Origin of the sequence: Paenibacillus sp. V4I9 (assembly GCF_030817295.1) — a bacterium.
Taxonomy (GTDB): Bacteria; Bacillota; Bacilli; order Paenibacillales; family NBRC-103111; genus Paenibacillus_E.
In genome coordinates this window covers 2,708,360-2,766,030 of sequence record NZ_JAUSZE010000001.1, presented here as the reverse complement: position 1 = coordinate 2,766,030, position 57,671 = coordinate 2,708,360, and the positions used below count along the sequence as shown (strand labels likewise).

Genomic DNA, 57,671 nt, shown 5'->3' with positions numbered 1-57,671 from the left:
AGCATCCGAATCATCTCTTCGCTGCTCAGACCCTTCTCACAAGCACGATAGAAGCTTTCTTTGGTTATGCGATAGGTACGAACAAGATCTGTCATTTTGAGGTCAGCGAAAGCCGCGATATCCCATTCTGTGCGAAGCGATACGTCAGGGGGGAGTAACATTTCGAAATCCGGCTGCACATAAAGCGAGGGATGCACCTCAACATGCGTTTCTGACGATCTGAGGCCATCATCCTTATAATGTGAGGCCTCTTGTATCGGTGTGATTAACCATCGAAACCATAGATGATCATCCTGATCGGTACCCAACTCTATGAAACGAAAAACAGACAAAGGAGCCATCCATGTGGTCATGATAGACTTGCGAAGCGATGATTCACCCATCACCTGTCCCCCGAAGGAACAGCAAGAACGGATTTCTTTCACAATAGTGTCCACTTCATACCACTGTCCGAACTCTCCCCTCTCCATCAATGATATGCCATGTTCAAGCCAGACAGGTGCAGGAATCAACAGTTGACGCCAAATCTGATATAGCTGCCCCTGCTGCTTATCATAGGAGTCCTGAAGCCATCTTAGACAGGCCTGCTGGTTGAAAAGGTAACGGTCACCTTGACTATGAATAGAAAGGAAACCCATGCGAATAGCCATTTCAATCATTAGCGCGGCAGGTTCGTTATAAACGTCTCTAAATGCGTAAGTAAGCCCAGCAGAGCATAAAATATCATTAGGCAAGGCTAGATGTTCCGTTAGCTTTTGCAGCTGCTTTTTATGTAAAATCCCTTTATTCGTGAGAGGTAGCGATGGCTGTTGGTTGCAAGCCACCAGAAAATGAAACAGCTGCTGTGCCAAGCCTCTAGGATTAATCGGCGCTGCTGCATCTGATGTGTTTAATTGACCAGAGCTCCCGGCTTCCCACAGCTCAAGAGCCAAATCCTCTTTACCTGTTTGAAGCTGATCTGACGGAAATAACAACAGGTGCCACGCTGCAAAAGTATCCTCAGGCAGGATAAAAAGCTGCTCCCCCCATGCTTTGCGAAAAGCCGCAATAACGCCTGCTCTTCTAAGTCCTACAAGGCCTAGAGCGACTTGCGCACCCGCCATACGAAGAGCTGCTTGCTTTTCCAACGCGTCTTTTGTAAACGGTTCACAGCCGAAAGTGGATAATATGAGACGCAGAGTATGCTTTTCATCCACTGACAAATGCCGGTTCAACTCAGCAAGGTACTTCCGATCCGTCATTAAATCAGGAAATGCCACACCTTGTTCTAGGAAAGAACTGCACCATTTTTGTTCAATAATGAGCTCCCTCAGTTCTCGGGGCATTTTCCTATCGATATGTTCAAATCTCATCCTATGCTCCTTCTCGTCGTCATTTTGCCGCTTGATTCCAACTCGTTATGCTATATTGATAGCCCTGCTCAACTAGAAATAACTGCCTTTTCATAGCAAAATCCTGCTCCTTCGTATCCTCGCTAATCAGAGAATAGAAGACAGCTGCGTTCGTACCGCTGCTCTTAGGTCGAAGGATGCGCCCAAGCCGCTGCGCCTCTTCTTGCCGCGAACCATAACTGCCCGACACCTGAATGGCTACGACGGCATCGGGCAGGTCCACTGCAAAATTGGCAACCTTGGATACAATAAGGAGGGGCAGCTGACCCTTCTTGAATTGGTCGTATAGTTCCTCTCGGAGTTCATGCGCCACTCCACCGCTGATCATAGGCGCGCCGGTATGGGCAGCGATAAGCTCCAACTGACTAATATATTGGCCGATGATTAACGTCTGTTCATTAGCATGAAGCAGCAATAAGTGGTCAATAACGTCTAGCTTAGCGGCATTTTCTCCAGCAATCCTGAACTGCTGCCTAGCACCTGAGGCTCCATAACGATCCCGATCCAAAGCCGATAGAGGCACTCGTACTTCCTTGCAGGCGACCTTGGCTATCCAGCCCATTGACTCTAGCTCTTTCCAAGCCATATCATATTTCTTCGGTCCTACAAGTGAGAAAACGTCTTCTTCTCGACCGTCTTCCCTAATTAATGTAGCCGTTAACCCGAGTCTGCGAGTCGCTTGTATCTCTGCTGTGGCCCGAAAAACGGGGGCTGGCAAAAGATGAACCTCATCATAAATAATCAACCCCCAGTCTCTTTGACTAAACAGCCGCATGTGAGAGAATTCGTCTTCTTTCTTCCCTCGATGCGTCAAAATCTGATAAGTCGCAATCGTGATGGGCCTTACTTCCTTCGTTGTGCCGTTATATTCCCCTACCTGATCTTCCGCTAAGCCCGTTTTGCTCAAAATCTCACGCTTCCACTGCTTCACCGAAGTAACATTGGTTGTCAGAATCAATGTAGCACAGTTGCACTTGGCCATCGCAGCAATGCCGACCACTGTCTTCCCCGCTCCACAGGGGAGCACCAACACACCGCTGCCGCCTTCTCCTACACGGTTAAAAGCATCTACAGCATGCTTTTGGTAATCACGCAGCTGGAACGGCGCTTCCATCGTATCTTCATTCCGAAGCTGAATCGGAAGATACTCACCGCTGCGATAAGCGGCCAAATCTTCAACAGGATACCCCAGCTTGATAAGTTCTTGCTTCAAGACACCTCGTGAAATCGGAGAAATAGCAATAGCGCGCTCTCCGCGGGTATCCTCTAAATACCTCTTCAACGAATCGTACGCGCTAATTTCTTTTAACACGACCGTATCATCGCTAACTAAATAGAGCTCATTTCCGACATTCTCTATACGCAGTATGCCGTAGCGCTTCACATATTTACGTATACTGCTCAGTACCGCGGGAGGAACACCAAATTTCGCATATCGCTGTAAAAAAACCGACATTTCTTCTATTGGCATCCCTGCCGCTGAAGCATTCCATAGCGATAATGGCGTAATCCGATACGTATGGAGATGCTCCGGGCTTTTGATCAGATCCGCGAAACGGGATATGGTCCCCCTTACAGCTTCAAATTCCGGGTGATTCGTTTCCACTAATATCGATAAATCGCTCTGTACAATCAGAGGACGGGTAGGATCCATGGCAATCATGTGCTGCCTCCTTTTTTCCTAGTATGAAAGGAAAGCACTTGATTTAAACATCCCCACCATGCTAACGTCTAAAACATACTTAAGGAAATGCTTACGATGCAAGTTTTCCTAAAGGAAAACTCAGCTTATGCTTACGAAGAAAGTTTTCTTACGAAAACTCTAAGGAGGTCATTCATGCGCAAATGGAAAATCTCTCTTGCTGTACTGCTAAGTCTAGCTATCTTGATGACTGCTTGTGGGAGTAAACCCGCAGCTGTAGCTGGCAGAGAGCGTGTAAAAGTGGAACGTATCGTGGACGGTGACACGCTTGAGGTCACAATAAAGGGGAAGAAAGAGAAAGTTCGATTAATTGGTGTGGACACACCTGAGACGAAGAAACCTAATACACCGGTAATGTTTTATGGGAAAGAAGCAAGTGCTTATACGAAGAAGCGATTGGAGAAGGAAACCGTCGAGCTTGAATTTGATGTAGATAAAAAGGATCAATATGATCGTTTGCTCGTTTACGTATGGATCGGAGAAGAACTGTTTAACCGTACCCTGGTTCAAGAGGGGTATGCGCGGATCGCTACATATCCTCCGAACGTCAAGTACGTGGATGCCTTTAAGAAAGATCAAGAAACAGCCCGTAATAAAAAGAAAGGCTTATGGAAGGATTACGATAAAGCATTCGATACCAAAAAATAACCGATAACTACCAAGGCAAGTGCCGAAAGCATCCCAGCAATCGGGAGGAAGTGAAAGCCCCTTCTCTCCTTCTTTTCGTACCAATGGGCCCTTCTTGAGCGCTTTTCTATTTCTCTTATATGCTGCTCAAATCTTTTCTCTATTTCGTATAGATTCCACATGGTAACTCCCCCTATCCTTTGGTTGAGAACGATTTTACCATGGCAGGAACTCCCAGAGTTATCTATAATTAATGATAGTAACCATCGGAAAAAGTGATGATTGGAGGGCGACTAGGATGGATCTTACCTTGTATAAAACGCTGCTTGAAGTCGCCAAATGGCAAAACTATACGAAGGCCGGTGAAAGTCTCGGCTATGCTCAGTCTAGTGTGACATCCCAAATTCAAAAGTTAGAAATGGAATATGGTATCGAAATATTTGAACGTGTCGGTAAAAAGATGAGACCGACGCCAGCCGGCGACATTTTACTCCGATATGCCTCCAAGCTTGTCAAACTAGTAGAGGAATCGAAGATAACTGTTGCGGGTCAAACGACGGGGAGCTTTATCATTGGCACACATGAGACAACCATATGCTCATATATGCTGCCACCGTATTTAGGAGCTTTCAAGAGGCGCTATCCGCAAATTACGATCACCATCAACGAAGTTGTCGAGAATGATATTTATCGGGCACTTAAAGCAGGCGAATGCGATATGGGGTTCATTGTTGAACGTGAAATACATGACCCTGATTTGATATTTGAAAATATTCAAGAAGAGGAATTCGTCATTATTGCCTCGCCGGATCATCCGTTAGCAGCCCAATTATCCATTGTTCCACAAGATTTAAACGGCTGCGAGATTCTGATGTCGACAGTAGGAAGCCGGTGCCGCAATCTATTCGAAAAGATGCTGCGCAAACACCAAATCCAATATACACTGGCCTATGAAATTAATAACTATGAAACGGTCAAAAAATGCGCGATGCATGGACTGGGTCTTTCCTTGCTTCCCAAAACGACCGTTACCGCTGAAACGCAAAACGGGCAGCTAGCAATTTTACCGCTAGACTACCCGAATTTTAAGCTAAACGTACAGCTGTGTTATCATGCCAAAAGGCAATTATCGATGCCCATGAAGGCTTTTATCCAGTTATTGTGTAGGCCTACTCCACACGGATTGCATTCGCCTGAGCAATCAAGCACAGCTCTGCTGCTTTGAACGTATGCGCCTGTGTCATGGCATGCTCTGTACGATTCAGACAGTCCAAGATCAACTGGCCGAAGAAAGGAAAGCCTACTTGTCCATGAAGGCTGTAGTGCTTTTCTCCTTGCTGGTTGACCAGGTATAACTGATCTCCCTGCGGATCGCGAGCGATGTCAATATATTTACGCAGCTCAATATATCCTTCTGTTCCTAGAATAACCGTCCGTCCATCTCCCCAAGTACCCAAACCACTCGGTGTAAGCCAATCCACACGGAAATAGTTTGTCGCTCCGTTGTCCCCGATCAGTGTAGCGTCACCGAAATCCTCCAGCTCCGGATAATCCTTCGCATGGTAATTCGCCACTTTGCTGCTTACAACGGTAGCATCCTTACAGCCTGCATAATGCAGAAATTGTTCGATTTGATGACTGCCGATATCACAGAGAATGCCGCCATAATTTTCCTTCTTGAAAAACCAGTCAGGGCGATTCGATGCACCCAATCGGTGCGGCCCTAAACCAATGACCTGTACGACACGGCCAATTGCACCCTCTTCAATGAGCTGTCCCGCAAAAACGGCGCTCTCCACATGGAGACGCTCACTGTAATATACAGCAAATTTGCGACCCGTAGCTTCAACAGTTGCCTTGGCGGCAGCCAGTTGATCTAATGTTGTGAAAGGAGCTTTATCTGTAAAAAAATCTTTACCATTCTCCATCGCTCGGACACCTAACGCTCCGCGTTCAGAAGGTACAGCAGCTGAAGCGATTAGCTTGACTTCGGCATCGTCAAATATTTCTTGCTCAGACGCAGCAACTTTCACATGAGGATACTTCTCTACGAAAGCCTTTACCTTGGCAGCGTCCTGGTCATAAACCCATTTGAGCTCTGCTCCTGCTTCCTGCAAACCATTACACATACCATAGATATGACCGTGATCCAAGGCAATCGCCGCGAAAACGAACTCCCCTTTTTGAACGACAATGTTCGGCTTCCCTTTTGGTGCGTAGTTCATTCCATCGCTTTTCTGCATGTCCCAATTCCTCCACTATCCTACCCATGTACGCATTAGCGCGGGGTGTTCATTTATTTAGACCACAAGTGTTTTAAAGCCAGCCTCTTTATTGACGGTGGAATTTTTTATTTTCTCTTGCAAATGCTGCTCGAACAGTTCTTCGTCAATCGGCAGATCTACCCAATTGTCCGTCCACGTCGACAACAGCATGGCGTTGGATAGCATCAGACCTTTGATTCCTTCTTCCCCTGGAGCAACCAATGGCGTGCCATGTAGAATGGCATCCACCCAGTTTTGCGTGATGCCTTTGTGGCCTGTTTCTTGCCCTTCAATTGGAATCTCGCACTTCCAGCACTCTGGTTGGCCAAATCCACCCTTGTAGGTTTCATTAAATTCTCTCTCGGATACACGCAAACGCCAGAAAGTTAGCTTGCCATCTTCGATCACAATTTTACCGCGGTCACCGGACAACTCGAATCGATTCGTACCCGGTGCTTCGCCAGTTGTTGTAACGAATAAGCCCGTAGCGCCATTCTCATACTCTACGAATGCGGTTACATCGTCCTCTACTTCGATATTGCGATGCTTTCCGAAATAACAAAATGCACGAACTCGTTTAGGCATCATATCGATCGTCCATTGCCACAAGTCAAGCTGATGCGGATCCTGGTTAATGAGTACACCGCCGCCTTCGCCTGCCCATGTTGCACGCCAGCCGCCTGAATCGTAATAGCTTTGGGATCTGTACCAATTCGTAATAATCCAGTTCGTTCTGCGAATTTCACCAAGCTCTCCGGAAGAAACCAAATCCTTCAACTTTTTATATAATGGATTTGTACGTTGATTGTACATCATACTGAATACTTTACCTGAAGCTTGCGCAGCTTCGTTCATTTGACGAACTTGTTTGGTATAAACACCTGCTGGTTTCTCACACAACACATGGAGTCCGGCTTTAAATGCACGGGCAGCTACATCTGGGTGATCATAGTGTGGAGTCGCAATCAATACACCGTCAATTGTCCCCGAAGTAAGGAATGTATCGAGATTGTCGAATAGTTGGACGCCTTCACCTAGGTTTTCTTTCGCCCATTCTAAGCGGTCCGCTCTGAACTCACAAACAGCGGTTAGCTGAGCACCCTTCACTTCATTGTTCACCAAATATTTGGCATGTCCGGTTCCCATATTGCCCAGACCAATAATACCAATCCTTACTTTCTCCATATGGTTATCACCTTTTTCTTGTTAGATTCACAATTATTGAACACGTTATCAATGTAGCATATTTAGAAGACCGCATCTTGTCGCAGATTGACCACCTTATTGCGAACTTTGACAGTTACTGAATATGTACAAATGGAAAAAAGACCAGTTCCCCGGTCCATTCCCTCTCTTTTTTACGAAAATGCTGGCAGTTGGATAAGCACTGTGGTGCCAACGCCAAGCTTACTTTGATATTCGATATGTCCTTGATGTTCATCGATAATCGCGAAGCTAACCATTACGCCGAGCCCGGTTCCCTTCTCTTTCGTCGTATAAAAGGGTTCCCCTATGCGCGGCAGCCGCTCCTCCGATATACCTAATCCCTGATCTGCGAAATAAAGAGCTACACCGCCCGCAACCTTTTTCGCAGATACATTCAGGCAGCCTCCTGTTGGCATCGCCTCAATGGCATTTTTAATCATATTCACGAAAACCTGCTTCAATTGATTTCTCTCACATTTAACCAGAGGAAGATCAGGTTCACAATCTAGTTCGATGATCACATTGCTCATAATTGCTTCTGTATTCAGTAGTTCGATGACTTCGCTTAGAATAGCCTTCGTATCATGAGGTTGAAACGCTACTACTTGTGGCTTAGCAAGAATCAGAAGCTCTCCCAAAATCAGTTCAATCCGGTTAAATTCTTCCTGCATGATCTGAAAATACCGCAGCTTGCTTTCTTCGTTTGCATGACACATCAGCTTAGCAAATCCTTTGAGTGCCGTAAGCGGATTACGGATCTCATGCGCGATACCTGCTGCCAATTGTCCAGCGACATTCAACTTTTCCGTTTTGCGAAGAAGCTCTTCAGTCTGTTTCTGTATGGTGATATCCTGCACCGTTCCAAATAGACGCAGCGGTCTCCCCCATTCGTCATAGGTCGTTTTGGCCATGGTATGAATCATGCGGACTTCAGTCTCATTCACAATAATTCGATACACCAAATCTAGTAGACCGCCATGCAGAGCTTCACGAATTGCCTCTCTCACTTTAACTGTATCATCCGGATGAACCGTATTAAAAAAGGCTTCTATCGTATTCCCAAAACTTTCACGGCTCATACGAAAAAGCACAAACAACTCATCTGACCAATACAAATCATTCCTGATCACATCCCAATCATAGTGACCCAATCCCGCGATTTCTTGCGCAATTTCCAAATTGTCTTTACTTCTTTTAAGCTCAGCTTCAATTTGTTTATATGTTGTAATATCGTGAATGAGTCCCCGTACAGCCGTACGACCGTTATCGCGGATGACTCGCTCGATTTGAGATTTAAGATAGCGTACCTCACCATCATTTCTAACAATCCTGTACTCGACTTCTGATCGTCCAACCTGAATAGCTGTCTCAAAAGCAAGTGCTACTTTCTCGCGATCATCCGATACAATTTGCTTAACAGCTTCGCTTAATTCCAAGGAATCTACAGGATCAAGACCATGGATACGGTACATCTCCTCGGACCACATGCAATACTCATCGTTCAGATATCGTTCAAAGCTGCCAAATTGCCCCAACCTTTGTGCTTGAATAAAACGCTCCTCGACCAGCTTACGTTCTGTAATATCACGCCAAATGCCCAATATCTGACTTCTCTTACCATCTTCGTCTAACATCCATTTGAAATTTTTCTCAAACCACACGTACCAACCTTTTTTATGTAAGAAACGACAGGTGATCATCCCTTGGTCTGCAACAACCGAATGGTTTTCATCCGTAAGAATGTTCCTCAGAATCTCTATGTCTTCTGAATGACAATACGTCAAGATACGAGTACCGACCATTTCATCAACCTCATAACCGAGCAGCGGATGAATAGCAGGGGATAGATATCGAAATTTACCATCTACGGAAGTCAACGTGATTAAATCTTGAAAATTCTCTGTATATTTTAGATAATACTCACTTTCTAGCAATGAACTAATTTCAGCAAAATCCGGTTTACGGAGTGCAATATGCAAGCTCCCCTCAAATGGATATGCACTTATCCTTACCCACTGATTGGATGATTTTATGTATTCTTCAAAATGAACTTCTTCCTTATTTTTACGGGCTTTATGGAATTGATCGTAACAAGCGTACCGTATCGCAGCAGGAAATTCTGCCCAAGCGACTTTACCCAATAATTCATTGGGCGTACGATTTAAAATTTTTGCTGCATATTCGTTGATATATGTATAATGCCAACCTGCGTCTAGAATAATCACACCAATAAATGCGCTGTCTTCGACCCTATTCATTCTAAGATGTTAACCTCCCCTACCCTTTTCGCTATCATTATCTCTCATCACTTATCGGTAGTAAAGATAACAATTTTTCCTGACAAAAAAAGCAACCCTTCTCCATAGCATGGAAAACAGGTTGCTTATTATTATCCGTGGACCATGATTATCTACTTCCGACTAGTATTTTATCTGAAGAAATTTTGCTAAGCGCTTCCCCTGCTTCATCCTCAAAGCTGCCGCGAACCGCTAGGTCTCCGATGGCTACGATTCCAACAAGCTCACCATTCTCTACTACAGGTAAACGTCGAATTTGATCTTTAGCCATCAATTTGGCGGCTTCTTCAACAGATGTATCGGGACTTATTGTCTCGATATCCTTCGTAATTACTTTATCGACAGCAGTAGAACCAGAATGCTTTTCTGCGTATCCGCGAACAACAAGGTCACGGTCCGTTACAACACCAATGAGCTTCTTACCCTCTACAACGGCAACGAATCCGATATCGTGCTGCTTCATTTTCAAAGCGATCTCGTAGACATTATCCTGCAGAGTAACGGTCACGCAATCTTTACTCATGATGTCCCTCACTGTTTTACCTGCCATGTCCCATAATCCCTCCTCGGAGTTAACTTACTTCTATAGCATTCTCCAAAGGAAGCACGGCATTCATGCCATATAATCCAAAGCCATTCCTAACAACAAATTTGCCGCATTTAGCATGGATTTCTCGTCAATATCGAACTTCGGATGATGATGCGGATGTACGATGCCAGCCTCCATATTACCTGCACCTACGAACATAAAACAGCCTGGTCGGTGGTTCAAATAATAGGAAAAGTCTTCTCCGGCCATAATAAGTGGAGACTCGTGCACGGCTTCTGCCCCAAACAATTCGGTACCAACTTTGAAGAAGCGCTCTGCTTCTTTCACGTCATTAACAACCGTAGGGTAACCTAATTTATAGTTTATCTTATAGGAAGCCTGATTCATCTCACAAGTGGTATGTACGATCCGTTCGAGGCGCTGCTTCACATCTTGTCTAAGTTCCGCATTGAACGTGCGTACAGTGCCATTCAGCACACTTGTTTCGGCTATGACATTGAAGCTAGAGCCTCCGTGGAAGGATCCAACGCTGACCACACATGGTTCTATCGGATCTATTTGTCGACTCACGATCGATTGAAGATTAACAACTAATTGAGAAGCTACATAAATGCTGTCAATGGTTTGATGAGGCAAACCCCCATGTCCACCTTTTCCTTGAATATGAATGGTGAATTCGTCGGGTGCCGCCATTAAGGGGCCCGCTTTGGAATAAAAATGGCCTACCGGAAATGGTGTCCATAGATGAACGCCGAATACGGCATCAACACCTTCAAGAGCGCCGTCTTGGATCATGGAATCAGCGCCACCAGGCGTAATTTCTTCAGCATGCTGGAACAGGAAAACCAGATTTCCTTTCAGTTGAGAGCGATGCTGACTCGCCACCTTGGCAATACCAAGCAGTGTGGCGGTGTGTGCGTCGTGTCCACAAGCGTGCATAACGCCATTTGTTAGCGAAGAGTACGTACAGTTCTTCTCATCTTGAATAGGCAATGCGTCCATGTCTGCTCGAAGCGCAACCGTGGGACCTTCGCTGCTGCCGCGGAGCAGTCCGACAATGCCATTGCCTCCTACATTTTTGCGAACTTCTATATCCCAACTTTCTAGATGATTAGCCACAAATTCAGCAGTATGATATTCATGGAAAGAGAGTTCTGGATTTTGATGTAAGTAGCGCCTCCAGGCAACCATTTCTTCATAATTCGCTTGTAAGCTTGCTTGAAAATCGTTCATAAGGAAAATCCTCCGCCCATCCTTGTTTCTTAACTTTTCACGCTTGCCGTGTCATTGAACCTATTCTACCAAATAAATGATCATGTTTCATCTGTAAAGTGCCATCAAATATTAGAAAATTGACGTTGTTATCGACTTGCAGAACCATTGGAAACATACTATCATGAATAAAGAATGCATACGTACAATATGGAGGCGTTAAAAGTGATTATTGAAGCAACTGGCCTAAAAGGCTTAAAAAGCGATTTGGCTCACCTGGATGAAGTAACGACTAAACTTGGTTTCGTGCGTTGGCAGTGGGAATACACGCGTGCTACTTATGATTTTAAAATGGAAGATAAAGCAAGTAAATCCGTGTATTTCTTACGTGTAAATGCTCGTGTAGAATCCGGCAAACTAGAATCTCCTTATGCAATCTTATTCCTAGAAGAAGCTTACATAGGTAAAGAAACATTCCCGCATGGCTTAGATTACAATTCTCCTATCCCGGAGTCTGTTCTCAAAATCTCCAATCAAAAATTAGCACAGCTGCAGCAATTATTAGCGGACTAGGCGAGGAAACAGCATGAATCCCCCTCGAAGAGGAACGCCGGATTTTCTGCTGCTATTTTTAACCTTTGTACTTGTTTGTTTCGGTCTTGCTATGGTCTTCAGTGCAAGCTCAATGACGAGTGCTTTTTATGACAAATATAATAATGATCCATGGTTCTTTACAAAAAAGCAGCTCATGGCGGTAGGATTAGGGACAGTCGGCATGCTTTTCTGTATGAACCTCCATTACACCAAGCTGAAAAAATTGGTTATTCCTGCTTTCTTTGTTATCGTTGTGCTCCTTGTTCTTGTTATTTTCACTTCAAAATCAAATGGTGCCGCCAGCTGGTTTAATGTAGGTAAATTTGGCATTCAGCCAACGGAATTTGCCAAACTAATCGTTATTCTTTATTTAGCTTCTCTCATTAGTAATAAAGAAGAGAAGTTCCGTAATTTCAAGAAGGGGCTGCTCCCTGCCTTGGTGATCGTCGGATTTGTCAGCATACTTATCATGCTCCAGCCAGATTTGGGCTCCTGTATGATCCTGCTAGTTTGTTCTGCCATTGTCATCATTGTGGGCGGCTCCAACTTAAAGCATATCTTCTTTTTGGGGACAGGCCTTGCTGCAATCGGCACCATGGTTGTTACTCTTTACTTACTAAAAAATAACACAGCAGAAACGTCGAGCAGTTACCGTGTGAACCGTCTAACCTCGTTTCTTGATCCATGGGCCGATACTTCGGATACTGGGTATCAGGTCGTCCAATCCTTATTCGCATTCGGACACGGCGGACTGACTGGCGCAGGATTCGGTCAAGGCATTCAGAAGCTGCATTATTTACCTGAAGCTCATAACGACTTCATTTTTGCAATCATTGGGGAAGAGTTTGGTTTTATTGGGAGTTCCCTATTTATCCTTATCTTCCTGCTCTTTATATGGCGTGGTATCCTCGTCGCTGTTCGCAGTCCCGATTTGTTCGGCATGGTAGCCGGAGTTGGCATTATGAGTATTTTTGCCTTCCAAGCTGTCATCAATATCGGTGGCGTTACAGGATCCATTCCACTTACCGGTGTAACCTTGCCATTTATATCAGCAGGCGGCTCCTCCATGATGGTCTCTCTCATCAGTATGGGGATCCTGCTCAGTATATCTCGGGAACAAACACACAAAGAAGATGCAAAACCCAAAAAAAGACCCAATCGATTTCAGTAAAATCGATTGGGTCTTTTTGCTATTTTACACGATGTGGATCGTCTGCTGTCTCATCTTCCTTGAACGCGACGCCTTCCACCTTGACGTTGACCTCCACCACGGTTAGTCCAGTCATATTTTCAACAGCTTCTCTCACGTTTTCTTGGAGATCCCTGCATACATCCTGAATACGGGAACCGTAATTAACGATAACACGTAGATCGATGGCTGCCTCTACTTGCCCAACCTCAACAGAAACGCCACGCTGCACGTTCTTACCACTGAGTCGCTTAGCTAAGCCTTCCGAGATACCCCCTGACATGCCTGCTATGCCTGCTGTCTCCAGAGCTGCAAGTCCTGCAATTGTCGATACTACATCATCAGAAATACGAATTAAACCGGTTTGATTGTCTTCGGACATACAGATCAACTCCTCATAAGATCTTTGGGTGGAGCTCAAAGTCTCTCCACTCTGGTATAAATCTATTGTAATAAGTTCACTAGATGAAAGCAAGAACAGCGACAATAGACAAATCGAATTTACATTGGGTTCCAAAGTAGGTATATTAAAAGAAGTCAAAAAGTACCAATAAAAGAATGAGTCGGAGGGTTTACTTTGAAAGGAAAATTGTTTTACATCGGGTTAATCATTTCTTTCGTTACAACGGGTATCGCTCATTACATGCATCTGAATTCAACACTTCAATTCGTTATTGCTTGTATCGCGATCATTTTTGTAGCTGGATTTCTTGGTAAAGCAACAGAAAGTGTTGCCCACTATGCAGGTGAGCGCGTAGGTGGATTCCTCAATGCAACATTCGGTAACGCAGCTGAGTTAATAATTGCATTCTTCTTAGTTAGAGACGGATTGTTCGATGTCGTTAAAGCCAGTCTCACCGGAGCCATAATCGGTAATCTGCTGCTTGTTCTGGGACTGAGTATATTTGCAGGTGGGTTAAAGTTCAAAGAACAGTCATTTAACGTAAAACTTGCATCACACAATTCTTCCTTAATGATTCTTGGAGTTGTTGCGTTATTCATTCCAGCCATCTTCGCAGGTGGATTAACAACCAAAGAAACGTCAACAATGAGCATGATTGTCGCCATATTACTGATAGTCGCCTACTTGCTTTGGCTTCTATTCTCCATGGTTACACACAAAAATATACTTTCTGATGAAGCCATTGAACATGGTGAGGCTGCGTGGTCCAAAGGAACTTCCATTCTTTTTCTAATCCTAGCCACAGTCATGGTAGCTTTCACTAGTGAGTGGTTAGTTGGAACACTAGAAGAAGTTACCCATAGATTTGGATTGTCAGAGCTGTTTGTAGGGGCATTCCTCATTGCCATTATCGGAAATGCCGCGGAGCATAGCGCAGCCGTGATGATGGCCATCAAGAATAAAATGGGCGCAGCCGTAGAAATAGCAATCGGCAGTTCGTTGCAGATCGCCTTATTCGTTGCTCCTGTGCTTGTACTTGTCAGTTTCTTCGTAAGTGGAACACCCATGAACATTGTCTTCACCACCTATGAACTTGCTGCCATCGGAGTCGCCGTCTTTATTACGAAGTCGATAACCCAAGATGGCTCCACCAACTGGTATGAGGGTCTCCTGTTACTCGTTGTCTACATCATTCTAGGCGTCGTATTCTTCCTCGTCTGAATACATAACAAAGACAAAAAAAGTAACCCATTGTGAAGGGTTACTTTTTGTTATTCAACGCTTCATATAGCTGCGCAAGGTTACGTTCAAGCTTGCTGAGAATTAGTTTACCAGGCATTTCGGAAATAAGTCCCGCTCGAATGGCAAAATCAATTTCTCTAGAAAGTCCGTACATTTGCGTATCTAAAACTTCTTCGTACAGTGGACATTGACGCGTTGTCAAATTCTCCATTTGCACTTCGATTAGTTTTTCGATTTTATCTGCATCTTCTTGGAGAAGATTAAGCGCTTTTTGATTCATGTCCAGCAATAGATCAGATGAAGACATTCCCAACTTCCCCCTATACGCATAGTCATCCGTCCTTATATGATCTATATTAAGCGAAATTGGATCAATATACAAGAGAAGGTACCCTCAGAGATTCTGAGAGTACCTTCTTTAAGCATGAACTTTATTCTTGAACAACGTTTACGCCTAAATTGTGTTTAGCGAAGACTTCAGCCATAGCGATTTTCGCTTCTTCTGCATCTGGCCCATGAACATGAAGATCATAATTGCTGGAGCTAAGCAATGTAGTAAACAAACCTAAGATACTTTTTACATCGATATACTTATTATCATATTGGAGAACGATTGACGATCTGAATTTATTAGCTGTTTGTGAAATTTCAACAATTGCGGCATTATTAGCACTTGGCATATTTCATTCCTCCATTTATTCGCATCTGAATTGGTCGCCTTGCTCCCTATATGATAACTTGGAAAGGTTACTTAACGCAACTAAAAATTTCCTTCATTCTCCAAGTGAAGCGCTTTACTTCGTCTTTGTTGCGATGGCTTTCTTCACGCCGTTCCCCACTAGAATCAAAACAACGAAAATACCCAGCAAAAAAAGTAGTCTTCCCTTATATTTCTGGAAATGAAATAAATCATGCGCAATCATCGATTCCAGAAATACGATCGGCAATTTCCCCAGCAAGGTACCCCATAGAAAATGAGTAAACCGCATTCGCGTTAGCCCCGCACCAAAATTAATCGCCGAGGAAGGCAAAATAGGAATCAATCTGCCTAAAAGGACATATAGGAATCCACGTTTCTCCATCCGCTTACTAAACTGCGTCACTAACGGAAATCGCTCCAGCTTTTTCTCTACCCATGCATGTCCATAATAGCGAGCAAAATAAAAAGAGGCAACCGCTCCCAAACAAGACATTATGTAATTAACAAGAAACCCTATTTTAATACCGAAAATAGCAACATTCGTACCTGCTACAACAACAAATGGAATAAACGGAAAGAACGTTTGAAAAAAAATTAAAGCCATTCCGATAATTTTACCGGGCCAACCAATATCCCTTAAATGTTCAGATAGCTGTCGCATATTACTGTGAGTAAGTTTAATGCCTGTAGGGTTATAAAATAAAAAGGCAATCAAAGCAACGAGCAAAATACCAATAAAAAAAACTAGCAAAATGTGCTTTCTGTTCAACACCGACAAATTTCGACCATCCTTCCCTTAGACCAAACCATTGTAACATGTTACAGAAGGTTCAGGAAGAGAAAAGTGAGGAGTTATCTGGTTATACAACGTTGAAGTACCCTAACCTATTTCTATCCTTCATATAGTTTACCCTATCTAAGCAAATTTATTAGACTAGATAATTTTTTTCGACATTATTTGCAAATTGAGCAACCACGTACTTGATGTGAAAGTGTTAGAGTGAAGCAAAAGCACCTGTCCTTAGACAAGTGCTTTTTACTAACCGATTCGAATCTGGTTACGACCGTTATTTTTAGCCTGATAGAGAGCCATATCTGCTCGATAGAACAGTGATTCTACACTAATCTTATCTTCTTCCCAATTCCAATCCGAAACACCGCAGGAAACGGTTACTTGCGGATTCGTCTCCTCAAGAACACGAACACGAATACGTTCTGCGATTCGAATCGTTTGAGACTTGGCAACTTGGGGTAAATAGACCGCAAGCTCTTCCCCGCCCCACCTTGCTGCAATATCACTTTCCCTAATACTAGTCTTAATAATTTGACTTACCTGGATCAAGATTTTATCGCCCACCTGATGACCGTAGGTATCATTAACCCGTTTGAAATTGTCTATATCGACTACAATGAGTGAGCCGCAGAAGTCCTTCTTTTGCATCGAATTAGCCTGTTCGTCCAAATAATGACGTACATAAAGCCCTGTCAAATTGTCTGTAATAACCATTCGTTTAACTTCAGCATGCAGTGAAGCATTCGTCATGGCGAGACCAATATGCCCCGAAAGAACCTGCAGTAATTTGTAGTTATCATAGGAGAAGAAATTAGGCTTGCTATGCACGACTAGAATAACGCCTTCAACTTGTCCATTCACGAGAATAGGCGAACCAATAAGCGATCTAGAGTTAGTTAACTGCATCAGCTTGGACTTGACCTTGTCATTGCTCCAATAGTCCGAAATAATAATCGGTTCTTTGGAGGTATAGACGACGCCAGAAAAGCCTTGATCTATGGTAAAAGTCTCATGAAACATCGCAGGCAAATTAGTCGCTTGCACGATTAAATTCTCACTATTTTTGTCTGCTTGCAGGATACAACTATAATCCGCGCCAAAAATACTTAAAATCTCGCTCGATGCTGAGTTAAAGATTTCATTTAAACGCAAGCTCTGATTTAACTGCTTGGTGATTTCATTAATAAGTCGAAGCTCGTTAATCATTAAATTGGACTGTTCATACAGTTTAGCGTTTTCAAAAGCAGATCCGGCTGTATCGGCAAGCAGTGATATGAATTGCAAATCCGAAGCGTGAATCAAATCGCTCTTAGACGTCATATATAACACACCATATACACCCTGTTTGCCAGATAATGGAGCAGCTATATGACCCGTACTTGGGCCACTATTCTCGGATGAAGGTTCAAATATGACATGCCCTTCCATAAAAGCACGTATTCGAATGTCATCCTCCGTACTATGGAAATTCAAAGGCTTCACGGATAGATTCGTAGAGTCATTATCTTGTGAAAGCAATAAGTCTACTTGTATATTGGGATAAACGCTATGCATGCACTCAATAACTTCGGTCAATACCGAATCGACATCAATTTTGGCGTGTAGCTTCTTAGAAGCCTCAAATAAAATATCATGTTTCTTAAACTCAAGTTCCCTGTTTAGATGCTGCATAAACAAATGGTCGTACTTACGACGATCCTCCACGCTCTGCACACTGCCTTGGAACGAAAGGGAAAGTATATAAAACAATTGTGTAAGTTCGTCTACTTCTTCAAGTGTATGGGTAAATAGTCCCAAGTATACAATTGGAATTCCCTGTGGATCTAGGACTGGAATCGAAGCAGCCAAAACGGACTTCAGTTCTTTTGCGCTCATTTCTTCGCTAGTCATTATATGCATTTTTGGATTTTCAGCACATCGTGCCAACGGATTGTCATTGCGTTCTGCATAGCTCCATGGTGCTCCTACTTGCAGCAATGCATCAGTAAGAAGTGTATCATGGGAGCAAGCCTTAACCACTTTCAGATCCGTATCCACGCATAGCAGTGCGGTTTGAGGCGGTAGCATCGCTTGCCCGAATTGGTGAATCCATTCATCAAAAGCATCTTGTACTGCATGATGACAATTGGATTCCCAATAGGAAAAGTTGCTAGAAAGAACAAGTCCTTGCCGAAGAAACTCTTCGAAGTGTTCTGCACGACTATGTTGTTTCATACTACGAAGTGATTCACTCATAGGCTCTCCTTCACCAACAAACTGTAGTCCTATTGATCCAGGCTAAATCTTACCTCATTTATCATACTATTTTTCTATGCTTATTGCACGATATTTTAGAATCACTTTAAAGGATTGAGACTTGACACATGCCCTTGTTTTTAATAAAATTAGAAGTCGAGTAACAACATGATTTCGGTGAATGCCATTTGTGATCACCCTCACTGCTTTTGCTCCTGCCAAGACAGCGGCTGAACTACTCTTGTCAGGGAATCACATTATGATTCGTAAGCAAAACCAGGCACTTGTCTTCACCCTGACATCTAGATGCTATCTACTAAACTAATTGTTGAAAAGAAGGAGTTTTTCCTAAATGTCACGTTATACAGGACCTAAATTTAAATTAAGCCGTCGTGTTGGTATTTCTTTGAGTGGTAACGGTAAAGACTTGAAACGCCCATTCCCTCCAGGTCAACATGGCCCAGGACAACGCAAAAAAATGAGCGGCTATGGCGTTCAATTAAATGAAAAACAAAAGCTTCGTCACATGTACGGTTTGAACGAGAAACAATTCCGCAACTTGTTCGATAAAGCTTCTAAACTAAAAGGTATTTCCGGTGAGAACTTTATGATCTTACTCGAAAGCCGTTTGGACAACTTGGTTTACCGTCTAGGTCTTTCCAACTCCCGCGCAGGCGCGCGTCAACTAGTTGCTCACGGTCACGTAACTGTGAACGGCAAAAAAGTAGATATCGCTTCTTACATCGTATCTACAGGTGACGTTATTGCTCTTCGTGAAAGAAGCAAAGGTCTTTCCGCAGTGAAAGAAGCTCTTGCTAACCGTAATTACCTGCCAACTTACCTTGAGTTTAACGACGCAAGCGTAGAAGGCAAGTACATTCGTTTGCCAGAACGTTCTGAGCTTCCACAAGAAATTGACGAGAAACAAATCGTCGAGTTCTACAGCCGTTAATAAAAGCAAGCCCCTCAGGGATTTCCCTAAGGGGCTTTTTTTTTCGTTAAGCAAACTGTACAAGGTAGTAATTCTTTTTACCGCGGCGAATAATGATATAAGACTCTCCGAGCCTACCCAAATCTCTAGTAACGGCATCGAATTGCGTTACTTTAACGCCATTGACCGTGACAGCTCCACTCTCAATATCTTGACGTGCTTGACGTTTGGATGGTGCCGCTCCAACGGAAATCAGTAAATCAACCAACGCAATATCATCTTGATCTATGGTTGCAGATGGTACATCCTTGAACGCTTCTTCAATCTCCGTACGAGAAAGCTCTTGAATATTACCACTGAATAAAGCTGTTGTAATGTTAAGAGCACTTTCTAACGCTTCTCCACCGTGTACAAGCTTCGTAACTTCGCGGGCAAGTAATTTCTGAGCTTCCCTCTTCTCAGGCTGAGCCTGTACTTCTTCTTCGAGACGTTCAATTTCCTCATGAGAAACGAAAGTAAAATATTTCAGGAAACGGATGACATCATTGTCGGCTGTACCCAACCAAAATTGGTAGAACTGGTAAGGAGACGTTTTGCTTGCATCCAACCAAATAGCTCCGCCTTCTGTCTTTCCGAACTTTTGACCATCACTCTTTGTCACTAGCGGCAAGGTTACCCCGTAAGCACGTTTATCTGTGGATTTACCGATAAGCTCAAGACCAGCCGTAATATTACCCCATTGGTCACTTCCGCCAATTTGCACAGAGCAATTTTTCATTTCATTGAGCTTGAGGAAATCGTAAGATTGCAGAATCATATAGCTGAACTCTGTGAAAGAGATCCCTTTGGAGATCCGTGAATCAACAGAATCCTTTGCCAACATGTAATTAACGGTAAAATTTTTGCCTACATCACGAAGGAATTCAATGACGTTCAGCGATCCAAGCCAATCGTAATTGTTGACAAGCTCTGCACTATTTTCTATTTCAGTGGAGAAGTCGAGAAAGCGAGATAACTGATTTTTAATGCTTTGTGACCAAGCCTCGACAACTTCAGGCCCATTGAGTGTTCGCTCATTGGCTTTTCCACTTGGATCACCAATCAGACCTGTTCCCCCACCAACGAGTGCCAAAGGAACGTGGCCAGCGAGCTGAAAGCGTCTAAGCGTTAGAATAGGCAGCAAGCTGCCGATATGCAAGCTGTCCGCAGTCGGGTCAAAGCCGCAATAAAGCGTAACACGCTCCTCGCTAAGCTTTTTGTCCAAGCCCTCTCGATCCGTAATTTGATGAAGCAGCCCCCGAAACTCCAAATCCTTCAAAATATCCATGTTCATCCATCTCCTTTTTTTCCTTAAAATACAAAAAAGCCTTCTTATCCACAAAGGGACGAGAAGACTTGACTCGCGGTACCACCCTAATTAAAACAGTAGTTACGTACATCTATAACAGGTGTTAGGTGTTATGTGCACGGCTAGCTATTTTCACTCAAGAACCTTTAACGGGGTTTAATCGGCAAATACTACTTGTGCAGCTGATATTGCTGCAGGTTCCCATTCACTGCTCAAGACCGTAATTCACTAACCTGCAGGTACCGGTTCGCACCCTCCACCGGCTCTCTGAAAGCATCCACAAGCTACCTACTGCTGATCTTTCTACGCATTTGATAAAAATTTATCATATGTTTCTGGGTGTTGTCAAACCAAGTCGGCATCGTATCTTCGCTTCATCATTACCGCACAAGGTGCAATTATGGTATACTATTAGGGTTCACGTAAGGAGGATATTGGAACTTATGCGCAATTTTTTCGCTAAATGGAATCGCCCTTGGGTGAGAACGACATTCAAAGTAACTTGGATTACCTTAAAATGGACCATCATTAGTGCTTTTTTGGCGGGAATTGTCGGTGGATCCGCCGCATTCGGGTATGTGAGTGCCCTAGTCAAAAAAGATCCTGTACGCACCGAAGAATCCATACGTCAGCAGATGCAGGAAAATGCAGTCACAGGCTTTGCTTATTTCAATGATGACACCGTGATTGGGCAATTGCGAACTGAAGAAGACCGGCGTCTCGCTCAGCTAGATGACATTCCGCAGCTTCTGTTAGACGCTGTCCTTGCCATTGAAGACAAAGACTTCTACAACCATCGCGGGATCGATATCCGCGGACTTTATCGCGCAGTAACACAGAAGCTGCTGAATGAAGAAGTTCAAACCGGCGGCAGTACGATTACGCAACAGCTTGCCAGACGGGTATTTCTTACGCTAGACCGCGATGATGGCCGTAAAGCAAGAGAGCTGCTGCTCGCTCTGCGGATGGAACGCCTAATGTCCAAGGATGAAATTTTGCTCGCTTATTTGAACAAAATCCCTTATGGCAATGGCGCGACAGGTTATAATCTATATGGGATTAAAGCGGCTGCCAAAGGCCTCTTCAACATCGACGATCTGGATAAGTTAAACGTTGCTCAAGCCGCTTACTTAGCCGGTCTGCCACAATCCCCATCGCAGTACTCTGCATTCACGAGTAAGCCTGACTTTGATGAAGAAGGTTTCAAAAAGGCGGTTACGCGTGAACAATTAGTACTCAAACGGATGCTGGAAGAAAAGAAAATTACGAATGAACAGTACCAAGATGCCCTTAAATTTGATCTCAAAGCTTCCATGCCCCCTGCGGCTCAAAAGGCTTATACGACTTATCCTTACCTAATGATTGAAACGGAAAAAGAAGCAGCTGAAATTTTATTGAAGATCCAGAAGCCTGAGCTTGATCCTAAGAAAAATCAGGCCGCTTATAATGAAGCATTAAAAGGCATACATACTCAACTCTTACGTGGTGGATATCAAATCTATACAACCATAGATAAGACGATTTATGATTCCATGCATGAGATATCGAATAACGATAAAAACTTCGCCCCTACGGATGATAAAAAAGGCATGGAACAAGTTGGGGCCATCATGATCGATTCTAAATCCGGCGCTATAAAAGGGATGATTGAGGGCCGCAATTTCTTCGAAGAGCAGCTCAATCACGCCACACAAGCATTCAGACAGCCTGGATCAACCATGAAGCCCATTGCCGCCTATATACCAGCCTTAGAGAAAGGGGCTATTCAACCGGCTAGTATCGTGGATGATATCCCTATTATTCTAAAAGACGGTGTCAAAGGCTTTCATCTTCCAGAAAACTGGGATCACAAGTTTCACGGATTAATGACAGCAAGAAAAGCTTTAAACCAGTCATATAACATTCCTGCCATTGATATATTTTTGAATAAAGTGGGTATTAATGATTCCTGGGATTTTGCAAAAAAACTCGGTATCACGTCCATCCAAAAAGAAGATTATTATGCGCAGACCGGCGTAATCGGCGGTTTAAGCAAAGGAACTTCGGTGAAGGAACTCACCGGCGCCTATGCTTCTATTCCGAATAAAGGCGTATTTAATGAAACGTTTATGATTCGCGAAATCAAAGATTCGAATGGCAAAACGATTTATACGCATGATCTGAAGCCTACCCCTGTCTACTCTCCACAAAGTGCATATCTAATAACGGATATGATGAAAACGGTGATTAGCCAAGGTACAGCGACAGATTTGATGAAAAATTATAAATCATACGGCAAAATTGAGATTTCAGGCAAAACTGGCTCTACGCAGGATGATGCGGATGCTTGGTTCATGGGGTTTACCCCAGATATCACGGTTGGCGTATGGATCGGCTATGATCAACCGATTAATAAGCTGTCATCTTCAACGAAAACATCGCAAACGCATCAAACTTATCACGCCAAAGATATATGGGCACTCATCATGAACCGAACGATCGAACAAAAACCTGATCTATTCCCTACCAAAACATTCGCCAAACCGGATGGGATTGTCTCGGCAACCGTATCCAGTTTATCCGGCAAGCTGCCAAGTGAATTAACGTCTAAGTCCGAATTTCTAGTTACTGATCTTTTTAACAAGAAATATGTACCTACTGAAGTCGACAATGTGATGGTAAGGATGAAAATCAGTTCATTTAACGGACTGAATTACATGGCGCAAGACAATACACCGGCGGATTTCGTGCAAGAGAAAACGGTCATTAAGAGGCAAAAATCGATCAGTCAATTGCTCAAAGAAATCGAAGTAGCGATGAGTAAACTTCCTGAAAAAAGCCGTAAACCGATCGATAATTATAAGCCTACAGATTATGACGATGACGCACCATCCGAAGTTGACCCTCGGGTTGATGACGGTAAAGAGCCAGCAGCACCAACGAACGTTGTAACAACCAAGTCCGGTGACACGGCAACTATTTCCTTCCAGGCAAGTCCGAATCCTGATATCGTCGGCTATCGCATATATCGTTCCGATAACCGCGGCAAGTTCCAGCTCATGGGCGGCAAAGTTGTCTTGGCAGGCGCTGAGACGAAATTTATTGATCAAATCCCCGGATCTAGCCTAATCGGTTATTATGTGACAGCAGTCGATGTAGCGGGGAAAGAATCAGCACCAAGCCGTTCCTCCTATACAGATGGAAGCTCGCTAGATTCATTGTTCGTACCTTCTGTTGATGGCAATCAAATTCCAGGAGCTACTAACCCTCCATCAGGCTCTAATGGTGGAATCGGTGAACCCATCGGAACTGACAACGGTAACAACGGAAGCACAAAGGACCTCCCTTCTGCACCAACTGGTATTAAAGCCAAAGCTGATGGCGCTGGTGTGATATTAACCTGGAAAGCCAATGCGTCTAAGGATAAAGTGAAGAAGTATAATGTTTATTTTAGTGACAAAGAAAAAGGAACGTTTAAGAAGCTTGGTTCTGTTGAGGATGCGACTGAATTTCATTACTACGCAGCAGCTTACAACGGTTATTACAAAGTAACTGCTGTCAACGATGCGGGCGAGTCAAAGCCCTCCGCTTCTATCGCCTATAACAACTAAATCATGATGTATAAAGACCCGGATATCCGGGTCTTTTTTATTTCCAAGCACTTATGTATGTAATAAAAAGCCTCCCTCACACCATGAAATCTAGTGCAAGGAAGGCTTGTTTGCTTACTAGTCTTCGATCGTCGATAAGTCGCCTGTTGGCAAATTGAGCTCCCAAGCTTTAAGAACACGGCGCATAATTTTACCACTGCGTGTCTTAGGCAGCTTGTCTTTAAACTCAATTTCACGAGGAGCTGCGTGGGCAGAAAGCCCTTCTTTAACAAATTTTGAAATTTCCGCTTTTAGCTCATCAGATGGTGTGTAGCCTTCACGCAGGGCGATAAACGCTTTGATAATCTCTCCACGCATTGGGTCAGGCTTACCAATAACCCCAGCTTCTGCAACCGCAGGATGCTCAACGAGCTTACTTTCCACCTCGAAAGGACCTACGCGCTCTCCTGCAGTGTTAATCACATCATCCACACGGCCTTGGAACCAGAAGTAACCCTCTTCATCCTGATAAGCCGAATCACCGGAAACGTACCAACCTGTCAAACGAAAATATTCTTCGTATTTAGATGGATTATTCCAAATTTTGCGCATCATGGAAGGCCACGGTGTTTTGATAGCTAGGTTCCCCATCCGATTAGGAGGCAAGATGTTCCCTGCATCATCAATAATAGCCGCTTCAACACCTGGGATTGGACGCCCCATTGAACCAGGCTTAATCGTCATGGATGGATAGTTACAGATGAGTTGTCCACCTGTTTCTGTCATCCACCAAGTGTCATGTATACGTTGGTTATAAACTTTTAGTCCCCAACGTACAACTTCGGGATTTAACGGCTCGCCTACGCTAAGTACGTGACGAAGCGATGACAGATCAAATTTAGTAACCACATCATCACCGGCACCCATCAACATACGGAAAGCAGTTGGCGCACTGTACCAAACGGTTACTTTATATTTCTGAAGCGTATTGTACCAATCTTGGGGACTGAAGCGTCCGCCGCGAATGACATTAGTTGCACCATTTAACCATGGAGCAAAAATCCCATAGGAGGTTCCCGTTACCCAACCTGGATCCGCAGTACACCAGTAAATATCATCCTCTTGAAGATCTAATACAATCTTACCCGTATAATAATGTTGAAGCATGGCGTTTTGAACGTGATAGACACCCTTCGGTTTACCCGTTGAGCCAGACGTATAATGGATAATTAATCCATCCTCACGATCCAGCCACTCGATGTCAAGTTCTGTTGAAGCGCTTTCCATCTCTTTGTAGAAATCAACTTGTCCCTCAGCTATCTCCACATTTTCTCCAACGAGAATGACGTGCTTCAAATGTGGAAGTTCATTATAAGGAACACGCGATAGTAAACTTGGTGTCGTAATAATCGCTACGGCTTCACTATCTTCCAAACGGTCTCTGACTGCTGTTTCCATGAAAGCCTCAAATAATGGCCCAACAACAGCACCTACTTTGAGGGTTCCAAGTAATGAATAGTAAAGTTCCGGTGTGCGTGGCATAAAAATAAAGACGCGCTCGCCTTTACCAACGCCAAGACCTCGAAGCACATTACCAAACTGATTAGATTTCGCTTTCATTTGTCCATAAGTGATTGCTTCTTCTCGCTGACTATCGCTGTAATAAAGCGCGATTTTATCCTTTTTGGATGAGTCAGCATGACGGTCAATCGCTTCATATGCCATGTTAACTTTACCTGTTTCATACCAGGAAAAGCTCTTCTCGATGTCTTTCCAGTCAAATGCCGCATGCGTTTCTTCATAGTTGTTCATGTTAGGATTAGTGGATACAGCTTCAATGAGTTCAACTTTCATTTGATCCATGTACGTAAACCCTCCTCACGTGGTAAACCGCTTTCACTTTACTGATTAATTCAAGCAAAATGTGATCGATTTTTGACATATTCTATTATATCATAATAGGAAATATTCGCCTACGTTAAAAATCCGTCTTTTAATTCCAACCAAAGTTTGGTATAAGAATACTATGACCTAACGGAAAAGGAAACGTTCATCATGCTTTTTTTTAAAAGGAGAGCTAAGGTTATGCAGCATATCAAAATATACCACTCACACAGCTTGCGCGCAGCTCCCGATCAACCCGAAATTATCATAGAGGGTCCTGTTTCAGCAGAAACCTTGCAGGAACTTGTTATGCATACCAAATTAGATGCGTTCCGCAGACCTAAGGAGCAGTTAGAGGCACTAGTCGAAATCGCACAATTACCTGAAGGACGTATCATCCTAGCAAGAGACGGCTCCACCATAGTCGGCTATGTCACCTTCCACTATCCAGACGAGATTGAGCGTTGGTCACAGGGGCATATGCAGGATTTAATTGAACTGGGCGCCATAGAAGTTGCAGACGACTACCGATCCATTGGATTAGGTAAAAAGATGATTCGACTCGCTTTCGAAGATGAGCAGATGGAGAATATCATCTGTTTCACCACAGAGTATTATTGGCATTGGGACTTGGAAACAAGCAAATTAACAGTCTGGGAATATCGTCAAATGATGGAGAAGCTAATGAAAAGCATCGACATGATCTGGTTTGCTACTGACGATCCAGAAATTTGCTCACATCCAGCCAACTGTCTTATGGTGAGAATCGGCAAAAAAGTGCCAATCTCTTCCGTTGAGCAGTTTGATCGCATTCGTTTTCAGCAGCGTTTCATGTATTAATTTCTAAGTAATCGTGGGATTTCTAGGGCTTCAAGCGAAATTGCTAGTCCATTCGGGGGAATTAGGATATGAACAAGAAGGCAAATCCTGTCTTTATCTATGATGATCAAGAAATTCAATATAAATTTAATGAAAACCACCCGTTCAATCAAGATCGCCTTACGATGACGGTTGATCTGCTGCGAAAAGCCGGCGCGCTCCCTGACAGCGCGCTAAGGACTCCTCGCTCCGCGACAGATAGCGAACTGCTGCGGGTTCATTCACCCGCTTACATCGAAGCCGTGAAAGCGCTTAGCTGTTCCGTGCCGGATGCCGCCTGGGTCCGAGAAGCAACGCGATTCGGACTTGACACCGACGACACGCCCTACTTCGCCGGGATGCATGATACCACGGCGAAGGTCGTGGGCGGCTCCATCACCGCAGTCGATCTGGTGATGTCCGGTAAGGCTCCGCACGCCCTTCATCTTGGCGGCGGATTGCACCACGCCCTGCAAAGCAAGGGCGCAGGTTTCTGCGTCTACAACGACGCGTCAGCGGCGATTGCGCATGCCAAAGAGAAGTACGGCGCAAAGGTGCTGTACATCGATACAGATGTGCATCATGGAGATGGCGTGCAGTGGGGCTTCTACGCCGATCCTCGGGTATGCACACTTTCTATCCACGAGACGGGGAAATATTTATTCCCCGGCACGGGCGCCGTGAACGAACGCGGCGAAGGCGACGCGTTCGGCACGAACATTAACATGCCGGTGGAGCCCTACACCGAGGATGAGTCGTGGCTGGAGTGCTTCGGCGAGGTACTTACCGAGACGATAGCACGCTTCCAGCCAGACGTCATTATCTCGCAGCATGGGTGCGATGCCCATGCTTTTGACCCGCTCGCGCATGTACATTGCTCCATGCGCGTGTACAAGGCTATGCCCGAGCTGATCCACTCCCTTGCGCATAAGTGGTGCGAAGGGCGGTGGATAGCGCTCGGGGGCGGCGGGTACGACATCTGGCGTGTCGTACCACGGGCTTGGAGCCTGCTCTGGCTCGTCATGAGCGAGCAGGCGATCTTAGATCAGCTGGAGGCGCAGCCCCAGCTGCAGCTGCCACAGGCGTGGCTGGACGCCTGGCAGAGCAAAAGCCCTGTCCAGCTGGTGGATACGTGGCTGGACCCTGTAGAGGCTTGGGCGCCGATTCCAAGGCGCCAAGCGATTGCCGAGAAGAACCGGCAAACGAAGGAACTCGCCATGATGTATTTGAAGTAGAAATAAAAGCTCAGAACCGCCGCCATTTCGGCGAAGTTCTGAGCTTTTTTTATAACTATCTTAAAGATGTTTCACGATATCCTCAACCATTTTGTACGAATTCTCAGATGCCTGAACCGTAAACTCAGCAAAGTTAATATGAGCTGATCCATCTGCTTTATCAGACATCGATCGCAGCACGACATAAGGAGTGGCATTCATCGAGCAAACTTGAGCAACCGAAGCTCCTTCCATTTCGACACAAACGCCACCAAGCTCTTCATACAGGCTGGCAACAACTTCTCTGCTTGCAATAAACTGATCCCCTGAGAGCACTCTCCCCTTTTTAACCTTGCCTGCAAACAGCTTTTCACCCGAAGCCACAGCCAACTCAACAAGCTTGCTATCCGCTTCGAAGATGGAATTCGCCTCATAAGGGATGACGCCACGTGGAAACCCAAGTGCTGTAACATCCATGTCATGCTGCATGCATTCACTCGATATCACGAGATCCCCGATATTCAGCTCTGGATCTAATGCTCCCGCTACTCCCGTAAAAATAACAGCTTCGACGCCAAAGTTATCAATTAAAATTTGGGTTGTCACAGCCGCATTCACTTTCCCTACACCTGTCCGGCACACGACAACTTGCTTGTCAAAATACATACCTTCACGAAACGTAATGCCGGCTTTGATCGTTTCACGTACATCGGTCATATGCGAAATTAGCAATTCTATTTCTTCGTTCATCGCTCCGATAAGAGCAATTTTATTCCATGTCATTTCATTATCCTCTTTCCCTTATCAACATGAGAAAACCTCTAACGAGATCACCCCCAAAGGAATGACCTCGCTTAGAGGTTTGATTTGATTAAGATTGTGTAACGGAGTTGCGGTAAATAACTTCGTGCGGCAGGATGACCTGCATATGATCCGTTGATTCTTTATTCATCAACTTCGTTAGAAGACGCATCGACACGGCGCCGATATCATACATCGGTTGGGCTACTGTCGTTAAAGTCGGTCTAACCATGGAAGCCATGCGGATATTGTCCACACTCATTACGGCGATATCTTGCGGTACTCTGAGTCCATTGTCTTGAATCGTATGAATGGCGCCAATCGCCATCTCGTCTGTTGCGGAGAAGATCGCTGTTGGTCTTGGTGAAAGCTCCAAGAAATAGTTCACAGCGTCTACACTTGACTCATAACGATAGTTCCCAATGCGAACATATTCATCGCGCAGTGGAATACCTGCTTCATCCAATGCTTTTTTGTAACCTTGATATCGCGCAAATCCATTCGCTGGATCATGCAGCGTTCCGGATATCATCGCAATGTCACGATGACCGGCTTCAATAAGCACATTTACAGCATCGAAAGCTGCTTTCTCATGATCGATATCCACGGATGCCATAGCTTGGTTCTCATCCTTCGTGCCACATAAAACGACAGGTACGGAAGACGTACGGAATGCCTGTGTATGTTCCTCTGTTACTACGCCACCCATGAAGAGCAATCCATCAACCTGCTTCTCAAGCAAGGTGTTAATAACACGAATTTCTTTTTCTTTCTTCTTGTCCGCGTTACACAAAATGATATTGTAATGGTACATATTTGCAATATCTTCAATCCCGCGTGCAACTTCAGCAAAAATGGAATTGGAAATATCGGGAATGACAACACCGACTGTTGTTGTCTTCTTACTTGCTAATCCCCTTGCTACCGCATTAGGGCGATAACCGAGACGCTCAATGGCTTCAAAAACCTTCTTACGTGTTTGTGGCTTAACGTTAGGATTGTTGTTTACAACCCTAGAAACGGTTGCCATCGAAACTCCTGCTTCTCTTGCTACATCATAAATGGTTACGGTCACGGTTACTCTCTCCATTTTCAAAAGTATTCTGCGATCCTAGTATATTATCGTTATGATACGACAAATTAATCCATCTTGCAATGTATATTGAAAATGCTTTGAAAATAATTTCAATGTTTTTTCAAAAGATGTACACATTATGCATAAAAGCCAACCCCCACTGGGATTGGCCACGTACTGCTTATGTCGATATTGCACTCTGTGTGATTTGTGATAACCGCTTGCGAATTTCTTCGGTCCATGGTTCATCACCCAGCGATTGTGCTAGCAATAAGATGTCCAAAAGTTCATTGATTCGTTCTTCAACGATCTTTTCCATGGAATCATTCATATGCTCTTTTTCTGTCACCTTCAGCAGCAGAAAAGCAACTTCCGAAAGCTCATGAAAAAAGAGTTGCTGCTTCTCAGGCTTACTCCCCAGCCTACCGATTAAACCGGTAAGTTCGGGTTTAACATGAGGAACAACTTCACTGCGACCACACGCTTCACATGAGTAAATAGGTACATTCTCAATGTCGACTTTGTTTTGATAAATAACCGTACGCAGACGAAGGTTCATCGTGCGTCCGCACTTACAATACTTTTGCATTCTAACACTCCTTCACTGGCGGGCGGCATGTACATGAATTGCTTGTACTATGATATTCTACGATTTTAATCGATTTCCTGCCGAATGAAGAGTAGTAGTTTTTGCCACCTATGGTAGTTGAATGTTACTTTCCCTGTTGTTTATTAAATTGAATAAGCTCATCCACAAATCGCTTGGAAAATGCGGGAAGATCTGGTGGGCGACGCCCAGAAATAATGTTGCGATCGACAACCACTTCTTCGTCCAACCAAGTTGCTCCCGCATTTTCGAGATCATCTCGAATGCCTGGCGTAGACGTCATCGTGTACCCCTTTACGATTTTCGCCGAAATCAGCACCCAACCTGCATGACAGATTTGAGCAATAGGTTTAACTGCCGCGTGAAACTCCTGTGTAAGACGAATCACGTCCGGATAACGACGCAGCTTATCAGGCGCCCATCCTCCCGGAACATAAAGGCCGATGTAATCGGAAGACTTTACTTCATCGAAGGCATAATCTGTCGTAATAGGTACACCATATTTACCGTGATACACGGTTTTTGCCTTAGGACCAACAATATCCACAACGACCCCGGATTCACGCAAACGTAAAACGGGATACCACATTTCTAAGTCTTCAAATTCTTCATCAACAAAAGCTAATACTTTCGTTCCTGTCAATTCCATGCTAATTTCCTCCTACTATGGATTCTGTTTGTTCGGTTTGAGCAAGCAATTCTATGATTTCATCACTTGTTTTGCAAACTAGAATTTCATTGACTAACTGTTTGCACTTTTTAGCGTCACTGCTTAATAAACGGTGTTTTACTTGTAACAGTGTCTGCACGGAAATACTTAGTTCTTCTATTCCCAATCCCAGCCATATCGGAAGCGCTCGGATGTCACCCGCCATTTCACCACAAACGCCTACGGGAATTCCTACACTTTTGGCCGAATCGATCACATGTTTGAGAAGCCTAATAACTGCCGGATGATAAGGATTATATAAATGCGCAATGTTTTCATTCATCCTGTCCACGGCTAATACATATTGAACAAGATCGTTCGTTCCAATGCTCATAAAATTCACTTCACTTGCAAGGACATCCGCGATGAGAGCTGCAGCGGGCACTTCAATCGTTAATCCAACTTCGATATTTGCATTATATAGCAACCCTTGTGCATGCAATTCCGCCTTGGCCTTCTCGAGAAGAGCTTTAGCCTGACGCACCTCATCCAAGGAAGTTACCATAGGATACATAATTTTCACGTTGCCGTAATGGCTGGCCCTTAGAATCGCTCTAAGCTGTGTCATAAATAGATCTTTACGATCCAGCGAGATACGAATCGCCCGATACCCCAGAAATGGATTATCTTCTTTTGCAAGCGGCAAATAATCGAGCTTTTTATCTCCGCCAATATCAAGCGTTCGGATTACAATGGGGCGACCTTTAAGCTGTCTCGCTGCTTGACGATAAACTTCATACTGCTCCTCTTCGCTGGGCAGCGAATCGCGGTCCATGTAAAGATATTCCGTCCGGAACAAACCTACCCCAGAAGCGCCATTGCGTAAAACCTGATCGATCTCCAGCACGGAATTGATATTGGCATGTAAATTCACATAACTCTTATCCAACGTTACTGGAGCAACGTCAGCTATCTCTTGCAAGCTTTCTTTGAACTCAAGCCAATTCTTTTTGCGTGCTTGATACCGCTCAATCGTTACTTTATCAGGATTGATGTATAAGGTACCCTCTTGTCCATCGATGATCAGGAAATCGCCATTTTGAATGGGCCGTAGAAGCTTCCCTTCCAAACCCAGCACATACGGTACGGACATTGCTCTTGCCATAATGGATACGTGCGAATGTGTGCCACCGAGAATCGTTAACAGACCAAGCACATTAGCTGGATCCAAATGAGCCAATTGAGATGGTGTTAGCTCCTTGGCGACCAATATGTAAGGATGGTCGATCGGTGGTACCGTTGAGCTTGTATCGCCAAGCAAGTGTTTCAGAAGCCGGTTTCCGACATCTTTAATATCAAGCGCTCGTTCCTTCATATATTCGTCGTCAATAAGATTGAACATATCGACAAATTTATCGATAACTTCTTTTACGGCGACTTCCGCCGCCTTGTACTGCAGCTCAATAATCCCTTGAATCTCGTTCATAAAAATGGGATCTTCCAAAATCGCCAAATGTGCATCAAAAATATAGGCTTGATCTTGTCCTACAACATCCTTAATCTCTTGCTTAATGATCTCTAGCTCATCTTTGGAAGATCGAATACCATCATACAAACGTTCAAACTCATAGGACAAATCAGTGACATCAATCATTTTCTCAGGAAAATCCCACTCCCAAGTAGGTATGACAAAAGCCTGACCCATCGCGATCCCTGAAGACGCTCCTATTCCTCTGATCATCCCTTCGTCCCCCCCGTTTGTTTAGTAGGCTTTAGGACAACAGACATCACAGAACCTTGGCCTTTTTTGACAGCTTTAAATGGAGCAAAGCTCCAGGATTTAACAAGATCGGGATTCGTAATAATCATCGGTGTCGCCATCGATGAAGCGAATTTTTTAACTTTATTATAGTTAAACTTAACAAGTAGTTGCCCCGGTTCCACGTGATCGCCTTCTTTTACTACCGCATTAAAACATTTACCTGGCAAGCTAGACGTATCGATGCCAATGTGCAGCAGGACCTCCAAACCTTCCTCGGTCAAGATGCCCAGGGCATGCATAGTCGGATAAATGTGCATAATGGTCCCGGCAACAGGAGAAACCAGTTCTCCTTTCTCGGGAATAAAAGCAACGCCGTTTCCTACCAAACGCGAAGCAAAGATACGATCAGGCACTTCTTCAATCGGGATCATGCGTCCTTGCATTGGCGAAGTAAATAAAACCACATGAATATCCTTGCGCAATACTTTCATAATCTCTTCACGAATTAGCTCTGAGAATGTTCCGAACACGACCTGAACATTGCCTCCTCCAAGACGGATGACGCCTGCTGCTCCTAAGTGTCGTAATGCCGTGATGTCCATCAAACGATCATTGACAAGTGTAAGACGCAATCTGGTAATGCAGGCTTCAATCTTCTTAATATTGTCTTTCCCACCGAGTGCTTGCAAAATAAGTGGAGATCGATATGGGATATCGCCTGCCCACTCTTCGAGAGAAGATCCTTCTTCTCTACCAGGTGTAGGAATCTGGAACCGCCGTATAGCCCAGCGGAACAAGAAATAGTAGAGAAGCCCATAAACGATACCGATCGGTATGAGCAATAAACCGTTATGCGATAGGTGCAAATTAATGACATAGTCGATGGCCCCGGCTGAATAAGAAAAACCATGATGAATATTTAATTCATAAGCCAACCACATGGCCGCTCCAGATAAAATCGCATGAATAACAAATAAATACGGAGCTACGAAGAGAAAGGCAAATTCAATAGGCTCAGTGACGCCGGTTAAAAAAGAAGCTAGCGCTGCCGTCAAGAATGTCGCCTTAATCTTCGGCTTCAAATCTTCCCGCGCTTCCCCAATAATCGCAAAAGCGATTGCTGGAAGGGCAAACATCATAATGGGATATAATCCGGCCATATACATACCCGCTGTCGGATCCCCGGCAAAATACCTAGGTAAGTCCCCATAAGCCATATGCCCCGTTGGGGTCTGATAAGCACCTACTTGAAACCAGAAAAAGTTATTCAAAATATGATGCAAACCCGACGGTACGAGAAGACGATGCGCGATACCATAAACAAAGGCACCTACACCGCCTAATCCAAGCAGCCAGTTGGAGAGCTTGCCCATCCCCATTTCTAAATAGGGGCCAATAGTGATCATAATATAAGACACTACAAGCGTGCACAGCCCCATAATAAGCGGAACTATGCGGGGGCCACCGAAAAATTGTATGTATTCCGGGAGCTTAATCTCTTTACAGCGATGATAAATAATAGCTGCCAGTAATCCAATTAATATCCCACCTGGTACACCCAGTTGAAATTGAGTCCCCAGCTCATGTTCAATAAGTCTTGTGAACATAAAATAGCCCAGCATGGCTGATAAACCAGCAATCCCAGCACTTTCTGTAAGGCCTAGCGCCACACCAACAGCGAATATGATTGGTATATAATCGAAGACCGTATTCCCAGCCAACAGCAGCATATCCCCTAAGCTAGATGCGTGAATGACATCCCAAGGTAGATCCCCTAGACGAAGCAACACAGCAGCAATAGGAAGCGCAATGGTAGGCAGCATTAATGAGCGGCCAAGCTGTTGTAAGTTCCCCATCCAGTTCAAACGTATGCTACCTCCTAAGAGTTTTGCTTTAGCAAAACTGACATCGTAAGCATAAGCTCAGCATATTCGAAGAAAACTGCCTCGTAAGCATAAGCCCACTCTTATCAAATCGTAAAGCTTGTTAGCCTGTTTGTCAAAACAAAATAAGCAGGTCGGTATTCGACCTGCTCATAAACTCATTCAAAACGGTTCCCCGATTAAAACGAGGAATTGGATCCGAATTGTTGCCCCATGCCTGGATTATTAAATCCGGGATTAAAGGATTGAAGCGATTGTTGTGGATTGTTTTGTTGCATGCTTTGTTGCGATCCATAGCTACTCTGGAAGGATTGTTGAGAAGGTGTCGAGGATTCACCACGCAAATACGCATCATGCCCTGGTTGATTCCCACGATAGTTCGCCGTATGGAAAGCGTTTGGTGAAACGTAAGCTTGTCCATATGGTTGTTGATTCGACTGTGCAGAACTAACGAACTGACTAGAAACAAATGGTTGTTGAGCAGATGCATAACCAAATTGTTGGGATTGATTAGAAGCAAATTGGTTGTTCACTGGGATATAAGAAGAATATCCGCTTTGGAAGCCTGATTGTTGTTGTTGAGTTGGCATCGAAGAATCGCTACGTTTGTAAGCATCATGGCCTGGTTGATTTCCACGATAATTCGCAGTGTGAAAAGACTCTTGAGAAGTTGCTTGAGCTACTTGAGAATTCCCTTGGTTGAATCCTTGGTTGAATCCTTGGTTAGCTTGCCCAGCGTTAGATTGATTATAGAAAGATTGTACAGCCCCAATAGGTTGGTACTGTTTTTGGAAACCCTGGTATTGCGCATTATTCCCCTGAAAACCTTGTGAAGATTGATAACCTTGGGAAGCATTCCCAAAGCTGTTGTTATTGTTGTACATTTGTAAATCCTCCTCGGATTCTCATATTTTTGGGCACCTTTTTTGGGGCCTTTTTTATTCTCTCCGCTTGTTGATTTTTTATTTATGGAAGCCATTGGGATGTTCATTAGAAAATGACAACATACAGAAAACCGCTTCCCCCTTACCTATTTTGGTAAGAGAAAAGCGGTTTTTAGTTTTGTCCAAAGTGCAATGATTTTAGTTATTTCGAGGATTTAGAATCGCATCTTCCACTTTAATACAGCGGTCCATAATGACTTCTAACCCGGCTTCGCTAGCAATACGTCCGGCTTCTTCATTCACAATATCGAGCTGGAGCCAGAAAACCTTCGCTTTAATTTTAACGGCTTCTTCAGCGACAGGAACCACTTGGTCAGCACGGCGAAACACATTGACGATATCCACGGGTTCAGGAATATCAGATAAAGAGGCGTAGCACTTCTCGCCAAGTATTTCGGTGGCGTTCGGATTGACAGGAATGATCCGGTATCCCCTGCTTTGCATAGCCGCGGAAACCATATACGATGTTCGATCTGGTTTATCAGATAAACCCACTACGGCAATATTACCCGCACTCGCTAGGATCTCCTTAATGTGCTCTCTTGACGGATTTTCAAAAGTCATGCGTTTCCCTCCTATTTTTTCAAGTATGTGAGACCTTGTTTCCCCATTGCGGTCCAACTGTCGATAAACTGATTTTTGTTTACCTGCACTTGCTTTTTTCCGCTTAATGGATCATTCAAGTATACATTATTCTCATCATATCCTACCAATAATACAGCATGTTCAGCATATGTCGTCTGGATAGGTCCCTTAGGTGTGTCCCAAGTTACCCATTTGTAAGGTAAATTGAAATCAATCGTTGTCCAAATAATAACAGGAATATCATTCGCAATCTGCTGCTCGTACATCTCGAAGGACTCGCCTGTAATGTCAATGGCTTGAGGTATATACGATTTCAGCAGTGGAAATAGTCCGGAATGATAGATGCCAAAACCTCTCTGTTTCCGAGTGACATCGCCTACGAAACCTGTATTAGGATTTCCCCAATAAGCAATTGAACCGTCCGCATTTAATGTGGCTGGTGTATCATCCTTAGGCATTTCTGCAGCAAGTTCCATTTTTGTTTTTGTAATACCATGATACTGCAGCAGCATCGTTAAACTTGTTATTTCACAGCCTGCTGGCAGTTCTGGTAGTTGTGCAAAGACAGGCGCATCAATCATTGCTGATTTTTTTATCTGGATAGCTGGCGGCGGAGATGCAACCTCATTTACTTTCACGGATGCTGAAGGCTTGGCGGCAAGTATTGCAGGACTTGACGCAAATAACGCTGGTTCTTTACCAGTCGCTTTGGCATACAGCAATACAGCAATTACACTGCTTGCAAACACAAGTCCAGCAACGAGGAAGAAACCGAACGTCACCTTTAAACCCTGCCAAATAATCGTCATGCTGACTCACCCATTCGTTGTTTTGGGAATCTATGTCTCACTCACAAGTTCAACCTGAGCACCAATGGAACGTAAATGGTCAAAATACTGCGGGTAGGATTTGGCCACATGATGGGCATCATGAATAATCAAACCCTTCTCAGAACGAAGACCTACAACAGTTAAAGCCATAATGACTCTGTGATCGAAATGGGCATTAATTTCGACCCCGCCTGTGACACCTTGTGGTTTACCATGCACAATAATTTCACTTTGGCGTTCTTCAACATCAGCACCGGCTTTACGCAGCTCGTTCAAATAATCGGTGATACGGTCGCACTCTTTATAACGTAAATTTTCGACATTGTAGAACCGAGAAGTACCTTCTGCAAATACAGCTGCTGCAACCATAGCAAGCACGGCATCTGTGAAGTGATCACCATCAAACTCGCCAGCAACCAGCTTCTGGTTGCCTTTCACATGCACAACACCATTGTCATGAGTTAAATTGACACCCATTGCTCGCAGGACATCCACACAAGCCTTCTCACCCTGCTTGCTATTCTCTTCAAGACGAAGAACGCGTACATCTGAATTCGTCACTGCCGCAGCTGCTAGAATCGCAGCAGAGCCCGGATAATCGCCTTGAATGACATATTCTTTGGCTTGATAGGATTGTCTACCTGGAATGCGGTAGTGCATTAGGTCATCGCTGGCGTGCACAATAATACCAGCTTGTTCTAACACTTCAAGTGTTTGACCTACAATGATTTTGGATTTCAAATCATGCAGCACTTCAATTTCACTATCCTCTTCTAGCAAAGGTGTCATAAATAAGAGAGAGCTTAGGAACTGGGAACTGACATTACCGGAAACAGTGAGCTTACCACCGCGCGGTTGCCCCCCTTTAATAGTTATCGGCAGACGTCCGTTAGAATGTTGTACTTCCACACCCATTTGTTGCAAAGTAACAATGAGATCATCATGCGGGCGCTTGCCCAGAGATTCAGGATACGTGTTTACGAATGTCACATCTGGACAAAAAGCGGCTGTAGACATCAAAAAGCGAAGTACAGCACCGGCATTCCCTACATTAAGCTCAGAAACATGATTGGGATTCTTACCAAAACCCGTAATAACGATTTTCTCATCATCTTCTTCAATAATAGCGCCCAAATCACGGACACAACGTCTCATGGCATCACTATCTTCACTATGAGCCGGATAATAGATGGTGCTCGTCCCGTCCGCAAGCGCACCAATTAGCAAATAGCGGGTAGTGTAGTTTTTGGATGAGAGAGCGTTTATTTCCCCTTGTAGATGGTCGGTTGGTTTCACGATGGCTTTCATGTCGTTGATTTCTCCTTCGTATGTGCTTATATGTAATATCCGAGGAAAGTCATAAGAATTCCACCGGTATAACTGAGTAGTGTATATAGGATCCAAGCTTGCCATAGTCCAGCTCGGAGCTGCTTAATGCTTTCGAGATTCAATGTGGAAAATGTGGTGAAAGCACCCATAAAACCCGTACCTATCAACAATTTCCAATCGTCAAATGAATGATATCTCATCAACAGGCCAAGCAAAAAACAACCCAAAAGATTTATAGTCAGTGTACCATACGGAATAGAACTTGGGAACCTGTTTGCCATGTATGTCCCTAGCTGAAATCGGCAAATTGCGCCAAAGAAACCTCCAAAACCTACCAGACAAATGGGCCATAACCAAATCATCATGAACGACGAACTCCCCCTCGAACAGACTCACCTATACGGACACCCATCCATGTAGCACCGAGTCCTCCCCATAAACTTCCCAAAACATAAATTGCGGCAAGGATCATATGCCCATGGTTTAGCATGTTTATGGTTTCATAGCTAAAGGTAGAGAACGTTGTAAAAGATCCAATAAAACCTGTTGTTATTGGTAGTCGAAGTCTAGTCGGTATGGGAAGCTTTTCGGCGAACGTTATAAACCCAAGTATCAGACAACCGATTAAATTACAAAAAAAAGTTCCCCAAGGAAAAACGGAAGCCAAAGTTGGATTCCATAAGGCGGAGAGCCCAAATCGGGCAATGGCGCCTAATATCCCGGCTAAACCAATGTAGAGCATGATTACACAACTCCTGTTTATTAACCGTAGGTTTGACATCTTTACTTTTTGTTTCTATCATTACTTGTAATGGGGCTTTTTCCCTACATAACAAGCATGGAGGTCCGAAATGGATACGATTTTACCATCCGAAATCAAAGAAAGACTGGACCGCGGCGAAAATTTAGCGATTGTCGATGTTCGCGAAGACGAAGAAGTAGCTGCCGGTATCATCCAAGGAGCTATACATATTCCGCTAGCTCAATTGCCAGACCGCATCAATGAAATCCCCCAAGTCGAAGAGCTTATTCTCGTTTGCCGCAGCGGAAACCGCAGTGGGCGCGCAATTAGCTTCTTGGAGGCACAAGGCTATAAAGGTCTTAAAAACATGACAGGCGGCATGCTGGAGTGGGAGGACTAAGCTTCTTAGCTTGTCCCCTCCTCCTAAATTTCAGCTTGCTGGATGATAAGTGCGGTAATCTCGTCCGTTGTTAATTGCGTTGTATCAATAACCGAATGCGCGAAATCATAAGCAGACTTACGTTGTTCAAGCAGTAGGTGAACGCGCTCCTCTAAATTCCCCTGCAGCAAAGGACGACTGGTATCGCTGCTCACTCTTTGAATGATGATCTCTGGTAATGCTTTCAACGCTACCACAAAGCCATTCTGCAGCATACAATCTCGATTACACTCGGCCAGCACTGCGCCGCCGCCAGTAGCCACAACTTGTCCTTTACGAGCTAATATATGTTCCAGCGCCTTACTTTCCAAAGCGCGAAAATGCGATTCACCATGAATACGAAACAAGTCAGAAATGCTTGTCTGATACTCTTCTTCCAGAGCCGCATCCGAATCTTGAAAGATCCAACCCAGATGCTCTGCCAGCTTCTTTCCAACAGTTGATTTCCCTGTCCCCATAAATCCTACAAGTACAATATTGCTTGCTGTCACGTTAATCCCCTTTTCCCATATGCTGTTCATACAAACTTTCCCAACATCATAACATAGCCAAATCGACATGAATACAATCCACCAAAAAATCATATAGTAGTGTGAATAAATTCCAGCACAAACAGTTAAGATTTTAAGAGAGACCATATGCCGACAAGGAGAGATGGAGCTTTGAACCCAACTGTTGCCTATCAAAACCGCACAAAAGGCAAACTGGAGCAAATTTTACACCCAAGCTATACGCTTTGCAAAGAGGATGTTGTGTGGATACTGGAGTTTATTAAGAAAAAAGTGGCTGAAGAAGACCCGCTTATGCAAGGTCTTACTCAACCACGATTATTAAGAAATTTTCGCTATTTTGCCGAAGTCTCCCTGATGCTCATCCACAGACGGAACGGCTTTGATCAAGAAGCCGATCGTTTGAAAATGTGGCTGCGTGAAGCGGCATACGGTTTGCAGGAAGAGGCTTAAAAAGCCTTATCCTCTTAGTTTTCCATCCAATTGTAGTGGAAGGAACCTTCTTTGTCCACACGTTGGAACGTGTGTGCACCAAAATAATCGCGCTGCGCTTGCAGCAAGTTAGCTGGCAATCTTTCCGTACGGTAGCTATCGTAGTAGGCAAGTGCCGATGCGAAAGAAGGAACAGCAATACCGCGAGTAACCGCTTCTGCAATGACTTGTCTCCATGATTGTTGATAGTTGTCTACAACACCGTTGAAGTAAGAATCAAGCAGCAGGTTTTTGAGTCCAGGATCACGGTCATAGGCTTCCATAATATTTTGCAGGAATCTAGCACGAATGATACAGCCGCCACGGAAGATCTTCGCGATATTGCCATATTTCAGATCCCAGTTATATTCCTCGGAAGCAGCTCTCATTTGAGCAAAGCCTTGGGCATAAGAACAAATTTTACTTGCGTAAAGCGCTTGGCGAACAGCCTCGATAAACGCTTTGCGATCGCCTGTAAAGGCTGGAGCATCAGGTCCTTTGAGCACTTTGCTTGCCGCTACGCGTTCTTCCTTCATCGCGGAGATGAAACGGGAGAATACGGATTCTGTAATAATGGAAAGCGGTACGCCTAGATCCAGAGCACTTTGACTGGTCCATTTTCCTGTTCCTTTTTGACCAGCGGAATCCAGAATAACATCAACCATAGGCTTGCCGGTTTCAGCATCATATTTGGTGAAAATATCACGTGTAATTTCGATCAAGTAGCTGTCGAGCTCGCCATTATTCCATTCTGTGAAGATCTCGTGAAGCTCTTCTACGCTTACATTCAGAACATCTTTCAACAATTGGTAGGCTTCGCAGATAAGCTGCATATCGCCATACTCAATGCCGTTATGCACCATTTTCACGTAATGACCAGCGCCATCAGGTCCGATATAAGTACAGCAAGCATCGTCGCCCACTTTGGCAGAAATCGCAGTAAGAATAGGCTCAACGAGTTTATATGCGTCTTCTTGTCCGCCTGGCATAATAGATGGGCCTTTAAGCGCGCCTTCTTCACCGCCGGAAACACCCGTGCCAACGAAGCGGATACCTTGCTCAGCAAGCTCTTTATTACGGCGCTGCGTATCTGGGAAGAACGCATTGCCTCCATCGATCAGGATATCGCCTTTATCCAAATAAGGAACTAGTTGGTTAATGGTATCGTCAGTAGGACCGCCTGCTTTAACCATAATCAAAATTTTGCGTGGAACTTCGAGCGATTGCACGAATTCTTCAATGCTGTATGTACCTACTAATTGTTTGCCTGGGGCTTCTTGCAGAAGCTCTTTTGTTTTTTCAGCAGAACGGTTAAAAACGGATACAGTGAATCCTCTGCTCTCAATGTTTAAAGCCAAGTTTTTACCCATAACCGCTAGACCGACTACACCAATTTGTTGTTTAGACATCTCTCTCATACACCCTTCCGATAAATAAATATTTAAATCGTCATCGCGCCAAAACCGCCATCCACTCTTAAAACAGAACCTGTTACAAAGCTAGAAGCTTGTTCAGAAGCAAGGAACACAGCAGCACCCTGAAGCTCAGACGCTTCACCGAATCGATTCATTGGCGTATGACGCATGATGGACTCGACACGTTCCGGCGATAGAATCTTACGATTCTGCTCCGCCGGGAAGAATCCAGGAATAATCGCGTTAACACGCACTCGGCTAGGAGCGAATTCACGGGCTAGATTCTGCGTAATGTTATTGACAGCTGCTTTGGAAGCGGAGTAAGTGAATACACGGGAAAGCGGCGGATCTGACGAAACGGATGAAATATTAATAATACTTCCTCCCTCTCCTCGATCAACCATGTATTTCCCAAACACTTGGCAGGCTAACACGACACTTTTCAAATTAACCTCCATAATAGAATCCCATTCTTCCATGGAAATGTCAAAGAAAGGTGTGGCACTATTTTTGCCGGGGCAGTTCATTAGAATATCCGCACCGCCGGACCAAGCGATAACTTCTTTGAGAACAAGCTCCAAATCTTCCCGTCTCGTAGCATCAGCTTGAAAGGTATGTGCTTCCCCGCCAATGGCTTCAATGCTCTGGCGAACCTGATCACTTTTCTCTTGATTACGACCGACGATGGCTACTTTCGCTCCATGTCCAGCCAGAGCAAGAGCCATTGACCCTCCAAGTGTGCTGTTGCCGCCAATAATAACTGCTGTTTTCCCTGTAAGATTGAATAAATTCATTGTCTTCATCCCCTCCGGCATTTTGCTTGTCAATCCTTCTTAACAAGCCTAAGCTAATTTATCATTGAGGGCTCCGTAGGTGCTGTTGTTGAAAGGCGGTAATCGCATCGAATTGATCTTTTAACTGATGATATACGCTTGTATAAATAGATGTCAATTGTTGATAGATGCGATAATCGTTTTCATTCACCTCGTGAGCCTTTCCTACCTGAATCCATTGATGAGCGTGAGATAGATCTTCGATTTCCCCCATCGCGAGCAGACCTAGCAAAGCTGCGCCGATCCCTGAGCTTTCAATCGAATCCGGCACAGTAACGGATGTGCCGAGCATATTCGTCATCATCTGGCGCCAAAAATCAGATCGGGCAAATCCACCAGACGCGCGAATCACAGTGGCAGGTCCCATAATCCGTTCCAAGGAAGCGCTAACTGCTTGGATCGAGAACATGACACCCTCGAGCGCTGCACGAATCATATGCTTCTTCTGATGGCTAAGTGAAAGCCCGAAGTAAACACCGCGTGCATTCGCGTTCCAATAAGGCGCACGTTCGCCGGAAAGCAGCGGCAGGAACAGCAGGCCATCAGAGCCCGCAGCAACTTGTGACGCCAGCTCCGTCAAATAATCATAGGGATCGATTCCCAGGCGGCGGGCTTCTTCTGCTTCCGCCGTAGCGATCTGGTCTCTCACCCAACGGAAAACGATGCCACCGTTGTTGATTGGTCCGCCCACGACCCAGAAGTTTTCTGTTAGCGCATAGCAGAACAGCTTGCCTTCGGGGTCGGTTTGCGGCTTGGTGACGACACTGCGCACGGCACCGCTGGTGCCGATAGTGACGGCGACGACACCGGGCTCGAAAGCGCCTACGCCGAGATTCGCGAGGACGCCGTCGGATGCGCCGATAACGAACGGCGTGTTCTCGGACAAGCCCATTGCGGAGGCTAACTCGGCGCTGAGCCCTTCTACGCGGTGCGTTGTCGGCACCAGCTCAGACAGCTGCTCCGGCGTCACACCGGCCTGACCAAGCGCTTCTTCATCCCAATCGAGCTTCTCCAGATTGAATAGCCCTGTTGCACTGGCTAGTGAATGGTCAATGAGATAACGACCAAACAGCTTCGCGAAGACGTACTCCTTGATGCCAATGAACTTGTAAGTTTCCTTGACGAGCCCTGGCTCGTTATCACGGAACCACATCAATTTGAGAAGTGGTGACATCGGGTGAATCGGCGTTCCTGTACGCGAGTAAATCTGCTGACCTAGGCCGCTGCGCTTAAGCTCTTCCGCATATTGCGCACTGCGATTATCCGCCCAGGTAATGCATGGGGTCAGTGGCTTCGTCTTCTCGTCAACAGCAATGAGGCTGTGCATGGCTGAGCTGAAGGAGACGCAGAGCACTTGGTCAGCTGTGATACTAATCTTGCGAACAACAGCGCCAATTCCTTGGACAACAGCATTGAAGATTTGATCCGGATCTTGTTCGGCCCGATCAGCGGCTGGTGTGAAAAGGGGATATTCAATAGAGTGCGAGGCTAGAACTCGACCATCCCGATCGATCACGAGCGTCTTCGTGCTCGTTGTCCCAATATCCGCCGCGACAATGTAAGGCTTATCTCTGACTGTATCAACTGTCATTTGCTAATATTCCCCTCTGCATCAAATGAAAGTTCATATGGTTCTGATAGAATTTCAATATCCGGATGCTGACGAGCTGCATCTAACAAATTCACGGAAATTTCAATTTCGCCCAGATGAAGTGTATCTTGAATCCAAACTAGCTTGCAGGTCGTATAATCTAGAATGTTACAGGTTTTAACCGCTGCTTTGATCGCGTAGAAATCGTTCTCCAGCGTTGTTGCGATCTTGGTAGGCGCACATACGGTTGACGTTAGTCCGTTCGCGTAAGTGAACTCCAAATTCGTTTTATCCACTAGTCTTTGAGTAGTGAAATCAGCTGTTCCTACACCGTTGGCGTTACCCTTCGTTTCTGGCGTTAAGTCCAGAACAACCATTTTGGCAACCTCTGGGCCGCCATGCGCGTATGGTGTTGGGTAGCGGCCGGTAACATTGGGATCCATGCCATCGCCGCTAATATTTTTGCCAATATAATCAATGACAAGAACATCGATTTCGTCGAATAAAATCTTCGGCAGACGCGATTTTGCTTCAATTAGCAGTTGTTCCTCCCGCACTTCAATTTCAGCTGCAGGCAGCACTTCCACTTGGCATGTCTCATCATAGGCATTTTCTACTAGCGCGACGCCAAACACGATGGGCAGCTTCTCGATCATCAAATTGGCCATGGCCGGCACATTCTCAGCCATATACTTGAAGCCAAGCTGGTGGCAGGCTTCAGCGCCTTTCTGCTTCCCTAACCCGATGGCGATCATCTTCATGATCCCGCTCTCAATACGTCCACGAAACGCCGTATGCGGCTTCACGCGGTTAATAACGACAATAGCATCTGCCTCAGAAGCAATGCGATCAACATAAACCGGCAAGCCGTTAGGCAGTTGGTCGATCTTCACGACTTCCATGGAAGAACGGATAGGGGCACCCATCGAGGCTTCCGTAATGCCAAAATGCTGCAATACCTCCGTTTGTCCTTCGGCAGTAGCACCACCATGACTTCCCATACAAGGTACGATAAACGGGAACGCACCTCTATCTTTTATGGCGTCAATGGTCGTTTTGGTGAAGCCAGCGATATTAGCGATCCCCCTGCTTCCCACAGCAACAGCAACCTGCTGACCGGGATGAATGCTTTCCATAACTCCGCTGCTGGCAAGTTTATTCACTAATTCCAATTCTGGATTTTCCAAAATGGTACGATCAAACTTCTGCCGAATCTTAATCATTTTGGGAATCGGAATATCAATTAATAACTCTCTCAGAATGCTCATCGACTAATCCCTCTTTCCTTATGGCGTCAATAACCGTACGGATTCCCGCACGATCAACTCTGTTTTTAAAAGCAACTGCTCCGTTTCGTGCTGCTTATTTTCTATATTTCCAAGAAGTCGCAAAGCGCCTTCTCTACTAATTTGCTCAATCGGTCTGCGAACGGTTGTCAGTGCTGGGGTTACGTAGGCTGCGAATACTGTGTCGTCAAAACCTACCACTGAGATATCGTTAGGCACGTTCATCCCGGCTTCCGACACCGCTTTCATTGCCCCAAGCGCCATTTCATCATTACAGCAAAATACGGCCGTCGGTCTTTCATCCAGCGTCAAAAATTGCTGCATGGCCTTATGTCCGCTCTCCAGATCGTACAGTCCCGGCATGCGATATACGGGTGGAACAGTAATCTGGTAATGCTTCATCGCTCGTTCGAAGCCGTCTTTCCGATTCTGAGCGGATTTAAATCCTTTGCGACCCTCAACGAGAGCAATTCGCTTATGTCCCTGCTCAATCAAATAAGAGGCTGCCAGAAATGCGCCTTGCTCCTCATCGGAGAGAACATTCAGCACACCTGAAGTTTCAACAGGGCGATTCAGCACAACTTGCGGGATACCTTTACTGGCAATGTGGTCAATGATGGCTTGATCGTCATCACTCTGACTGACAACAACAATACCGTCGAAGCTTTTCCTCGTAATCGAGTGAAAACTGGTGTAATCATCAATCCCTTTAACGATCAATTGGTAACGATCCTGTATGACACTATTGACACCACGGATAGCTTCATAGAAGAAGCCGGCGGAAGTTCCTTTACTTAGTGTGGTAAAGAACAGCCCCAAGTTATACGAACGATCCAATACCAAACTCTTCGCACTGTAATTAGGCGTGTAATCCATCTGTTCAGCGATGATTCGGATGCGCTCCTTTGTCTCCTCTTGAATGAGCGGACTGTTGTTCAGTGCTCTGGAAACCGTTGTATGAGACACACCTGCAAGCTTGGCAATATCCTTAATGGTAACGCTCATACCTTCACCTCTATCAGAAGCATATCACATCTATGCACACGTTAACAATAGTCTATTTCACAACAAAAAAACTCCCTTCTCAAGGAGCTTCCTCTTCTTGTATTATTTGAAAAAAGCCGGTAAATACGCTCTATTCTTCTCCAGCATTTCTTCCATAAGCGTCTTGGCTACTGCCACTGACGGAACCAAAGGATGGTTAACCAACGCTTGTAGAACGAGATCTCTACTGCCTGTAACAGCAGCTTCAATGGTGAGGCGTTCATATGTTTTGACTGCATGAATAAGGCCTTTGACATGTTCAGGAACTTTGGTCAAGCCCATTGGAATAGGACCACCCGCTGTAATGACACAATTCACTTCAATACAAGCATCCTTCGGCAAAAAGTCGATGATGTTATCGTTCATAACGTTCAGCGTTTGAATATCCCGCTTATCATTGTAAATGGAATCCATGAGATTGACAGCTGCCTCGGAATAGTAAGCGCCCCCGCGTTTCTCCAGCTGTTTAGGCTTCTCCTGCAGGTCAGGATCTTGATAAAGCTCGAACAATTCATCCTCAACGCGTTTCACAACTTCCGCCCGAGTACCATTTTCTTTGAGCGACGCCAACTGTTCTTCAAGCATGATATCCGTCATGTAAAAATATTTCAAATAGTAGGAAGGCAGGGATTGCAGCGAACGCAAGAAATCCGCATCCCATTCGCTTGCCGGTACGTTTTTGCCGCTATATTCTTCTTTGCGATCCAGCAATTCAGCTAATTTATCCTCGCCTCTGATTTCAGCACGCGTTACCCAGTGGAGATGGTTTAACCCAACGAACTCGGTGTAGATCTGTTCAGGAGCAGCATCATACTTGTTCATTAACCATTTGTGCAAGCCGATAGGCGCATTGCAAAGGCCTATGCTTTTTACTTTGGAGTACTTATGAATCGCCTCAGTCACCATACCTGCCGGATTCGTGAAGTTCAGCAGCCACGCGTTAGGGCTCAGTTCTTCGATATCCTTACAAATATCAAGCAGTACAGGAATCGTACGAAGCGCTTTCATCATCCCGCCCGGACCGGTCGTTTCCTGACCAATAACACCGTATTTATTAGGAATATGCTCATCCCATTTACGGGCTTCCAAAAGACCTACACGCATTTGCGTACTTACGAAATCCGCATTTTCGATCGCTTTTCTGCGATCCAAGGTTAAGTGCACCTCGATCGGCAAACCGGACTTCTCGATCATTCTTTTTGCCAAATTACCGACGATCTCCAGCTTGTGCTTACCTGCTTCCACATCCACAAACCAAAGCTCTCTTACAGGCAGCTGGGCATATCTTAAGATAAAACCTTCTACGATTTCCGGCGTATAAGATGAACCTCCGCCAATGATGGCAATTTTCAATGCATCTCTCATTGCACTCACATCCTAGTCTTATCTAATAATTGTATGGTTTGATAATCGGACACGGTCCGGAGTTTCTCGTACACATCTATGGTAACGGGGTTACCTGCGGCTTCCATCGCCATCCAAACTGCGCCAACCACAGGTTCAACGTTCAATTTCACAATTGTCGCATTGGAGGCGACTTCGCTCACTGCCTTTTCAATATAAGAATGAATAAATGGCCCGTCACCTCTTGCAATGACACTGCCCGCAAGCACAACTTGAAAAGTCTCTTGCTCCATGTTTAAACGTTTAATTACAGCTGTGGCTGACTTCCCAAGCTCTTCCCCTTGCACCCTGAGAATGCGGCAGGCGACTTCATCTCCCTGCGCCGCGGCTTGGAACAACAGTTTGGTCGTATGGAGCGGTACGGATTTGTTGTTATCCAGAAAATCATCAAACATATCCTGCACCGAATTATAGCCAAGAAACTTGATCAGCAGCTCAGTCAGCATCGTGGGTTGCTCCCTGCCATCCCATGACCGAATGACAGAACGGAAAGCCTCTACGGCAAGAGTGCCTCCCCCGCCAAAATCACCAAACTGGTAGGTGAAGCCTCCACATTGAAAAAAATCACCCTGCCTGTTCTTGCCGGCACTGTTCGTTCCACTTCCGCAGATTAAAACAACGCCAAAAGGCTGTGACGTACCCGCACGCAATGCAATCATGGTATCACAATCAAAACCATAATTCGCGAATCCCAGTCCGCCAATTAGCGGGCGAAGGATCGTATAATCAATCGGTCGATCTGCGCCAGCAAGGCCGAAAAAAGCATATTCAATGTCACTGAGTGTAAGTCCCGCCTGCTGTAGAGCCATGGCTACGGAATTTGTAATATTTCCGAGTGCTTGTTCTACACCAAGTTGATGATTGCCATTGCCGCTGTGCCCTTTACCGATTATATGTCCATGTTCATCTGTTACGAGTGTGTAGGTTTTACTCCCGCCTGCGTCTACACCCAAATAATATTTCATGCTTTCAACTCCTGAATATATCCATCATCTCTAGTTTCGTTTACTTATGGTGGATTCTCGAATGATTAATTCCGGTTCCAATTGCACCGTTATATTGCGTTTGGCTGTACCATCAATCCACTTAAGCAAAATATCAACGCCTTGCTGCCCCATTTTGTCCGCCGGTTGACGAACGGTAGTTAACCTGGGGCGGAATTCCTCCGAGAAAATCTGATCATCAAAACCAACAATTGACATATCACGCGGTATTTTGTAGCCCTCATTTTTGAGCGCGTCCATCACACCAAAAGCCGTCAGATCATCTGCGGCAAATACCGCACTCGGAAGTTTTCCCGACTGAATCCAGCCACTTGCCGCTTGATAACCGGAGGTGATGCTAAAATCACCTTTTTCAATCCAAGAAGGATCCAAACCTGCCTCCTGCATCGCACTGACGAAACCGCGCCGCCGCTCGCTGCTGCTTAAGTAAGGTGCAAGCCCGGAAATATGGGCAATCTCCGTGTGGCCTAGGTCAATTAAATGTTTCGTGGCTTCGTAACCACCTTTATAATTATCAATGATTACAGAGGATATCGATGGATGAATATGCTGATTATCCAACATGACGAAAGGAATTTTCTTCTTTTTCAATTCCATGACATAATCATCCTCATGAACCGGCGAGAGCATAATAACACCATCCACACGGTCCTCTTGGAACATAGAATTATCGAAAGATGCGAACACATCTCTTGATATCGAAAGCGCTAAGAAGTAACCTTTTTCAGCAAGCCGATCGTTAATCTCTTTGACTACTGCATCCAAGAAAGAATCATTTAATGTGGTAATGCCGAGTCCAATGATACCCGTCTTGCCACGAGCCAAGCTTCGTGCAGCTGCATTCGGATGGTAATCTAACTCTTTCATCGCTTGCAGCACTTTTTGGCGGTTTTTTTCACGTACAGTACCAGCTTGATTAATGACCCGAGAAACGGTGACGACTGACAAACCGCTTCTCTTGGCGACGTCAAAGATGCTTACTTTCATATTAAAACAACTCCTGTAGCTCTAAATTTCAGTAATCAAGTCGATTTACAGCATGTTTCCAAAGTATCACAATTAGCGTTTCAAATATACAGGAGGAATGCAAATGCAGTATCGCCATTTTCGACGCTTGCCAGCTCGTTTATGAACAGCTCATCAATCTGTGAGTAGCCCGACTCCTTCCACTGTTTTCTTTGTTGTGAATTATCATCACTTAAAGTTTAACCGCTTTAACTTTTATCGTTTACTTCCTCTTTTATTTTAGAAAATAAACACATATTATGGTAGTATCAAAAAAAGATTCACCGTAAAAGTTAAAGTGCTTTAACTTTCATAAATTGATTATATACGATGACTTTCGGGTTAACAAGCGTAATTTCACAAAAAATTTAAAGAGAGGCCCTATCTATTAACTAGATACAGACTCTCTCTTTATTTGATTCCAATATTCATTTTCACATCTCCAATAAGAGCATTTCTTGTCTCATTTCGATCAGCTTGGTTTTACTCTCCATGACCGCTTTGACATCACCTGAAGCCATAGCATCATGCAGAGTAGCCAGTTCGTAATCCAGCTCCATACGTAAAATAGGAATCCGATCGTCGGTACGTTTGGATCGCAGCGCTTGCATGACTTCCTCTACGGTCACGGCAGGCTCCTTCTGATACAGCACTTTATGTTCGATACCGCTAATCTCTACCATTCGAATAATTTCACCGAACATAATATTCTCAATGAGAATTTGCCGATCCTTGAATCTTTTTACTACAGCATGACCACGTGTATCACCAATCAGCTTCTCCATCATTTCGGCGAGCTTCTCATCTTTGAAGGAATAATTGCCTACAATTTTATACTTTTCACCGATTCGTTCGAACTTCAGCTTAATCAGCTTGCGTCCTGTGCGAATGGAAATGATGAACTGCAGCTCGCTTTCGTTCCAATACAGAGAATAACCTTCCTGAATGAGTGCTTTAATGAAGTTCCGGATTAGCCGGCGATCAAATCGTAACTCTAGGTTGCAATACTCCACTTCATGACTCTTACTCACGGCAATCCCCTCCATAATTGGCGCATATTATTTTATTTAAATATTCAGACAACTTATCTGCTTACTCTTATCTTATTATGAATTCTATGTTTTAGCAACTTGGATTATTGACATTTTTTTAAGGAAAAACGTACAAAAAAAGCTGATGCCTGTATACTAACGGCTTCAGCCCTAAACGGGAAGACTACGGCCTCTGCCTATGCAGTACCTACGTGTTTAATGCCATCCCCAGAAAAATCCATCGCGCTCCCAAGCTGCTTTACCGCCATGAAGTTTTTTAAATATTTTCTTCACATCTTTGGAAATCGCTTGATTCCCATTCTCGTTCACATAGATGAAGGATTCCCCAAAATGTTGAATTATATAGTCCACCGCTTCTTTTTGATGTAAAATACCCGCGGATTTCAACTGCTCCATCATCCATTCCGCAACTTCATTCGCCGTAACGGCCATTTACATTCTCTCCCTTTACTCGTATGTTTCTGGGGCCTGTGTACAGGCAAGTGACGTTATTGTACCATTGTAACACAATCTTCTCGAAATCATCGTTCGAATAGGTACAGGAGCACAATCATTAGTGTAAAACCTAATAGCCCATTCATTCCATAGGGGAACACCATATGCTATCTCGTAAGACAAACGAACAGATTTTTAAACGAAAGGGTGATTTAAATGGGTTATGACGCAGGTGTCGGTGGTTATAGATCTTCCGCAGCCGTTTTGGTTCTCTTCATTTTGTTGGTAATTATTTCTAGCGCTTTCTTTATCTAATACACTTAAAAACAAAAGGGCTATTCTGCAGAAGCAGGTAGCCCTTTGATTTTTAGTTAACTAACCTCAGCATCTCCCGGTCTAAGAATGACCGAACCGACACCCAAAAGAATCAGTCCAAACAAGGTGAGTACGCTCATGTGCATCCACATCTGGGACAGAGTCTGACCAGAAGCCATTCGCTGAATGGCCTCAATCACCCACTTTTGCGGAACGAAATTCGCAATCTTCTGCATCCAGTCCGGCATCAGGCTGATCGGCCAGAAACATCCGCCCAGCATACACGTTGGGGTAACGACGAGAGAATTAATCATGCCCATATTCGACGCATTCTTAACCATACTAGCTACCGCGCTGGCAATTCCCATGCATGCTAGTAAAAAAAACTCCAACAAAATAAACTGCGATACAAACGGAAGTCCATACTCATAATTCGTTACATAACGCGTAAACAACAGGATGACAAGCACCTGAAGCGTTCCAACCAAGAAACTGCCTATGAAATTCCCAAGTATAATTTCGAAAGAATGAATGGGCGCTGAATACGTTCTTGCCATTGTGCGTTGTCTTCGATCATCCATAATCACGGAAACGGTATTATTGATTAACCCCATCATGAACATCAGCATGAAACCTATTACCCTATTCATATTCGGGTTCACATACAAATTAAGATCAGTGACTTGCGCGTTCACCTGATGCTTCTCCATCTGAGAAATAGTCTTCTCCACTGCTTCACGAAGCGCTGCTTCTTGGAGCCCTTGCTGGCTATGCAGTTCAATCGTTCCTTGATATCTAGATAGAATACTATCCAGATTGATTTTGAGCGTGATCGAAGCCTCATTGATGTTTAGTTGGTACATATCTATTTGCGCAGATGCACCTTTCATCAACGTCTCGCTGAATCCTTCAGGAATTAGAAAGGCGCTGCTCACTTTTTGCTTCGTGACAACTTCTTTAAGCGCAGTTTCAGAAGCTTCTTCTTTGAGCCGATAATCTGGCAGCATCGAAAGTTCTTGCAAGAGATGGGAACCCATCGCTCCCCGATCCAAATTGATATAAGCAATATCAACCCCGTGCTCGCTCTGTTGACCAAGTACACCAATGATTAGTGAAACCGCTGCTGCTGGAATGACTAAATACATCAGAAAGCCTTTTTTCTGAAAAAGTGTACGACGCAGCATATTGAGCGCTATAAATAAGCTATTCATGATATCCCGCCTTCCGATACACAATCAGGGAAAGAAGCAACAATCCCCCGCTAATACACGCCAAAATCGATATATGATGCCCTATGATTGCAGCGTCACTTCCGAGCATTATACGAAACATACTCTGCATGGCCCAGTGATTGAGCGTAATCTCTCCCATCCGCTGCAGAAGACCTTCTGGAAGAGGTGTGAAGCCTCCACTTAGGAAAGTCATGACAAGAATGAGCATTTGGAACGTCGTGCTGATTGCTTTAGACGATTTCGCTGCCAGCATAATCAATATCGCTAGACTCATCGAAGCGACGATAATCAATAAGCAAACCAGGAAGAGATGGAAGAAGTCATTTCCCCAATCGACACCATAAAACAGAATGGTAGCACTAATAACGAGCCCTGCCTGGACGATCGAACTGAAGATATTTCCTAAGATTTTACCCAATAAAATTTGATATTCATGAATGGGCATCGCATTTAATCGGGATAACGTGTGCTTTTCTTTCTCTCCTTGCAAACCCAATGCCGCCCCCATGCCCGAGTATAACAAAAACATGACTAGCATAGACGCTGTGTAATATTGCATTGCCGTATAGTTGGAATTAGAAGAAGTAAGCTTACCAAGCCGTACATGCGAAGAAGCCTCCGCTGTCGGGTTGAATGATCCGTCACTACCTTGTTTCTGCAGTAGTTCCGCAGCCCCAGGGCCTGCTGAAATCATCGCGGATTGCATGTAATTAACTTGATCCAAAAAGGAGCGAAGCGTCATCTTAGCGGTCAAATTCTGCCCATAATCCTGGCCTAGTAACATCTCCCACTCTGCTTCTTTTCCTTCAAGCACGCGGCTGCTAAAATCACTTGGAATGATGAGTGCAAACTCCGAATCCCCTGACTTGAGCCGTTTTACCGCTTCCTCACGTGATTGAATGTTCATAGGCTGTATAATCTTCATTAACTCCGGTGTGCTGAGAAAGCTTGTAAACCCTGCGCTTAAGACGCCTGAATCTGACTGTACCACATCTACCTTAACGGGCTTCAGTGTCCGATCTTCCATTTTGAACGCACCTGAGAGCGCCGACCCCAAAATGAAAATAAGTAAAAGCGGCATCAAAAACTGAATAATGAGTACATAACGCATACGCATAAAACGCAATATTTCATACTTCGCAATGATCCAAATCGGCATGTTGACCTCCTCCTAATCCCGTAAGGTTCTTCCGGTCAACGACAGGAATAATGCCTCAAGATCAGGCTCTACCTGCGTGAGCGATTGGATTTTCACTTCGTGTTTGGAAAGGATGAACAGGATGTCCTGCAAATAGGCTTGGAAGGAACCTACCAGCAGCTCAAGTGTCTGCTCATGAATGGTGACTTGCTTAATCCGCGGATGATCCCTTAGCTCCATTACGGCTTCTTCCCTCAGGTTAGCTGCTTGAATGATAATTTTATTGTCCTGCTCAACTTTACCGCGCAATTCTTCTTGGGTTCCACAAGCAATGAGATGCCCATGATCCATGATGCCGACCCGCGTGGATATGGCGGACACTTCTTCCATGTAGTGCGAGGTATAAATGATCGTTGAGCCCATACGGTTCAGCGTCCTAACCGATTCCAGAATGTGGTTTCGGGACTGAGGATCGATGCCCACGGTAGGTTCATCCATAATAATCAGCTTTGGACGATGCATAATTGCACACGCAATATTCAATCTCCGCTTCATTCCGCCGGAAAAGGAACTTGGTTTATCACGAGCACGATCCAATAATCCTACAAATTCCAGCGCTTCCTCTACTCTTTCTTTCAGGAGCTTACCTCTTAACCCATATAATTTTGCGAAAAAAGTGACATTTTCTCGTGCTGTTAGGTTTTCGAAGATTGCGAGATCTTGTGGAACAAGACCAATTCTCCGTTTCACTTCAATTGTATCTTTCGCAACTGAGAGCCCGTCAACAAACATTTCGCCTTGATCGATTTTGAGCAGGCCGCTCAGCATCTTGATCGTAGTGCTTTTCCCAGCCCCATTGGGGCCTAACAATCCGAAAATCTCACCTTCATGAATCGATAAATTCAAATGATCGACAGAAATTTGATTGCTATACTTTTTGACAACATTTTTTAAATGAACAAAGCTCACAAGATCCTCTCCCTTTTCCCCTGTTTCCAACTGGTCTTATTACAATCATTGTATCTCCAAGGGATCCCATTAACAGGTAGAATAAGTCATTATTCAAAGGTGACAAAAGTCATTATCTGTCTATTAGACGTGTTAACCCACTTGGTTATTATGGTATACTTTGCTAATACTTGCCCTGCAAAGGAAGGAAATCGATTGACACAATTACGCTCGTTAACCCGTTATTTACTCATTCTCATTCCAGCGATTGCCTCGATGTATCTCGAAAGCTATTCATCCAATGGCATGTATGTTTTCCTCATTCTCTTATTCATTTGGATCGCAGAACTGCGCAGAACGATATTCTCGAAATCAGCATGGATGCTTTTACTCGAAATTGGATTTAGCGGATGGATGAGCTATCACTATGACGGCATTTTGTTCATCACCTTTTACTCCACGCTCTTATCTTATGTAACCACCGTAAATAGTCATATCCGTTACTATTACGTGAGTATTCAGTTGATTCTGTTGAACATATCCTTACATAGTCAGCCAAACAGCTATTACCTCATTGCCAATCTGATCTTCTTCTCTCTGACGCTGCTCCTGCTGCAGATGCTTCAGACTGAGCAAAACAAACAGGAAGTTGAGCTGCTCTATGACAGGCTTCGGAGGCAGCATTACGAACTGGACGAAGCTCGCATTCAGTTAATGGATTACGCCCGGAAAGTCGAAAACATCGCACAAACGGACGAACGCAATCGGATTTCCCGAGATATTCATGATGAATTGGGACATAAGCTGATCCGACTGAAAATGATGATGGAAGCATCCTTGCAGATCCTTCCTACTCAACAGAAGAAAGGCGTAGACATGTTAATGTCGGTCCGTGACCAGTTAACAGAAAGCATGGAACTGCTGCGTTCAACCGTACGTAGACTGAAACCAGATGAAGAAACGGTGCAAACCTACTCACTGGGGAGGCTCATTGAAGGACTGACAGCAGATAAAGGGATATCCATTGAGGTTGAGATGCAGGGGATGCCCTACATGCTGTATCCGAGTCTAGAGTTCATTCTATACCGTAATGTCCAAGAAGCCATCACGAATGCCATTCGTCACGGGTCCGCAACCCAAGTTCTTATTCAGTTAACGTATGAATCCAAACAGCTTACAATGTGTATTTCGAATAACGGTAAACTGCCTACAGAGCGCAGTGTGAACGGACTAGGAATGTCTGGGATGGAAGAACGAAGTAAGCTCATTGGCGGTCAACTTATTGTATCGCTCGAGGATCGATTTACAGTGACGACTGTCTTGCCCACTTTTCGCCAATTTGAATCTACCTAAGAAAGGGTTGAACGCAGCATGATTCATGTACTCATTACAGACGATGATCCATTCATCCGCGAAAGCTTACAATTAATCATTGGACTTGATGAAAATATTAAGGTCGTTGGCACGTGTACGCATGGAGACGAAGCTCTTGCTTTTATCCAGAACGGCGTCCAGGTTGACGTTGTCCTGATGGATATTCGGATGCCAATCTGTGACGGTGTACAAGGCACTTTGAAGATTAAGCAAGCTTATCCGGATATTGCTGTGCTTATTCTGACCACATTCGACGATGATGAATTTATCGTTCAAGCCTTGCGAAACGGAGCCAGCGGTTATCTGCTCAAAAATATTTCGCCAGATCGGATTATCCAAGGAATCAAAACGGTAGAACAAGGCAATCTACTGATTCATGCAGATATTGCCAAGAAATTGACAACCTTCATCAACCCTGGTTCTCCTTCGAACGTACCTGCACCCAAACCACTTAGTGGATATGGCTTAACAGCAAGTGAACAAGCTGTCGTAGCGAAAATCGCTGAAGGTCTATCCAATAAAGAAATCGCCCAGGAGCTATTCCTGAGCGAAGGTACTGTTAAGAATTATATTACGGAAATTCTCAGCAAGCTGAACCTCCGAGATCGCACGCAAATTGCTATTTTCTATTTAAAAAGGCAATCAGGTTCCGATAGTTAATTATTTAACTCTCGTCACTTGGATGTCCTCTTTGGAGGAGCTTCCAACCACATAATCAGGCTTATTATTATTGCCATTTATTTGCGTCAGTTTGAGGGTT

General features: G+C 44.5%; 55 protein-coding genes and 1 other annotated feature (2 of these 56 running past the window's edge). Of the genes, 14 read left to right on the top strand and 41 right to left on the bottom strand.

The features are described from left to right. Both QFZ81_RS12640 and QFZ81_RS12635 read right to left on the bottom strand, forming a co-directional pair. Positions 1 to 1,352, bottom strand: partial view of a helicase-associated domain-containing protein gene (locus tag QFZ81_RS12640; protein WP_307602973.1) — the 5' portion only. Its footprint begins 700 nt before the window's first position; only the first 1,352 of its 2,052 coding nucleotides appear in the window; the start codon lies at positions 1,350 to 1,352; its stop codon lies beyond the left edge, outside the window. A 19-nt stretch (positions 1,353 to 1,371) separates the two neighbouring features. After that, positions 1,372 to 3,054, bottom strand: coding sequence for a DNA repair helicase XPB (locus QFZ81_RS12635; protein ID WP_307602971.1), 1,683 nt, complete (start codon positions 3,052 to 3,054; stop codon positions 1,372 to 1,374). A gap of 174 nt (positions 3,055 to 3,228) precedes the next feature. Between QFZ81_RS12635 and QFZ81_RS12630 the strand changes: the two genes are divergently transcribed. Then, positions 3,229 to 3,741 carry a thermonuclease family protein gene (locus QFZ81_RS12630; RefSeq protein ID WP_307443845.1) on the top strand — a complete coding sequence of 171 codons (513 nt, stop codon included), beginning with the start codon at positions 3,229 to 3,231 and terminating at the stop codon, positions 3,739 to 3,741. 277 nt (positions 3,742 to 4,018) lie between these two features. Continuing rightward, positions 4,019 to 4,945, top strand: coding sequence for a LysR family transcriptional regulator (locus QFZ81_RS12625; protein ID WP_307602969.1), 927 nt, complete (start codon positions 4,019 to 4,021; stop codon positions 4,943 to 4,945). On the opposite strand, the gene QFZ81_RS12620 is transcribed toward QFZ81_RS12625, so the two are convergent. The 5 genes from QFZ81_RS12620 to QFZ81_RS12600 all read right to left on the bottom strand — a co-directional run bounded on the left by QFZ81_RS12620 (position 4,890) and on the right by QFZ81_RS12600 (position 11,270). Continuing rightward, the gene (locus tag QFZ81_RS12620) at positions 4,890 to 5,963 is read right to left on the bottom strand and encodes a Gfo/Idh/MocA family protein (protein ID WP_307443848.1); all 1,074 of its coding nucleotides are present in this window, start codon (positions 5,961 to 5,963) and stop codon (positions 4,890 to 4,892) included. The genes QFZ81_RS12625 and QFZ81_RS12620 overlap by 56 nt on opposite strands. A gap of 57 nt (positions 5,964 to 6,020) precedes the next feature. After that, positions 6,021 to 7,169, bottom strand: a complete 1,149-nt coding sequence (locus tag QFZ81_RS12615; protein ID WP_307443849.1) for a Gfo/Idh/MocA family protein — start codon at positions 7,167 to 7,169, stop codon at positions 6,021 to 6,023. A 173-nt stretch (positions 7,170 to 7,342) separates the two neighbouring features. After that, on the bottom strand, positions 7,343 to 9,448 hold the full coding sequence (locus QFZ81_RS12610; protein WP_307602967.1) for a PAS domain-containing protein: 2,106 nt from the start codon (positions 9,446 to 9,448) through the stop codon (positions 7,343 to 7,345). A gap of 148 nt (positions 9,449 to 9,596) precedes the next feature. Further along, positions 9,597 to 10,037: a CBS domain-containing protein gene (locus QFZ81_RS12605; protein WP_307602965.1), complete on the bottom strand. Its 441-nt coding sequence runs from the start codon at positions 10,035 to 10,037 to the stop codon at positions 9,597 to 9,599. A gap of 63 nt (positions 10,038 to 10,100) precedes the next feature. Next, the gene (locus tag QFZ81_RS12600) at positions 10,101 to 11,270 is read right to left on the bottom strand and encodes a M20 family metallopeptidase (RefSeq protein WP_307602963.1); all 1,170 of its coding nucleotides are present in this window, start codon (positions 11,268 to 11,270) and stop codon (positions 10,101 to 10,103) included. A 204-nt stretch (positions 11,271 to 11,474) separates the two neighbouring features. Here QFZ81_RS12600 and QFZ81_RS12595 point away from each other — a divergent pair, with 204 nt between their 5' ends. Next, positions 11,475 to 11,822, top strand: coding sequence for a YugN family protein (locus tag QFZ81_RS12595; protein WP_171648669.1), 348 nt, complete (start codon positions 11,475 to 11,477; stop codon positions 11,820 to 11,822). 13 nt (positions 11,823 to 11,835) lie between these two features. After that, positions 11,836 to 13,014: a putative lipid II flippase FtsW gene (ftsW, locus tag QFZ81_RS12590; protein ID WP_307443857.1), complete on the top strand. Its 1,179-nt coding sequence runs from the start codon at positions 11,836 to 11,838 to the stop codon at positions 13,012 to 13,014. Positions 13,015 to 13,033: 19 nt separating this feature from the next. On the opposite strand, the gene QFZ81_RS12585 is transcribed toward ftsW, so the two are convergent. Continuing rightward, the gene (locus QFZ81_RS12585) at positions 13,034 to 13,414 is read right to left on the bottom strand and encodes an Asp23/Gls24 family envelope stress response protein (RefSeq protein ID WP_307443860.1); all 381 of its coding nucleotides are present in this window, start codon (positions 13,412 to 13,414) and stop codon (positions 13,034 to 13,036) included. Between the two features lie 195 nt (positions 13,415 to 13,609). On the opposite strand from QFZ81_RS12585, the gene cax reads away from it, so the two are divergent. Further along, on the top strand, positions 13,610 to 14,656 hold the full coding sequence (cax, locus tag QFZ81_RS12580; RefSeq protein ID WP_307602961.1) for a calcium/proton exchanger: 1,047 nt from the start codon (positions 13,610 to 13,612) through the stop codon (positions 14,654 to 14,656). Between the two features lie 40 nt (positions 14,657 to 14,696). Here the strand turns inward: cax and QFZ81_RS12575 are convergent, their stop codons facing one another. From QFZ81_RS12575 to QFZ81_RS12560, 4 genes are all read right to left on the bottom strand, one after another. Beyond that, positions 14,697 to 14,984, bottom strand: a complete 288-nt coding sequence (locus QFZ81_RS12575) for an Fpa/YlaN family protein (protein ID WP_307443865.1) — start codon at positions 14,982 to 14,984, stop codon at positions 14,697 to 14,699. A gap of 124 nt (positions 14,985 to 15,108) precedes the next feature. Then, positions 15,109 to 15,357, bottom strand: coding sequence for an HPr family phosphocarrier protein (locus tag QFZ81_RS12570; protein ID WP_171648663.1), 249 nt, complete (start codon positions 15,355 to 15,357; stop codon positions 15,109 to 15,111). 114 nt (positions 15,358 to 15,471) lie between these two features. Further along, positions 15,472 to 16,149, bottom strand: a complete 678-nt coding sequence (locus tag QFZ81_RS12565; protein ID WP_307449867.1) for a TVP38/TMEM64 family protein — start codon at positions 16,147 to 16,149, stop codon at positions 15,472 to 15,474. A gap of 267 nt (positions 16,150 to 16,416) precedes the next feature. Then, positions 16,417 to 18,405, bottom strand: a complete 1,989-nt coding sequence (locus QFZ81_RS12560; protein WP_307602959.1) for a diguanylate cyclase — start codon at positions 18,403 to 18,405, stop codon at positions 16,417 to 16,419. A 352-nt stretch (positions 18,406 to 18,757) separates the two neighbouring features. Between QFZ81_RS12560 and rpsD the strand changes: the two genes are divergently transcribed. After that, on the top strand, positions 18,758 to 19,357 hold the full coding sequence (gene rpsD, locus QFZ81_RS12555) for a 30S ribosomal protein S4 (protein ID WP_057302933.1): 600 nt from the start codon (positions 18,758 to 18,760) through the stop codon (positions 19,355 to 19,357). Between the two features lie 46 nt (positions 19,358 to 19,403). Here the strand turns inward: rpsD and tyrS are convergent, their stop codons facing one another. Next, positions 19,404 to 20,663, bottom strand: a complete 1,260-nt coding sequence (gene tyrS, locus QFZ81_RS12550; RefSeq protein ID WP_307443871.1) for a tyrosine--tRNA ligase — start codon at positions 20,661 to 20,663, stop codon at positions 19,404 to 19,406. 51 nt (positions 20,664 to 20,714) lie between these two features. Further along, positions 20,715 to 20,999: a binding site (T-box leader), on the bottom strand. 128 nt (positions 21,000 to 21,127) lie between these two features. On the opposite strand from tyrS, the gene QFZ81_RS12545 reads away from it, so the two are divergent. Then, positions 21,128 to 24,274, top strand: coding sequence for a transglycosylase domain-containing protein (locus tag QFZ81_RS12545; protein ID WP_307443872.1), 3,147 nt, complete (start codon positions 21,128 to 21,130; stop codon positions 24,272 to 24,274). Positions 24,275 to 24,391: 117 nt separating this feature from the next. On the opposite strand, the gene acsA is transcribed toward QFZ81_RS12545, so the two are convergent. Beyond that, entirely contained in the window at positions 24,392 to 26,116 is a 1,725-nt protein-coding gene (gene acsA / locus QFZ81_RS12540; protein WP_307443873.1) for an acetate--CoA ligase, read from the bottom strand. Between the two features lie 222 nt (positions 26,117 to 26,338). Between acsA and QFZ81_RS12535 the strand changes: the two genes are divergently transcribed. Beyond that, positions 26,339 to 26,977, top strand: coding sequence for a GNAT family N-acetyltransferase (locus QFZ81_RS12535; RefSeq protein ID WP_307443875.1), 639 nt, complete (start codon positions 26,339 to 26,341; stop codon positions 26,975 to 26,977). Positions 26,978 to 27,045: 68 nt separating this feature from the next. Further along, entirely contained in the window at positions 27,046 to 28,230 is a 1,185-nt protein-coding gene (locus tag QFZ81_RS12530; RefSeq protein ID WP_307602957.1) for an acetoin utilization protein AcuC, read from the top strand. 60 nt (positions 28,231 to 28,290) lie between these two features. Here the strand turns inward: QFZ81_RS12530 and QFZ81_RS12525 are convergent, their stop codons facing one another. The 12 genes from QFZ81_RS12525 to crcB (QFZ81_RS12470) form a co-directional block, all read right to left on the bottom strand. After that, on the bottom strand, positions 28,291 to 28,992 hold the full coding sequence (locus QFZ81_RS12525) for a 5'-methylthioadenosine/adenosylhomocysteine nucleosidase (RefSeq protein WP_307602955.1): 702 nt from the start codon (positions 28,990 to 28,992) through the stop codon (positions 28,291 to 28,293). 88 nt (positions 28,993 to 29,080) lie between these two features. Next, positions 29,081 to 30,085, bottom strand: a complete 1,005-nt coding sequence (ccpA, locus tag QFZ81_RS12520; RefSeq protein WP_307602952.1) for a catabolite control protein A — start codon at positions 30,083 to 30,085, stop codon at positions 29,081 to 29,083. 181 nt (positions 30,086 to 30,266) lie between these two features. After that, positions 30,267 to 30,674 (bottom strand): hypothetical protein, encoded by a 408-nt coding sequence (locus tag QFZ81_RS12515; RefSeq protein ID WP_029195585.1) that lies wholly within the window; start codon positions 30,672 to 30,674, stop codon positions 30,267 to 30,269. A gap of 124 nt (positions 30,675 to 30,798) precedes the next feature. Beyond that, positions 30,799 to 31,341: a type 1 glutamine amidotransferase domain-containing protein gene (locus QFZ81_RS12510; protein ID WP_307602950.1), complete on the bottom strand. Its 543-nt coding sequence runs from the start codon at positions 31,339 to 31,341 to the stop codon at positions 30,799 to 30,801. A gap of 1 nt (position 31,342) precedes the next feature. Next, positions 31,343 to 33,082, bottom strand: a complete 1,740-nt coding sequence (gene ptsP, locus QFZ81_RS12505; RefSeq protein ID WP_307443888.1) for a phosphoenolpyruvate--protein phosphotransferase — start codon at positions 33,080 to 33,082, stop codon at positions 31,343 to 31,345. Beyond that, on the bottom strand, positions 33,079 to 34,968 hold the full coding sequence (locus QFZ81_RS12500) for a glucose PTS transporter subunit IIA (protein ID WP_307443891.1): 1,890 nt from the start codon (positions 34,966 to 34,968) through the stop codon (positions 33,079 to 33,081). The genes ptsP and QFZ81_RS12500 overlap by 4 nt, the downstream gene beginning before the upstream one ends. A gap of 197 nt (positions 34,969 to 35,165) precedes the next feature. Continuing rightward, positions 35,166 to 35,870, bottom strand: a complete 705-nt coding sequence (locus QFZ81_RS12495; protein WP_307602948.1) for a hypothetical protein — start codon at positions 35,868 to 35,870, stop codon at positions 35,166 to 35,168. A 198-nt stretch (positions 35,871 to 36,068) separates the two neighbouring features. Further along, a complete protein-coding gene (locus QFZ81_RS12490) occupies positions 36,069 to 36,494 on the bottom strand; it encodes a CoA-binding protein (protein ID WP_307602947.1) in 426 nt (141 codons plus the stop codon). Between the two features lie 11 nt (positions 36,495 to 36,505). Then, complete coding sequence (locus tag QFZ81_RS12485) at positions 36,506 to 37,324, bottom strand: C39 family peptidase (RefSeq protein WP_307443896.1); 819 nt, start codon at positions 37,322 to 37,324, stop codon at positions 36,506 to 36,508. Between the two features lie 30 nt (positions 37,325 to 37,354). After that, a complete protein-coding gene (aroA, locus tag QFZ81_RS12480) occupies positions 37,355 to 38,653 on the bottom strand; it encodes a 3-phosphoshikimate 1-carboxyvinyltransferase (protein ID WP_307602945.1) in 1,299 nt (432 codons plus the stop codon). Between the two features lie 26 nt (positions 38,654 to 38,679). Then, on the bottom strand, positions 38,680 to 39,036 hold the full coding sequence (crcB, locus tag QFZ81_RS12475) for a fluoride efflux transporter CrcB (RefSeq protein WP_307606882.1): 357 nt from the start codon (positions 39,034 to 39,036) through the stop codon (positions 38,680 to 38,682). Next, on the bottom strand, positions 39,036 to 39,416 hold the full coding sequence (gene crcB / locus QFZ81_RS12470; RefSeq protein ID WP_307443905.1) for a fluoride efflux transporter CrcB: 381 nt from the start codon (positions 39,414 to 39,416) through the stop codon (positions 39,036 to 39,038). The genes crcB (QFZ81_RS12475) and crcB (QFZ81_RS12470) overlap by 1 nt, the downstream gene beginning before the upstream one ends. A 109-nt stretch (positions 39,417 to 39,525) precedes the next feature. Here crcB (QFZ81_RS12470) and QFZ81_RS12465 point away from each other — a divergent pair, with 109 nt between their 5' ends. Further along, the gene (locus tag QFZ81_RS12465) at positions 39,526 to 39,816 is read left to right on the top strand and encodes a rhodanese-like domain-containing protein (protein WP_307443906.1); all 291 of its coding nucleotides are present in this window, start codon (positions 39,526 to 39,528) and stop codon (positions 39,814 to 39,816) included. A gap of 23 nt (positions 39,817 to 39,839) precedes the next feature. Here the strand turns inward: QFZ81_RS12465 and QFZ81_RS12460 are convergent, their stop codons facing one another. Next, complete coding sequence (locus tag QFZ81_RS12460) at positions 39,840 to 40,415, bottom strand: shikimate kinase (RefSeq protein WP_307602943.1); 576 nt, start codon at positions 40,413 to 40,415, stop codon at positions 39,840 to 39,842. Positions 40,416 to 40,493: 78 nt separating this feature from the next. On the opposite strand from QFZ81_RS12460, the gene QFZ81_RS12455 reads away from it, so the two are divergent. Beyond that, positions 40,494 to 40,817 carry a hypothetical protein gene (locus QFZ81_RS12455; RefSeq protein ID WP_057302951.1) on the top strand — a complete coding sequence of 108 codons (324 nt, stop codon included), beginning with the start codon at positions 40,494 to 40,496 and terminating at the stop codon, positions 40,815 to 40,817. Positions 40,818 to 40,831: 14 nt separating this feature from the next. Here QFZ81_RS12455 and gndA read toward each other — a convergent pair whose 3' ends face one another. The 10 genes from gndA to QFZ81_RS12405 all read right to left on the bottom strand — a co-directional run bounded on the left by gndA (position 40,832) and on the right by QFZ81_RS12405 (position 51,901). Next, a complete protein-coding gene (gndA, locus tag QFZ81_RS12450; RefSeq protein WP_307443910.1) occupies positions 40,832 to 42,244 on the bottom strand; it encodes an NADP-dependent phosphogluconate dehydrogenase in 1,413 nt (470 codons plus the stop codon). Between the two features lie 32 nt (positions 42,245 to 42,276). After that, positions 42,277 to 43,044, bottom strand: a complete 768-nt coding sequence (locus QFZ81_RS12445; RefSeq protein WP_307602941.1) for an SDR family oxidoreductase — start codon at positions 43,042 to 43,044, stop codon at positions 42,277 to 42,279. 61 nt (positions 43,045 to 43,105) lie between these two features. Further along, complete coding sequence (gene gntK / locus QFZ81_RS12440) at positions 43,106 to 44,674, bottom strand: gluconokinase (RefSeq protein WP_307443914.1); 1,569 nt, start codon at positions 44,672 to 44,674, stop codon at positions 43,106 to 43,108. After that, positions 44,671 to 45,942, bottom strand: a complete 1,272-nt coding sequence (locus QFZ81_RS12435) for a nickel pincer cofactor-dependent isomerase, group 22 (RefSeq protein WP_307602939.1) — start codon at positions 45,940 to 45,942, stop codon at positions 44,671 to 44,673. Before QFZ81_RS12435 ends, gntK begins: the two co-directional genes overlap by 4 nt. Before the next feature lie 18 nt (positions 45,943 to 45,960). Continuing rightward, positions 45,961 to 46,965 carry a LacI family DNA-binding transcriptional regulator gene (locus QFZ81_RS12430; RefSeq protein WP_307443919.1) on the bottom strand — a complete coding sequence of 335 codons (1,005 nt, stop codon included), beginning with the start codon at positions 46,963 to 46,965 and terminating at the stop codon, positions 45,961 to 45,963. A 102-nt stretch (positions 46,966 to 47,067) separates the two neighbouring features. Continuing rightward, a complete protein-coding gene (locus QFZ81_RS12425; protein WP_307602937.1) occupies positions 47,068 to 48,369 on the bottom strand; it encodes a 6-phospho-beta-glucosidase in 1,302 nt (433 codons plus the stop codon). Positions 48,370 to 48,374: 5 nt separating this feature from the next. After that, entirely contained in the window at positions 48,375 to 49,373 is a 999-nt protein-coding gene (locus QFZ81_RS12420) for an N-acetylglucosamine kinase (RefSeq protein WP_307443921.1), read from the bottom strand. 30 nt (positions 49,374 to 49,403) lie between these two features. After that, complete coding sequence (locus QFZ81_RS12415; protein ID WP_307443922.1) at positions 49,404 to 50,399, bottom strand: LacI family DNA-binding transcriptional regulator; 996 nt, start codon at positions 50,397 to 50,399, stop codon at positions 49,404 to 49,406. Positions 50,400 to 50,851: 452 nt separating this feature from the next. After that, positions 50,852 to 51,448 carry a hypothetical protein gene (locus QFZ81_RS12410; protein WP_171648607.1) on the bottom strand — a complete coding sequence of 199 codons (597 nt, stop codon included), beginning with the start codon at positions 51,446 to 51,448 and terminating at the stop codon, positions 50,852 to 50,854. Between the two features lie 216 nt (positions 51,449 to 51,664). After that, a complete protein-coding gene (locus QFZ81_RS12405) occupies positions 51,665 to 51,901 on the bottom strand; it encodes a DUF6953 family protein (protein WP_056833181.1) in 237 nt (78 codons plus the stop codon). Positions 51,902 to 52,120: 219 nt separating this feature from the next. Here QFZ81_RS12405 and QFZ81_RS12400 point away from each other — a divergent pair, with 219 nt between their 5' ends. Beyond that, the gene (locus QFZ81_RS12400) at positions 52,121 to 52,219 is read left to right on the top strand and encodes a YjcZ family sporulation protein (protein ID WP_307443928.1); all 99 of its coding nucleotides are present in this window, start codon (positions 52,121 to 52,123) and stop codon (positions 52,217 to 52,219) included. 56 nt (positions 52,220 to 52,275) lie between these two features. Here QFZ81_RS12400 and QFZ81_RS12395 read toward each other — a convergent pair whose 3' ends face one another. From QFZ81_RS12395 to QFZ81_RS12385, 3 genes are read right to left on the bottom strand one after another with little or no spacing between them, the layout of a single operon-like run. Next, positions 52,276 to 53,430, bottom strand: coding sequence for an ABC transporter permease (locus QFZ81_RS12395; RefSeq protein WP_307602935.1), 1,155 nt, complete (start codon positions 53,428 to 53,430; stop codon positions 52,276 to 52,278). Next, positions 53,423 to 54,610 carry an ABC transporter permease gene (locus QFZ81_RS12390; protein WP_307602933.1) on the bottom strand — a complete coding sequence of 396 codons (1,188 nt, stop codon included), beginning with the start codon at positions 54,608 to 54,610 and terminating at the stop codon, positions 53,423 to 53,425. The genes QFZ81_RS12395 and QFZ81_RS12390 overlap by 8 nt, the downstream gene beginning before the upstream one ends. Before the next feature lie 12 nt (positions 54,611 to 54,622). Further along, positions 54,623 to 55,558: an ABC transporter ATP-binding protein gene (locus tag QFZ81_RS12385; protein WP_307443935.1), complete on the bottom strand. Its 936-nt coding sequence runs from the start codon at positions 55,556 to 55,558 to the stop codon at positions 54,623 to 54,625. A gap of 195 nt (positions 55,559 to 55,753) precedes the next feature. On the opposite strand from QFZ81_RS12385, the gene QFZ81_RS12380 reads away from it, so the two are divergent. Both QFZ81_RS12380 and QFZ81_RS12375 read left to right on the top strand, forming a co-directional pair. Then, complete coding sequence (locus QFZ81_RS12380; RefSeq protein WP_307602931.1) at positions 55,754 to 56,890, top strand: sensor histidine kinase; 1,137 nt, start codon at positions 55,754 to 55,756, stop codon at positions 56,888 to 56,890. Between the two features lie 18 nt (positions 56,891 to 56,908). Next, entirely contained in the window at positions 56,909 to 57,571 is a 663-nt protein-coding gene (locus QFZ81_RS12375) for a response regulator transcription factor (protein ID WP_307443941.1), read from the top strand. On the opposite strand, the gene QFZ81_RS12370 is transcribed toward QFZ81_RS12375, so the two are convergent. Continuing rightward, positions 57,572 to 57,671, bottom strand: the end of a protein-coding gene (locus QFZ81_RS12370; protein ID WP_307443942.1) for a stalk domain-containing protein. It continues 746 nt past the right edge of the window; 100 of the gene's 846 nt are visible here — the last part of the coding sequence; its start codon lies beyond the right edge, outside the window; its stop codon occupies positions 57,572 to 57,574.

Excerpts from the sequence above, each read along its gene's own strand:
- QFZ81_RS12635 (WP_307602971.1), bottom strand. The coding sequence starts at position 3,054 with ATGATTGCCATGGATCCTACCCGTCCTCTGATTGTACAGAGCGATTTA.
- QFZ81_RS12630 (WP_307443845.1), top strand. The coding sequence starts at position 3,229 with ATGCGCAAATGGAAAATCTCTCTTGCTGTACTGCTAAGTCTAGCTATC.
- QFZ81_RS12625 (WP_307602969.1), top strand. The coding sequence starts at position 4,019 with ATGGATCTTACCTTGTATAAAACGCTGCTTGAAGTCGCCAAATGGCAA.
- QFZ81_RS12620 (WP_307443848.1), bottom strand. The coding sequence starts at position 5,963 with ATGCAGAAAAGCGATGGAATGAACTACGCACCAAAAGGGAAGCCGAAC.
- QFZ81_RS12615 (WP_307443849.1), bottom strand. The coding sequence starts at position 7,169 with ATGGAGAAAGTAAGGATTGGTATTATTGGTCTGGGCAATATGGGAACC.
- QFZ81_RS12610 (WP_307602967.1), bottom strand. The coding sequence starts at position 9,448 with ATGAATAGGGTCGAAGACAGCGCATTTATTGGTGTGATTATTCTAGAC.
- QFZ81_RS12605 (WP_307602965.1), bottom strand. The coding sequence starts at position 10,037 with ATGGCAGGTAAAACAGTGAGGGACATCATGAGTAAAGATTGCGTGACC.
- QFZ81_RS12600 (WP_307602963.1), bottom strand. The coding sequence starts at position 11,270 with ATGAACGATTTTCAAGCAAGCTTACAAGCGAATTATGAAGAAATGGTT.
- ftsW (WP_307443857.1), top strand. The coding sequence starts at position 11,836 with ATGAATCCCCCTCGAAGAGGAACGCCGGATTTTCTGCTGCTATTTTTA.
- QFZ81_RS12585 (WP_307443860.1), bottom strand. The coding sequence starts at position 13,414 with ATGTCCGAAGACAATCAAACCGGTTTAATTCGTATTTCTGATGATGTA.
- QFZ81_RS12575 (WP_307443865.1), bottom strand. The coding sequence starts at position 14,984 with ATGTCTTCATCTGATCTATTGCTGGACATGAATCAAAAAGCGCTTAAT.
- QFZ81_RS12570 (WP_171648663.1), bottom strand. The coding sequence starts at position 15,357 with ATGCCAAGTGCTAATAATGCCGCAATTGTTGAAATTTCACAAACAGCT.
- QFZ81_RS12560 (WP_307602959.1), bottom strand. The coding sequence starts at position 18,405 with ATGAGTGAATCACTTCGTAGTATGAAACAACATAGTCGTGCAGAACAC.
- rpsD (WP_057302933.1), top strand. The coding sequence starts at position 18,758 with ATGTCACGTTATACAGGACCTAAATTTAAATTAAGCCGTCGTGTTGGT.
- tyrS (WP_307443871.1), bottom strand. The coding sequence starts at position 20,663 with ATGGATATTTTGAAGGATTTGGAGTTTCGGGGGCTGCTTCATCAAATT.
- QFZ81_RS12545 (WP_307443872.1), top strand. The coding sequence starts at position 21,128 with ATGCGCAATTTTTTCGCTAAATGGAATCGCCCTTGGGTGAGAACGACA.
- acsA (WP_307443873.1), bottom strand. The coding sequence starts at position 26,116 with ATGGATCAAATGAAAGTTGAACTCATTGAAGCTGTATCCACTAATCCT.
- QFZ81_RS12535 (WP_307443875.1), top strand. The coding sequence starts at position 26,339 with ATGCAGCATATCAAAATATACCACTCACACAGCTTGCGCGCAGCTCCC.
- QFZ81_RS12530 (WP_307602957.1), top strand. The coding sequence starts at position 27,046 with ATGAACAAGAAGGCAAATCCTGTCTTTATCTATGATGATCAAGAAATT.
- QFZ81_RS12525 (WP_307602955.1), bottom strand. The coding sequence starts at position 28,992 with ATGACATGGAATAAAATTGCTCTTATCGGAGCGATGAACGAAGAAATA.
- QFZ81_RS12515 (WP_029195585.1), bottom strand. The coding sequence starts at position 30,674 with ATGCAAAAGTATTGTAAGTGCGGACGCACGATGAACCTTCGTCTGCGT.
- QFZ81_RS12510 (WP_307602950.1), bottom strand. The coding sequence starts at position 31,341 with ATGGAATTGACAGGAACGAAAGTATTAGCTTTTGTTGATGAAGAATTT.
- ptsP (WP_307443888.1), bottom strand. The coding sequence starts at position 33,082 with ATGATCAGAGGAATAGGAGCGTCTTCAGGGATCGCGATGGGTCAGGCT.
- QFZ81_RS12495 (WP_307602948.1), bottom strand. The coding sequence starts at position 35,870 with ATGTACAACAATAACAACAGCTTTGGGAATGCTTCCCAAGGTTATCAA.
- QFZ81_RS12490 (WP_307602947.1), bottom strand. The coding sequence starts at position 36,494 with ATGACTTTTGAAAATCCGTCAAGAGAGCACATTAAGGAGATCCTAGCG.
- QFZ81_RS12485 (WP_307443896.1), bottom strand. The coding sequence starts at position 37,324 with ATGACGATTATTTGGCAGGGTTTAAAGGTGACGTTCGGTTTCTTCCTC.
- aroA (WP_307602945.1), bottom strand. The coding sequence starts at position 38,653 with ATGAAAGCCATCGTGAAACCAACCGACCATCTACAAGGGGAAATAAAC.
- crcB (WP_307606882.1), bottom strand. The coding sequence starts at position 39,036 with ATGATTTGGTTATGGCCCATTTGTCTGGTAGGTTTTGGAGGTTTCTTT.
- crcB (WP_307443905.1), bottom strand. The coding sequence starts at position 39,416 with ATGCTCTACATTGGTTTAGCCGGGATATTAGGCGCCATTGCCCGATTT.
- QFZ81_RS12465 (WP_307443906.1), top strand. The coding sequence starts at position 39,526 with ATGGATACGATTTTACCATCCGAAATCAAAGAAAGACTGGACCGCGGC.
- QFZ81_RS12460 (WP_307602943.1), bottom strand. The coding sequence starts at position 40,415 with ATGTCGATTTGGCTATGTTATGATGTTGGGAAAGTTTGTATGAACAGC.
- QFZ81_RS12455 (WP_057302951.1), top strand. The coding sequence starts at position 40,494 with ATGCCGACAAGGAGAGATGGAGCTTTGAACCCAACTGTTGCCTATCAA.
- gndA (WP_307443910.1), bottom strand. The coding sequence starts at position 42,244 with ATGTCTAAACAACAAATTGGTGTAGTCGGTCTAGCGGTTATGGGTAAA.
- QFZ81_RS12445 (WP_307602941.1), bottom strand. The coding sequence starts at position 43,044 with ATGAATTTATTCAATCTTACAGGGAAAACAGCAGTTATTATTGGCGGC.
- gntK (WP_307443914.1), bottom strand. The coding sequence starts at position 44,674 with ATGACAGTTGATACAGTCAGAGATAAGCCTTACATTGTCGCGGCGGAT.
- QFZ81_RS12435 (WP_307602939.1), bottom strand. The coding sequence starts at position 45,942 with ATGAGCATTCTGAGAGAGTTATTAATTGATATTCCGATTCCCAAAATG.
- QFZ81_RS12430 (WP_307443919.1), bottom strand. The coding sequence starts at position 46,965 with ATGAGCGTTACCATTAAGGATATTGCCAAGCTTGCAGGTGTGTCTCAT.
- QFZ81_RS12425 (WP_307602937.1), bottom strand. The coding sequence starts at position 48,369 with ATGAGAGATGCATTGAAAATTGCCATCATTGGCGGAGGTTCATCTTAT.
- QFZ81_RS12420 (WP_307443921.1), bottom strand. The coding sequence starts at position 49,373 with ATGAAATATTATTTGGGTGTAGACGCAGGCGGGAGTAAAACCTACACA.
- QFZ81_RS12415 (WP_307443922.1), bottom strand. The coding sequence starts at position 50,399 with ATGAAAGTAAGCATCTTTGACGTCGCCAAGAGAAGCGGTTTGTCAGTC.
- QFZ81_RS12405 (WP_056833181.1), bottom strand. The coding sequence starts at position 51,901 with ATGGCCGTTACGGCGAATGAAGTTGCGGAATGGATGATGGAGCAGTTG.
- QFZ81_RS12400 (WP_307443928.1), top strand. The coding sequence starts at position 52,121 with ATGGGTTATGACGCAGGTGTCGGTGGTTATAGATCTTCCGCAGCCGTT.
- QFZ81_RS12395 (WP_307602935.1), bottom strand. The coding sequence starts at position 53,430 with ATGAATAGCTTATTTATAGCGCTCAATATGCTGCGTCGTACACTTTTT.
- QFZ81_RS12390 (WP_307602933.1), bottom strand. The coding sequence starts at position 54,610 with ATGCCGATTTGGATCATTGCGAAGTATGAAATATTGCGTTTTATGCGT.
- QFZ81_RS12375 (WP_307443941.1), top strand. The coding sequence starts at position 56,909 with ATGATTCATGTACTCATTACAGACGATGATCCATTCATCCGCGAAAGC.